The following is a 50,129-nucleotide window of genomic DNA, read 5'->3' on the forward strand; positions in this document are numbered from 1 at the left end:
CAATATTTGATTCTATATTGATGTAGCGCCGTATACGAGAACCGTACGTACGGTGCAATGGGAGGGTGAGTATACTCACTCTACCCTATTGTGTGAGGATCTTGAGGGCGAACGGTGTTTTATTCTGCAAAATCGCAAAACCGGCGCGATATTCTGCTATAATACTGATTGAAGAAAAACTCTTTCAGGAGGCCGGGCTCATATGGAGGCCTGCCTGAAAGCGGTGAACGGAAATGCGAGGGATACGAGTATGGCTAAAAAGAACAAGACAGTTTTCGTGTGTCAGGAGTGCGGATATGAGAGCCCCAAATGGCTGGGGCAGTGCATCTGTGGCGCATGGAACACGATGGTCGAGGAAAAGGTTATAGATCTTGATATAGATGATAAAAGGCGCAGGAGTTCCGCTATGGCCGGCGCAGGCAGGATTGCGGGCAGGAGCGGGGCGTCAGCATCGGGGCGTACGTCCGGGTCAGGGACAGGTGTGTTTTCCGGCGCAGGATCCGCAGCGTTCGGCAGCATCCCGCAGAGCGCGGGCAGAGCCGGCAGACCCGTGAAGCTCAGAGAAGTGATCTCCGGTGAAAAAGGAAGGATAGATACCGGCATCGGAGAGCTCAACAGGGTCCTGGGCGGCGGTCTCGTACCGGGATCGCTCACGCTGATTTCGGGAGAGCCGGGAATCGGCAAATCGACGATAATAATACAGGCGGCAGCACATATCGCGTCGGGGAAAGGGCCGGTGCTCTACGTGTCAGGCGAGGAGTCCGAGGAGCAGATCAAGATGCGTGCCGACAGAGTGTGCGGCAGACTGCCCGAAGAGCTTTACATACTCGCGGAGACCAATATAGAGAGCATAAGCGAGACCTGTGTGCAGCTGGATCCGCAGTTCCTGATAATAGACTCGATCCAGACGATGTACAGCTACGAGCTGGATTCGGCACCGGGCAGCGTTTCGCAGGTGAGAGCCTGCGGCAACGAACTGATGCGTATCGGAAAAGTCTACAACATCCCGGTGTTCATAGTCGCGCACGTGACCAAGAGCGGTGATCTGGCAGGTCCGAGGATCGTGGAGCACATGGTCGACTGTGTGCTCAGCTTCACAGGAGAACGGAGCCACGAGATGCGTATCCTCAGAGCGCAGAAAAACCGATTCGGTACGACCAGTGAGATCGGAGCGTTCGAGATGGCAGAACAGGGGCTGATGGAGATCGAAAACCTCTCAGGCACGCTCCTCGAGGAGATGGAGAAGGAAAGCGAAGGCGCAGTCGTGACTGCGGTATACGAGGGAACGAGGCCGCTGGTACTCGAAGTGCAGGCACTCACATCACCGACGAACATAGGATTTGCAAGGCGTACATCGATCGGGGTGGAAAACTCACGTCTCAACATGATCCTGGCGGTACTCGAGAAGAAAATGGGGCTGTCGCTGATAAATCAGGACGTCTATGTAAATATCGTAGGCGGCATCAGGCCGGAGGGAACGTATACGGATCTGGCGGTAGCGCTCGCGGTCTATTCATCCTACAAGGGAAAGGCGCTGGGCAGCAAGACTATCGCGCTCGGAGAGATAGGCCTCACCGGAGATCTCAGAGCGGTGCAGAACAGCGAAAAGATAGTAAAGGAAGCTGGAAAGCTTGGTTTCGAGAGGATCGTGCTCCCTGTAAAAAACGCGCAGCGTCTCAGGAAGGCAGTTTCGGAGATCAATGCCCGCCGTGACGAGAGCGGAGCAGGCAGGCTGCAGCTGATAGGCATAAAAAACATATCGGAGATACAGAAGCTGTTTTAGATTTTAAAAAGAAAAAAGGAGCGATATCAGGCAGAAATACTGCAAGGATATCGCTCTCTTTTCAGTTGTGCGCCGAGTGCTCGGGCTTGTGCTCATATCTCCATTCGGGTTATGTATGAAATGAAGGATTTCATGGCGGAAGACACATAATTGTTTTTCTGCCAGAATACGTGGACATGAGCAGGGATAGTTCGTTCAAGCGGTATGCAGCATATATCGGGGTCGTTTGTGAATATATCCCTGTAGATTATAGTTGCAGCATGATCGTTGCGCAGCATGTAGTGTATGGTCGACATCTGGCTGGAATGCATGATTATATTGAGATCTATATCTTCGAATGTGGACAGCACTGCGCTGTTATGGTATGAGCCATTTGAAATGATGACCATGGGAAGCCCGGAAAGCATATCGGCCTTTATCACTTTTTCTTTTGCAAGACGGTGATTTCTGTTTACGGCCAGCTGAAGCTCAGTGCTGAATATTTCTTTTGAATCGCAGCTGGTGTATGAGGTCTCGTTTTTTATCCCCAGAAGGAGATCGAGTTCTGCGTTGCGGAGCATCGATACCCCGTTGATCGTTGCTATTTCAAAGATCTCAAGCTGGATATCCGGATAATCGTTGTTGAATCCGGGGATGATCTTTTTGAAAAAGTATGTACCCATGACAGCGGGGACTCCCAGCTTCAGGATGGTTTTTCTATTCTTTGCAAGGTCATGGGCTTTTTCGGAGTAGCTTGCCATCTCCTTCAGGAACTGCTGAGTGATTTCTTTGAATGCCCGGCCTTCATCTGTAAGGTAAAGGCGGTTGTTGATTCGTGAGAACAGTTTGTATCCGAGTTCATTTTCAAGTCCGTTTATTGCCGCGGTTATCGACGGCTGCGATATGTGGCACACTTCAGACGCTTTGGTGATGCTGCCCTGTCTGCAGACTTCTTCAAAATAGTGCAGGTGGTTGATATTCATGGTTCATATACACCCCGTTTCCAGTATGTGTTTCTGATTTGATTTCCAGACTCAGTATAACAGATATGTCTGATAAAGAGCAACCGGCAGAAGCATGTAAAACCCGCAGAATCATGTAAATCGCGCGCTTTGCATAAAAATACACAGATGTACTGAGGCCGCCGGTCCTGCATACTATAGGAAAAGTCGATATATCCATAAGAAAAGTTGATTTTATTTTCTGAAAACAGCATGTTAAATTATAAACATGAAGGAAGACATTACAGTCGTCCGGATAAAACCGGCAGCAGTTATATCAGATATTGAAGGAAGTGATGCAGTTATGAGTAAAGAAAAAGACGGACTTGAAGCTCGCCTGAGAGATGCCAGGGCGCTTTCACTGGTGAGGACTGCTGAAGAGGCAGCAGAACTGATCAGCGATGGGATGACTGTGGGCGTCAGTGGATTCACACCGTCGGGGTACCCCAAAGCAGTTCCTCTCGCACTTGCTGAGAGGGGAAAGCGGGGAGAAAACATAAAGATCGATGTTTATTCCGGTGCTTCGGTAGGGCCGGAGATCGATACGGCGCTCACAGAGGCGGGAATGATAAGGCGGCGTCTGCCATATCATACAAATGCGGCGATAAGAGATAAGATAAACGAAGGTGAGATAGATTATGTGGACATGCACCTCTCTCAAAGCACGCAGTATGTGAATTACGGAGTTCTGAATAAAATCGATGTCGCTATAGTAGAAGGTCTTGCAATCACAGAAAACGGGGACATAGTTCCTACGACAGCAGTCGGGAATACACCGTCGTTCATAAAGAATGCAGATAAAGTGATCGTGGAGATAAATCTGTCAAAGCCGTTAAGCCTGGAAGGTATGGCGGACATAGTGATACTGGACAATCCGCCGAATCGCAAGCCGATAAATATCTGCTCCCCTTCAGACCGGATCGGAACGACATACATGGAGTGTGGTTTTGACAAGATCGCGGCTGTAGTCATTACCGACATGCAGGACAAGACCAGGCCTCTCGGAAAGGTGGACGAGACATCGCAGAAAATCTCGGACAATATAATAAAGTTTTTCGAGGCTGAGGTGGAAGCCGGAAGACTGGGCACTTCGCTGCTGCCGTTGCAGTCAGGAGTAGGGAGCGTAGCAAATGCAGTGCTTTACGGACTGTGTGATTCGCAGTATGAAGGCATGACATGCTATACAGAAGTCGTGCAGGATTCGATGCTGGATCTGCTCAGATCGGGCAAAGCGACGATGGCGTCTACGACGGCGTTGAGTCCGTCGCCGGAGGAACTGGAGCGTTTTCTGGATGAAGTGGAGTTCTTCAGGGATAAGATAATCCTGAGACCGCAGGAGATAAGCAACAATCCCGAAGTCATAAGACGTCTGGGTGTTATAGCCATGAATACCGCTATCGAGGCGGATATCTACGGCAATGTGAATTCGACGCATATAATGGGGTCGAAGATGATGAACGGGATCGGCGGATCAGGGGATTTTTCGAGGAATGCGGCGATATCGATATTCAGCACGCCTTCCACAGCAAAAGACGGCAGGATCTCTTCTATAGTTCCGATGGTATCTCATGTGGACCATACGGAGCATGAAGTGATGGTACTTGTTACAGAGCAGGGATATGCAGATCTGAGAGGGCTCAGTCCGAAGGAAAGGGCAGTAAAGATAATAGAAAACTGCGCACATCCTGATTTCAGAGATGAACTGATGAGCTATTTCAGAAGAGCGTGCGAAGGATCAGTACTTCACACACCGCATATCCTCAGTGAGGCTCTGTCATGGCACAGCAGATTTCTCGATACGGGAAGCATGCTCTAAAGATGTTTGATTTGGATACATCATATTTGAAAACAGAAAGATAAATGGAAGAATAAATGGAGGTATAAAAATGGACAGCAGTGAAATGAGCAAAATGTATATTGACGAGTATATCAGCAGAGCGAGGAAGGCTCAGGCAGAGTTTGAAAAAATGAGCCAGGAGGAAGTAGACCTCGCGGTAAAGGTGATAGGAAAGACAGTATATGACAATGCCGAGTATCTTGCAGAGATCGCAGTGCAGGAAACAAACATGGGAAATGTTCCGGACAAGATCGCAAAGAACAAACAGAAATCCAAGATAATCTGGAATTCATTAAAGGGTAAAAAATCCCGCGGCATACTGGATACTGACGAAACGACAGGGATCACGAGGATCGCAAAACCGATGGGTGTTGTGGCAGCGATAACTCCATGCACAAACCCTATCGTTACACCGATGAGCAATGCTATGTTTGCTCTCAAGTGTGGAAACGCGATAATAATCACACCGCACCACAGTTCGATCAAATGCAGCACAGAGACAGTCGAGCTTATCAACAGAGAGCTGAAGAAGCTGGGTTATCCTGATTATCTCATACAGATCCTCGATCAGCATTCGAGAGAAAATACGAAGAACCTCATCGCATCTGCAGATGTCGTTATCGCTACAGGCGGTTCAGGAGTGGTAGGAGCAGCATACAGCTCCGGAAGACCGGCTCTGGGCGTAGGCGCAGGAAATGTGCAGTGCATCATAGACGAAGGATATGACTGCAAGGAAGCCGTACCTAAGATCATCGCAGGCAGAACATTTGACTATGGCATCATCTGCTCTGGAGAACAGTCGGTCATCTGCAGTGAGAACGATTATGACGACGTGATCGAGGAATTCAAGGCAAACGGAGCTTATGTGGTAAGCGATAAGGAAGATCTTGAAAAAGTAAGAAATGCACTTTTCCAGGACGGCAAGCCTAACAGACACTCTGTAGGCCAGTCATGCAGCAGCATTGCAAAGCTTGCAGGTATAGATATGCCGGAAGATACTAAGATAATCGTTGTTGAAGCGGAAGGAACAGGACTTACCGATCCTCTCGGCGGAGAAAAGATGGCGCCGGTCATCGCAGCTTATAAATATGGCTCGCTTGAGGAAGGCGTTGATATCGCAAGAGAAAACCTTGAAAAAGACGGGAAAGGTCACAGTGTGGCATTCCACTCGGATTCAGAGAAACATATCGAATATGTCGGAACAGAGCTCTGCGCTTCGAGATTCGTAATAAATCAGGTGTCGGCAAGCAGCGCAGGCGGAAGCTTCTACAATGGTCTCGCACCTACTAATACTCTGGGATGCGGCTCATGGGGACACAACAGTATCTCTGAAAACCTCGATTACAAGCATCTCATGAACGTATCGAGGATCGCAAGATACATGCCGGACAATCATGTGCCTTCTGATGAAGAACTCTGGGGTTAGTAAAAACCTGGTGAGATAAAGAAACATCGGTAGATGCCTTATTACATAATAACATAACACAAAAGCAGAAGGACCCGCAGAGCAGCCTGCGGGTCCTTCTGCCGTGTATAACATAAGCCTGCCGGTCTAATTGCCGAAGACCATTTCAAAGAACTCCTTGAAGGTGATCGGTTCCTTGAATGCCTCCTGCATCACGTATGCCGCAAGACCTGCGGTGGCCAGTATCATCAGAAATATGAATAATACAGTTCCTATAAATTTTCTCATTGTAAATAACCTCTGTATTCTTTGATCTTTTGATGTTTGGATCATATCTGGGGCCCGTGTGAGACAGGCTTTCCGTTAGTTATTAAAGAGCCGTCAGTTTGATGACGGCTCTTTTTCAGTCATATTGAATATATATCTATCTGTCTGATTAGAATATCCATGCGAATACGAAGAGTAATACGCCAACTGCAGCTGCGATGTAAGCGCCTATTCTCCAGATCTTGTACTGTCTGTCAAGCTTAGCCTTTTCTTCAGGAGTAGGATCTGCAGTAGCCAGTGTAAGAGCTTCTACATCGATAGCTTCCTGCGGGATAGGTCTCTTGCGAACGAAGAGTACATAGTACAGGATAGCGAGTACGTCCCAAACGACATTGTACCAGATAGCAACAGGGTCATATGCGAGTATCAGCAGTAATGCGAAGCATATGATACTGAACCATGCACCGAACTTGCCGGCAGGGCACTTCCAAGGTCTCTTGAGATCCGGCTCTTTTATTCTGAGTGCCAAGAATGACCAGAAACCGATGATATATGCCTGTATCTGGTTGTATGCACACATCATTGCAACGATCTTTATTGAACCTGACAGGATGAAGAAGACTCCCAGTACTCCGCAGAGAACTACTGCACGGTGAGGGCTCTTGTATTTAGGGTGAACCTTGCCGAAGTATTTAGGGAAGTTTCCGTCTTCTGCCATTATGTACATATAACGTGCAGGTCCTGCGATACAAGGGTTCATAGTGGAGAAGTCTCCGCCTAATGTGATACCCAGACACAGGATGATGAGAGGCAGTCCCACGATGCCCGCATACTGCATCGCTTCTGCATAAGGAGCAGCTGATGTGTAAAGGTCAGGAACGTGCTGAGCAGGAGTCAGTGCGCACAGGAACCACTGGAAAAGAAGGTTTACTGCGAGTACACAGAACGGTGAGATCAGCAGAGCTCTTGGAATAGTCAGCTGAGGGAATTTTACCTCAGAACCCATACCAACGATGGTTTCATATCCGAAGAAGCACCAGAGTACGAGCAGTACAGCCTGAGCAAATGCATTTACGCCTGCAGGGATTCCAACGCCTGCAACCATTTCAGTAACGCCTGAGAAGTCTGCCTTTGCGATAACTGTTGCGAACCATACCAGTGAGCATGCCCAGAAGAAGAACATGAAGAAGTTCTGTGTCTTACCATTCATCTCGATTCCCCTGTATGAGATCACAGTGAAGAGAATGAACAGTCCTATAGCCGGCAGGACTTTCCAAAGGAATACATCTGTAGGAACTGCTCCCTGGAAGTAATCGATAAGCGAATAGTCGTTGTTATCGATAGGAACATTGCATCCAAGTGCCTTTAATAATCTGAGGAAGTAGTTTGAGAAAGCCATAGCCTCTGATGCTCCGATACCTACCTGAGCAAGAGTGTAGTTCCAGCTTTCGAATACTGCTACCGGATAGCTGATACCTCTCTTTGCGAAAGAGTATGTACCACCTGCCAGCGGCAGAGCTGCACCCATTTCACCATACATTGCGCATGGGAACAGGATCAGTACGAATGAAATAAGTGATGCGACGATTACAGTACCGCCCATCAGACCTACGATCTGTGAACCGACGGTAAACAGACCAACGCCTATTACAGCACCGGCGGTAATAGTGACGCATTCCGAAAGTCCTAACGATCGGTTTAGTGTTTGGGCCTTTGCATTGTTTTCCATAAGAATACCCTCCTTAAAATAAATAAATAGATTAAAATGAATAGAAAAAAGCCGGCTTAGCCGTATATTATTCAGCGGCAGACTTTTTTGAAGCTGTTTCAGTACGCATCGTTCTTATGCGCATATAATAAGGAAACAGGAACACCAGCGTCGCTATGTTGAATGTGAACCACATCCTCAGGCACAGCAGTACGAGTCCGCCTGATATTTCCTGTGCGGCCACGATCAGAGGCCTTACCGCGAGAATCGTGGAAGCTGCGAAGCATATCGCAGGAAGTATCAGTCCTATGTGAGGATTGCTTCCGCTGCAGAGTTTTTTCTGCAGGCTGATGATCAGATACATCGCAATAAGTGCCGATGGCAAAATTATTATCATTTTATCGGGATCCATGCCCTGTAATACCTGCATAACAAAAACTCCTCCTGTTGACATTTATTGTATGCTATCAGGAACAATTTTCGCTAGGAAAAAACGGAAGTTGACCGGAGAAATGCACAGTGCTATTATATAGGTGAAATGAAAAGGCGTTCTGATTTTTACTAACCAATGCGGCGCCGTCGGTTTTACAGAATAGAAAACAGTGAAAGCGAAGAAAAATGTCATTTGTAATAAGCCAGAAACAGTACCTGGCCCCAACTGAAGAGAGAATTCAGTATGAACCGTTCATAATTGACGACACAGGATTCGAGGTCGAGAAGATAGATGTAAATTTCGGACATCCGCTTTATACCACGGTTGCCGATATCTTTTACATCAAGTCGGTTAGAGAATATCCTCAGATACTTCCGATCGTTCCGGACGGGTGTATGAGTATGGTGTTCAGAAACCATGAGGGTGAGATGAGCGGATACATATGCGGAGTCATAGACGAGATACGGAAGCTGGAGATAAAGCCGCATGAAAAGTTTATCTTTATCCGTTTCATACCGGGTGCCGGATATGCGCTCATCGATGGCGGTGCGAACAGTATCACAAACAAGTCTGTTTCGCTGAAGGATGATATACCATGGGGCGAACAGATGCTTTCGGTACTTGAGAGAGAGACAGAACTGTCAGAACGTATCAGACTGATCTCGAAGCAGATAAGGGTTCATATGCGTATGGAGCAGGACAAATATCTGGTGAGATACTGTACCGACAGGATCTTTCAGAGCCAGGGCAATATCAAGGTCGAAAAGCTTGCAGAGGAGACGGGGTTCACTTCGAGGCATATCGGCAAGATGTTCGACAGATGCGTAGGGATATCGCCGAAGCTGTATTCGCAGATAATAAGGATGCAGGCATCTATGGACAGGATCATCGAGGATAGAGAAACGCTGCTGGTCGACATCGCGGTGGACTGCGGGTTTTTCGATCATGCGCACATGAACAGGACATACCGGAAGCTTCTCAGATGTTCATCCGGAGAGTTCAGGAAATTCATGTTCAAACGGCTGCCGTACGACAAGATAGAAAATTACATTTCCATTTGAATAAATAATGTCGAAAATAAGAAAAGAGGAAATGATTATGTTGAAGAAAAAGTATTATATCGGACTGGATCAGGGAACCACAGGAACGACGACGCTTCTTCTCGATGAGAAGTGGAACGTGGTCGCAAGAGGCTACAAAGAGCACAAACAGTATTATCCGAAGCCGGGATGGGTCGAGCACGATCCTATGGAGATCTGGCAGAGGGTGATCGAATCAGTGGATATGGCGCTCAGCATCGGCGGCGTAAGCGCTGACCAGGTCAGCTGCATCGGGATAGACAATCAGGGTGAGACCGTGATGATGTGGGACAAGATCACAGGAGAGCCGCTTTACAATGCGATCGTATGGCAGGATCGAAGAATGGCGAGATACGCCGATGACCTTACGGAAAAACACGGAGAGCTGATAAGGGAGAAGACAGGCCTTATGGCAGACTCTTATTTCAGCGGTCCTAAAATAAAGTGGATAATAGACAATGTAGAAGGGGTAAAAGATAAGATAAAGGAAGGCCGTGCGCTTGCCGGAACACTCGATACATGGCTCATCTGGAAGATGACTCATGGAAAGGTGCACGTTACGGACTGCTCTACGGCTTCCAGAACCATGATGTTCAACATCCATGACGGAAAATGGGATGATGAGATCCTGGATATTCTCGGAATAAGCAAATCGATACTGCCTGAAATATGCGACAGTGCAACTGTTTTCGGTTATACAGACCCGCTTGATTTTCTCGGAGCCTCCATTCCGATCTCAGGATCCGTAGTCGATCAGCAGGCGGCACTGTTCGGCCAGGCATGCTTCACGCCGGGATCGATAAAATGTACATATGGAACAGGATGCTTCATGCTGATGAACACGGGCGACAAGGCGGTATATTCGAAGAACGGTCTGCTCACTACAGTGGCATGGAGACTCAATAAAAAAATGTCGTTTGCTCTCGACGGAGGCATATATATAACAGGCGCGGCTACACAGTGGCTCAGAGACGGTATCAAGATAATCAACAGTGCGTCAGAGACAGAGCAGATGGCATACGATGCAGGCAGCAACGGCGGAGTATATTTTGTGCCTGCATTCTCAGGTCTCGCAGCACCGCACTGGGATTCATATGCCAGAGGCACCATGGTAGGCATCACAGGCGGCACGACGCGTGAGCATATAGTCAGAGCGACACTCGAGGCGACGGCATATCAGGTAAAGGATAATCTGGACGTGATGAACATGGATGCAAGCATGCCGATAACAGTTCTCAGAGCTGACGGCGGCGCAGCAGCGAACAAGTTCCTCATGCAGTTCCAGGCAGACCTTATCGGTATCCCTGTAGATGTTCCGGAGATAAAGGACACTACAGCACTCGGCGCAGCACAGCTGGCAGCCCTGGGCGCAGGAGAATTCGATTCGATAGAACAGATGGAAGGGACCTGGAAGCTCGCGAAGAGATATGAACCGAAGATGAGCGTGGACGAAAGAGAGTCGCTTCTTTACAACTGGCACAGAGCTGTTGAAAGAGCGAAAAACTGGTCGGAAGAATAGGATATCCGAATAACAGCGCGTCCGAAAGACGCAGTGAAGACAAGACAGGATCGCGGCCTGCTTCGCGCAGACCGGCAGATCATGGCGGCTTTGCAGACCATGGTCGTTGAAAACATATAAAATCGAAAGAGTATGGTATCGAAAAATCGAAAGGAAGTGTAGTTATGAGCGCACCAAAATTATTCAGTCCGGGACCTGTAATGGTAAAAGAAAATGTACGTCAGGCACTGACGCATTATGACATCTGCCACAGAGGAGCAGAATTCGAAGATCTGTTTGCAAGAACTACTGCAAAGATCAACAAGCTGTTCAAGGCAGATGACAGCTACAGATCAGTTATCATTTCGGGATCGGGAACATCGTCAAACGAAACAGTTCTTTCATCGATCTTCAATGAAGGCGAAAAGGTAATGCTGATCAGAAACGGTGTTTTCGGAGAAAGACTTCTTGAGATAATACAGAAATATGATATTCCTCTCGTTGACTGTGAATTCCCTTGGGGAGAAGAACCGTCGATGGACAAGGTAGAGGAAATGATGGCGGCAGATCCTGCGATCAAAGTAGTTGCAATGGTATGCCACGAAACATCGACAGGCATGATAAACCCTGTAAAGGCAGTAGGACAGCTTGCTGACAAGTACAACAAATGGTTCTTCGTTGACTGCGTATCGGCAGCAGCAGGGGAACTCATAGATGTAGTTGATTTCCACATCACTTTCGCTACATCAGTAGGCGGAAAGTGCCTGGGTGCATATCCTGGTTCAGCATATATATGCGGAAAGATAGACGCTTTTGAAACTCTCACACCAGAAATGGGCAAAAACGTTTACCTCAATCTGGCAAAGCACTACATATCGGCAAGAGACAAGAACCAGACTCCTAACACACCTAATGTAAATCTGTTCTGGGCTCTCGATGTCGCTCTTGACAACGCACTGGCAGACGGTGGCGTAGAGGCCAGAGTTGCAAGATACAAGGAATGCGCAGGAATCCTCAGAAAAGGCATGAAGGACATGGGTCTGAAGCTGCTTCTGGATGATGAATCAAAAATGGCAAACACTGTTACATCTGTATTCCTTCCTGAAGGAAAAGACCTTAAGGCATTCCTGAAGGCTATGGAAGCAAAAGGCTATGTCGTTTACAGCGGCAAGGGCAAGTATGAGGAAATGGGCATGTTCCAGGTAGCAAACATGGGAGAGATCTATCCTGAAGACTGCCGCGAATTCCTCAAAGTTTTAGCTGAATGTATCGCATAAGTGCATTTATGATACAAAGAATTTATATTGATACAATATAAATTCCTCCACCCATTTAATTAATTTAATTCAGGGAGATGACTTCTGACCACGGAGAAGACCGGGCAGGAGTCGTTTTCTTTTTTGAGATGATGACAGGATTTTCTGCAAAGCCCGAAAGTGCGTATTTTGCAGGGGGCACGAAAACATGTGGTTTTTTCGCGCTGCCGGGGATTAATGTGTATCGCTGGCAGAAAATGTGGTATACTGTATACGTAAATAAACAACTGAGCCGGCGCCAGCCGGCAGATAAGCAATGCCCTGGTTTTCAGCGGCGATCTGATACCGGCGGAATGCCGGCAAAGCAGTGAGGAGGTATGTTTATGGCAAAGATCCTTATCAGCCCGTCAAGATATGTTCAGGGAGCGGGAGAGATGAAAAAGCTGGGTACTTATGCAGCAGGATATGGAAAGAAAGCGCTGATCCTTATCAGTCCGGGAGGCTACAAGCGTATAGGAGCTGAGATCGAGGAAAGCTTCAAAGATGCTGACTGCGGATTGTCATTCGATTATTTCAACGGCGAATGCAGCAAAAACGAGATCGACAGGATCTCCGGTATCATGAAGGAAAAAGGCTGTGATCTGATGATAGGAATAGGCGGCGGCAAGATCTTCGATACTGCAAAGGCCGTGGCATTTTACAACCATACTCCGGTGATAATATGTCCGACTATAGCATCGACGGATGCTCCGTGCAGTGCGCTGTCAGTGATATACACGGATGACGGTGTTTTCGAGGAGTATCTTTTCCTGCCGGCAAACCCTAACATGGTAATGATGGATACAGACATAATCGCGAAATCCCCTGTCCGTCTTACTGTATCAGGTATGGGTGATGCTCTGGCGACATATTTCGAAGCGAGAGCATGCAAGAGAAGCGGTGCGATATCGTGTGCGGGAGGCAAGACGACGGAAGCCGCAATGGCGCTTGCCGAGCTGTGCTTCAACACGCTGATGGAAGAAGGCGTCAAGGCGAAAATAGCGCTTGAGGCAGGCGCATGCACTGAGGCTGTAGAAAAGATAATCGAAGCGAACACTCTGCTGTCGGGCATCGGATTTGAAAGTGCGGGCCTTGCGGGAGCACACGCTATCCATAACGGTATGACAGTCCTCGAAGAGTGTCACTCGATGTATCACGGTGAAAAGGTTGCATTCGGAACTATCGCACAGCTGGTTCTCGAGAACGTTCCGGAAGAGGAACTCGAAGAGATAATAGGATTCTGTGTGGAAGTCGGACTTCCTGTGACATGGAAGGAGCTCGGAGCAGAGAATGTAACGGACGAGCAGATCATGGAAGTCGCAAAGGCTGCATGTGCAGAGAACGATACCCTGCACAACATGCCGTTTGAAGTGACTCCGGAAACGGTAGCTGCAGCGCTGAAAGCTGCAGATGCATACGGCAGATATTATCTGGGGGAATAGCAGCGTGCAGTGCCATCTGAAGATGACGCTGTGGCGATTCTGAGCGAGATCATTTTGAATAATAAGAAATCCAGCCTGATGCAGAGTGCACGGCTGGATTTTTCTGTATCTTTGCCTTTTGTCGTGTCAAAGCGGCGATCACAGCTTTACGAATTCGGGCTTTCTCTGACTGAATCTGCAGTAGTATCTGAACCCCAGGCTCTTTGCGAATTCAACAGCGTCGTTGAAATGAAAGCGATAGTGTTCCGGCGAGTGCGCGTCGGATCCGAAAGTCAGGATCTCGCCGCCGAGTTCGCGGTATCTTTTGAGTATAGACTCACGCGGAAGCCATGTGCCTGTACCGTATTTGAAACTCGAAGTATTGATCTCCAGACCTTTGCCGCTTTCCACGGCGAGCTTCAGCGATGCATCGATGATATCAGTCAGCGGAGTGTAGTCGTAAAGCTTGCCGATGTATCTGTCTACGATGCTGAAATGGCTGAGTACATCATAGTTGTCGAATTCTTTTAGACATTCATAGACGTACACATAGAAGTCTTCGAGCATTGCAGGACCGTCGACGTCAGTGAAGTCGTAGGTGTAGAGATCCTTTTCGCGGTTGCAGTGGAACGATCCCATGATGATATCGTACGGGAACGCATTTATCGCTTTATTGGCGGCTTCGAACTGTCCGGCCATTATCCCGACTTCTATACCGATGCGGATGTCCATGATGCCGCGGTACTTTCCGCGGGCTTTCAGCATATATTCGTTGTACTTTTCAAAATCAAGCTGGAACGGGAACTCCGGGTCCGGATAGCCCGGATCGTAGTGATCCGTCACAGCAAGTGTTTTTATGCCCTGAGCTGCAGCACTTTCCAGCATCACGTCTGCGGAAACATCGCAGTCGTCTGAAAAGCCTGTATGAGTATGGAAGTCGCAGTCCAGTACAGGGCTGCTGCCGGAAACGCCGGTTTTAATACTGTTGATCTCTGTATCAGTTGTCATTTTTTGAGCTGTTCCTTTCTGTATCGTCTGTAAGTGCGCCGCGGCTCCTGTCTGTTTTCACGAAGTCGAGTTCGAACCAGAACGTCGTACCTTCTCCGACCGTGCTGTCGACGCCGAAGTTCGATTTGTGGAGTGTCAGTATCTCCTTGACTATGGAAAGTCCGAGCCCCGAGCCTTCGGAAGCTCTCACCATATTAGAGCTTGCACGGTAGTAGCGCTCCCATACGTGATTGAGTTCCTCCGGAGCGATGCCGATGCCGTGGTCTTCGACTCTGCAGATAACGGATCTGCCGCGCCGTTTGAGAGTGACTATCACGGTCTTGTCTTTGCCTGCGAATTTGATCGCATTCGTGAGCAGGTTGGATACCACCTGTTTTATCTTGTCCGCGTCTCCTTTTACTATATAACTGCCTGAGCAGTTGAATCTGAACGTATATCCCTGTTCGTCCTCCATTATCTTGTAGGTGTTGATGATGCTCTGGACCGCGTTCGTGATGTTGAATTCGGTAGGGTGCAGCACCATCTTGCCCGACTGCATCCTGGAAAGCGAGAGCAGGTCGCCTACGAGCATGTTGAGCCTGTCGGCTTCGTCTATTATGACCTGAAGATGCTGTTCGCGCTTCTGAGGGTTGTCACCTGACAGATCTCTGATCATTTCGGCATACGATTTGATCATGGTGAGCGGCGTCCGCAGATCGTGAGAGACGTTCGCGATCAGGTCCTTCTGGAGCATGTCTGACTTTTCCAGCTCGATGGAGGCCCTGGTCAGCGTGTCGGCGAGATTGTTGATCTCTGTGTAGTGCCCGCCCTTGAACACTATGCCGTATTCGCCGTCTGCGAGCCTTTCCGCGGAACGGGTGATCTTTCGTATCGGTCTGGTGATCCTTATGGAAAGGTAGAACGATATCAGGCATGCCACCATGAACGATATGCAGGTGACGTATATCAGCTGGTTGGTCAGGATGTTTATCGTCGAGGAGACCGGATACAGCGGTGAAAATATGTACACCAGCATCGGTTCCTTGTCTTTGTTCGTCAGCAGCTTGCCGTAGGCGAGGACGTCTTTTGAGTCATCGCTTTTGATGCGCTTGTACGCTGAGTCGACGTTTTCCTTGAGCATCACCTGGTTGATCGTTTCGATCTGTTCAGCATAGTACTGCGCGCTTGTGCTGTCTCCGGAAGGTCTGAAATACATGGTGCTGCCGTCGTGCGAGACGACATATATGAACATGTCGTTGCTGTTCGATATCGACTCAACGGTATTGAGGAATTTCTCATTGCTCTTGAGCGTATATGCCGACTCGATGTTTTTCGCCACTCGTCTGGTCTGCTCGTCCTTCATAACGCTGTAAAAGCTGTTGAGAAAGAGCACCTGAAAAAACCACAGCACTACCATCAGGAAGCCTGCAAACAGTATGAAGTAAAGCCATGTTTTGAATTTTATACTTTTGGAATCAAGTCTAAGCTTCAAATTTGTACCCTACCCCTCTTAACGTAACGATATAATCTCTGTATTTGCCGAGATTGTTTCTCAGGTTCTTGATGTGAGTGTCGATCGTTCTGTCATCACCGAAGAAGTCGTATCCCCAGATGTCAGAGAGCAGCTTGTCCCTTGACAGCGCGATGTTCTTGTTTTCCACGAGGTAGAACAGCAGGTCGTATTCTTTAGGTGTGAGATCCACCTTCTTGCCGTCGACATACACTGTTCTGGCAGGGATGTTGATCTCGAGACCGTCGAATTTCATCACCTTTTCAACAGGTCTTTCGGAAGCGCTGTTTCTTGAAAGGACTGCGTTCACTCGCGCCATCAGTTCCTTAGGGCTGAAAGGCTTCACGACATAGTCATCGATACCCAGTTCGAAACCGAAGAGCTTGTCGTATTCTTCGCTTCTCGCTGAAAGCATGATGATAGGTATGTCTTTGATCTTCCTGATCTCCTTGCATGCCGAAAAGCCGTCGAGCTTAGGCATCATGATATCCATTATGATAAGGTCGTAATCGTTGAGTCTGCAGAGACCTACAGCTGTCATGCCGTCGGCAGCCTCTGTGACCTCGTGACCGTTGAATTCGGCATATTCCCTGATGACCTCTCTTATCTTCTGTTCGTCATCTGCGACTAATATTTTCGCCATATTCATCTCCTCCTTGATCTATATTGTAAGAATAAATTTTCAATGTGTTCTGTATATGAAGCTTGTGTATTGATTCTACCATATTTTGTTGGCTAGGTACAGGATTTGTGGTATACTCATCATGGACAACTAGACAAAGAGCAGAGAGAGGAGGGGATACGATGCTCCAGAAACTGGTAAGAGCTGTTTTGACGATTGCCGGTGCAATATTGGGATTCGGATTATACACATTAACAAAGTTCCTGATAATACTTGCAGGACATAAAGAGCTGGTCGATTTTTCGGAAATACAGGACATGATAATTTCCACATTGGTTGCAATTATATTCGGTTTGATTTTTTTCCGGCTCACTCCGGCTTTCAAAAAGCAGGGCAACAAGATGGCAAACAACCTGGAGTCAGATCTTCAGAAGATGTCCGCAAACGATATCGTGATGGGAACGGTAGGCCTTATAGCCGGCCTTATAATAGCATTTCTGATAAGCCAGATATACGTGGGTATAAAGGTACCGTATCTTGATGTGATCCTGAACGTCATTACATACATAATACTCGGCTATCTCGGTATCGTGATAGCGACAAAAAAGGGCAAAGACATCAGAGGTTCGCTGCTGAACTGGAGACTGAGCGGTTCGGGAACCGGCAAGGGCGGCAAGACCAAGTCTGACGCTACACCGAAGATACTGGACACGAGTGTGATCATCGACGGCAGGATAGCGGATATAATGAAGACGGGATTTATCGAAGGGCAGATAGTGATACCTGAGTTCGTGCTCGTCGAACTCAGGCATATCGCCGATTCTTCGGATGCGCTGAAGAGAAATCGAGGCCGCAGAGGTCTGGACATACTCAACAAGATACAGAACGAATACGGTGTCGAGATCTACAACAGCACCGGGGAGAAATCGCTCGACGAGATACCCGAAGTAGACGTCAAGCTGCTGAAGCTCGCTCAGATAATGAACGGCAAGGTAGTCACGAACGATTTCAATCTCAACAAAGTGGCGGGGATAAAAGGCGTGGATGTGCTCAATATAAACGAGCTTGCGAATACGCTCAAGCCTGTGGTGCTTCCGGGCGAGGAAATGATACTCTCGCTCGTAAAGGAAGGCAAGGAGAACAATCAGGCTGTTGCATATCTGGACGATGGCACGATGATAGTTGTCGAGGACGGCAAACGCTTCATCGGACAGACGATAAAAGTCATTGTGACGAGCGTGCTGCAGACTTCGGCAGGCCGTATGATATTCGCAAAGCCTGCAGGCAGCGGCAGAGGTCATCATCATGGATAGTGAAAAGGAAGTTTCAGTGATCATAGCAGCTGCGGGACAGGGCACTCGCATAGGCGGACCTGTCCCAAAGCAGTTTATGATGATCGGCGGGGAACCGATATTGATAAAGACATTGAAAGTCTTTTCGTCAATGCCTGAAGTCGATCATATTTTTATTGTAACGAATGAAGAATACACGGAACACTGCGCAGATCTGGTACGTGAATACGGGATCGGCAAAGTGGAGAGGATAGTCAGAGGCGGCAGTGAACGTCAGGATTCTGTCTTCAATGCGCTCAGGGCGGTGGAGGAAACGTGTCCTCAGACGGGATACGTGCTGATACACGACGGAGCGAGGCCGTTCGTCACTCACCGGACTGTGATCGGCGTCATCGAAAAGACCGTGCAAAGCGGCGCAGCGGCGGCATGCGTGCCTATGAAGGACAGTCTCAGACAGATCGGCAGCTGCGGACTTTACGCGAAAAAAAATACAGACGCGAGCGGCATGAGCCGGAGCGTCGACAGGAGCGAATACTTTGCGGTGCAGACGCCGCAGGGGTTCAGGTTTGAATATATCAAGGAAGCCTATGAGAAGGCCTTCTCGGAAGGATTTTACGGCACTGATGACGCGGTGCTGGCAGAGCGTGCCGGCTATCCGGTGTCGATAGCGGAAGGCGATTACGGCAATATAAAGATAACGACGAGAGAGGATCTGCCTATGGAATACAGGACAGGAACAGGTTTTGATGTGCATGCGTTCGCCGAGGGCAGAGATCTGGTGCTCGGCGGTGTGAAGATACCGTACGAGAAAGGGCTGGCAGGTCATTCGGATGCGGATGTGCTGACTCATGCGCTGATGGATGCGCTTCTGGGGGCTGCGGCGCTGGGAGATATAGGAAAGCATTTCCCTGACACCGACGAACAGTACCGCGGCATATCGAGCATGGCGCTTTTGCAGAAAGTCGGAGAGCTGCTCGAAGAGAACTCGTATTCCGTAGTGAACGCCGACGTCACGGTGATGGCGCAGGCGCCGAGGATAAGTACGTACACGGAGGCGATGAGAGAAAACATCGCAGCTGTTTTGAAGCTTGATAAAAGCAGGATAAATATAAAGGGAACGACTACTGAACGCCTCGGTTTCGTAGGGCGAAAAGAAGGGATCGCGGCTGAAGCGGTATGTTCCATATGCAGATAAGGAGAAAGAACCGATGAAATTATCAAAGATGCATTTAAAGACACTCAGGGAAGTTCCAAATGAAGCGGAGATCCCAAGCCATATACTGATGCTGAGATCGGGAATGATCAGAAAACTGGCGTCAGGCGTTTACGGCTTCATGCCGCTCGGATGGAGGACGCTGAGAAAGATCGAAGGAATAATCAGAGAAGAGATGGACGCTGCAGGAGGACAGGAGATACATATGTCTGCTATCCAGCCGTCTGAGCTCTGGGAGGAATCCGGCAGATGGTACGCGTACGGACCTGAGCTCTGGAGAATAAAGGACAGACACGGACGTGAGTTCTGCCTCGGACCTACGCATGAGGAGATATTCACAGACATCGTGAGGACAGACATCAACTCCTACAGACAGCTGCCGATGAATCTTTACCAGATCCAGACGAAGTACAGAGACGAGGCAAGACCTAGATTCGGACTGATGAGGAGCAGAGAGTTCATCATGAAGGATGCGTATTCGTTCGACCGCGACCAGGAAGGTCTCGACAAGAGCTATCAGGACATGTACGAAGCGTACGAGAAGATCTTCACGAGGTGCGGACTTTACTTCAGACCTGTAGAGGCTGACACCGGCGCTATAGGCGGCAGCAATTCGCACGAGTTCACGGCGATTTCGGAAGTGGGCGAGAGTGAGATCGCATACTGTGAAAAATGTTCCATGGCAGCTACCGTGGAAAGGGCAGAGTGTGTGGATGCAAAGGCTCAGGACGACGTTGAGATGCTTCCTATGGAAGAAGTGCACACTCCAGGAACCAAGACGATCGATGAAGTTGCGGATTTCCTCGGCTTGGACAAGAAACAGACGATAAAAGCGCTGCTTTTCGTGACATATGACAATGACGGCAACGAGAACGGATACGTTGCAGCATTCGTGAGAGGCGACAGAGAGCTTAACATGACGAAGCTCGTGAACGCTCTCGATATCCCGGAACATGCCATCGAGTTTGCTGATGAAGAGAAGATGTCAGCGGCTACAGGCTGTGTCGGCGGATTCACAGGCCCTACAGCGCTGCATGACTGCAGGATCGTTGTGGACAGTGAGCTTCCGGGTCTCAAAAACCTGTGTGCAGGTGCATGCAGGGAGGATCATCATCTGATCAATGTCAACTACGGCAGAGATTACGAGGGAGACATCGTTACGGATATTAAAGTGCTGGCGGCAGGAGATGCGTGTCCTGTATGCGGTGCGCCTGTCAAGCATGCGAGAGGTATCGAGGTTGGCCAGGTGTTCAAGCTCGGGACCAAGTACAGCGAAGCGATGAAAGCTTATTATAAAGACGAAAACATGAAGGATCATCCGATCGTGATGGGATGCTACGGCATCGGCGTGACGAGAACGATGGCAGCTATCATAGAGCAGCACCACGATGACAATGGTATCGTATGGCCGATCGCAGTAGCGCCTTATCACGTGATAATAACTGTCATGAAGCCTGACGATGAGGTCCAGGCAAAGGTCGCAGATCAGATATACAGCGAGCTGACAGCGGCAGGCGTCGAAGTGATGCTGGATGACAGAAAAGAACGTCCGGGCGTCAAATTCAAAGATGCGGATCTGCTGGGTATCCCTGTGAGGATCACGGTCGGCAGAGGCGCAGCGGACGGAATGATCGAGTACAAGATGAGACGTGACGCAGACAAGGAAGAGATGTCTGCAGCTGAAGGAATCAAAAAAGCTATCGACGTCATCAACGCAGAAAAATAAAAGAGACGATAAAGGAAATCATTACGGAGCAGCGATATAAATGGACAGTGAGAACCGTGAAAAAACTAACAGCATAAAAAAATATGCGATCCTTTTCTGGGAGTTCTTCAAGGTGGGTATCTTTACGATAGGCGGAGGTATCGCCATGATACCGCAGATACAGCAGGTCGTGGTCGAAGACAAAAAATGGATATCCGAGGAAGACATGCTCGACTGCATCGCAGTCGCACAGTCGCTTCCGGGCGTCGTGGCGATAAACAGCGCTACGTATATCGGCAACAGGATGTATGGCGTAAAGGGCGCACTTGCGGCGACTCTGGGAGTAGTCGCGCCGTCGTTCATCATAATAATAGTCGTGGTGTCGTTTCTCGGTGCGATCGGAGAAAATTCGTATATACTCGGTGCGTTCACAGGCATAAAGGCTGCAGTGTGCGGCCTGATAATGGTCACGGCTGTAAAGCTCGCGAAGCAGAGTCTGACGAACGTGTTCCAGTGGATCCTGGCGGCGGCGGCGTTCGCAGCGATCGCAGCATTCGGTGTCACTGCTGTGTGGGCGGTACTTGGCGGTGCGGTGCTCGGGATCATATACAACAGCGTGAAGATGAGGAGGCTTGCGGACGATAAAACTGCCGGTGGCAGTGCTGCGTGTAAAGACGATGCTGAAGATGATGAGGCCGCAGGCTGCATGGAAGCGCACGACAGCAGTGGCGCGTGCGGTGATGGCGTCGGCGACAAGGACGACGAGGCCGATAAACAGTGTGAAGATGAGGAGGTGGCAAAATGATGTATTTGAATATTTTTGCCATGTTCTTCAGGATCGGCTTGTTCAGCTTCGGTGGCGGTCTGGCTATGCTGCCGCTGATATTCCAGAGCGTGCAGGACTTCGGTATCATGTCGTCCCGGGAATTCTCAGATCTGGTGGCACTGTCTCAGGTGACGCCGGGGCCGGTGGCGGTAAATGCTGCGACTTATGTCGGTTTCAATTACTCGGGTATCCCGGGGGCGCTGGTTGCGACGCTCGGCGTGTGTCTGCCGTCGTTCGTGATAATGCTGATAGTGATGAATTTCATAGACAGATTCAACGACAGTAAGGGCGTTCAGGGAGCGTTCGTAGGGATAAGGCCGGTGACTGTCGGGCTTATCGCTGCTGCAGCGGTATTCGTCAGCGAAACTGTTCTGGTGAACGGTCCGCTGATCTCAAAGGAACTGTTCACCGGCGGTCTGGATTATTTCAATCTCATACCGCTGGCGATATTTGCGGCAAGTATAGTGCTCGTGGGGGTGTTCAAAATGCGCCCGATACGAGTGATGATAATAATGGGTATAGCCGGCGCGCTGCTGTGCCACTAGTGGCGTCAGGCCCGGTGATGACCATGCGCTCGCAGTCAAAGCGAACGGAACGGAAATAAATGCAGACAGTGCACTGCTGCACTGCCGTGATGCTGAGAGGAGCGTTGTTATGTGGACAGGAGGAGTACGAGTAATAATTCTCGATGATGAAAACAGGATGCTGATGGTAAAGCAGCATCATGAGGATCACGATATATGGATGGTACCGGGCGGCGGCATAGAGGCGGGAGAGAACGCAGCTGAAGCGGCAGTCCGGGAAGTGAAGGAAGAGACCGGATTTGAGATCGAGGCAGGGCCGCTCGTATGGCACGTTGAGGAGGTTTCCGACCGGGGACAGAGGTTCGTCAACTTTTTCCTCGGAAAGGTGACCGGAGGGACGCTTGGACTCGGCGAAGATCCGGAATTCGATGCAGAGCATCAGGTGCTCAGGGAAGTGCGCTTTGTATCGCGCGAAGAGATGCAGGACATCTCGAGGGTGTATCCGGAGTATCTGAGAGACGAGTTCTGGAAAGCGCTGGAGTGCGGCGCGTTCGGGTCTCATGGCAAATGCGGCGGAAGCGCTGGCGATACATATGCGTACGACCCGTTCAGGATAAGGTGAAAACAGCTGACTGCAGAGCTTTGCAGCTGGCTGTCAAATAGGAGGAACATAAAATGAAATACGTAAAAATCGAAATGGAAGACGGCGGCATCATGAAGGGTGAGCTTTACCCTGAGATCGCGCCTAAGACGGTTGAAAACTTTGTTAAACTCGTAGAAGAAGGATTCTATGACGGACTCATTTTCCACAGAGTCATTCCGGGCTTCATGATCCAGGGCGGCTGTCCTGACGGAACAGGAATGGGTGGCCCGGGCTACTGCATCCCGGGAGAATTCACAGCTAACGGATTCAAAAACGACCTCAGACACGAAAGAGGCGTGCTTTCCATGGCAAGAGCGATGAACCCGGATTCAGCAGGTTCGCAGTTCTTTATCATGGTGGAAAACGCACCGCATCTCGACGGTCAGTACGCATCGTTCGGAAAGATTATTGAAGGTATGGACGTAGCTGACGGCATCGTAAACCAGGACAGAAACAGATCCGACAAGCCGCTCACACCACAGATCATGAAAAAAGTAACGATCGTTGAGGAGTAATAACCGGACGAAATCAAAATGAACCATAAGACGCATGCATGTTATCTGGAAACGGATGGTGCATGCGTTTTTTGTTATCAAAAACCCAAAAAACCCGACAAGCGGGTTTCCTGGGTTTTGGCGAGGCACGAGGGACTTAAGCAAATGCTGCGCATTTGCCGTTCATCGCCTGCATATTCATTGCGGCTCGAACACTTCGCTATATAAACATCCGCGATGTTTATATCACGCTCAGGCCCTTGTGGGTTCGAGTCCTTGATATCATCAAAAACTCAAAAAACCCGGCAAGCGGGTTTCTTGAGTTTTGGCGAGGCACGAGGGACTTAAGCAAATGCTGCGCATTTGCCGTTCATCGCCTGCATATTCATTGCGGCTCGAACACTTCGCTATATAAACATCCGCGATGTTTATATGACGCTCAGGCCCTTTCAGGTTCGAGTCCTTTACATCATCAAAAACTCAAAAAACCCGACAAGCGGGTTTCTTGAGTTTTGGCGAGGCACGAGGGACTTAAGCAAATGCTGCGTATTTGCCGTTCATCGCCTGCATGTTCATTGCGGCTCGAACACTTCGCTATATAAACATCCACGATGTTTATATCACGCTCAGGCCCTTGTGGGTTCGAGTCCTTGATATCATCAAAAACTCAAAAAACCCGGCAAGCGGGTTTCTTGAGTTTTGGCGAGGCACGAGGGACTCGAACCCCCAACCGACAGATTCGAAGTCTGCGACTCTATCCATTGAGCTAGTGCCCCAAAAGTATATAATTGATTATATGATTATACCCGATGTTTATACGTGTATCAAGGGATTTATTGACATTTATCTGAAAATGGCGCATAATAAAGAACGCCTGAGTTTTTTCTGGCAGGGGGTGTGAGTTGGAAACGCATCCGGTAAATCAATACGGTCGGCACGATCCCGTTGTGATATAAGCGAGGTTCGGCCTGATACAGTAAGGAATTTATGTTTATGTTTAAAAAAATATTCGGAAAAGGAAATGGTAAGTTCAGAATGCTGCCGGAGTCGGTAGGACTTTCGGTAGTGATACTCATAGTACTGTTCGTAGAAGCGTTTTTTATTTTTCTTATGAGCGTACTGGATATACTGCCTGCGAAATTCGCGATAGCAGTGCTGCTGGCACTGCTCCTGGCTGATCTGGGGACATTCAAGCTGCTCAACTGCAGGAAACGGGTGACGAATCAGCGACTGGTAGGTCTTATCCTGACAGTTATAATCGTCAATGTGCTGTTTATAGGCAGCAATTATCTGTATAATACATACGATACATTCCAGAAGATCAGTGAGGAAAAGGCACAGATCGAGGAATATCATGTTATCGTTCTTAAAGACGGCAGCTATCAGAAGCTCAGAGATATCGAAGGTCAGACGGTATATGTCATGAGTTCAGAGTCAAAGATGTATAAAGAAGCCAAGGAAAGACTGCTGACAAAGATCGAAGTTGAGTATTCAGAGGAAGCAGACAATTCGTCAGTCGGCGCACATTTACTTGATGGAAGTCAGAAAAGCGATGAGATAATTTTCGTCAGCAACACGAATTATGAACTGCTCTGCGAGAACAATGACAAATTCGAAGAAACTACAAAGATACTTTACAGCATACCGATCACAGTAAAGAGTGACGATTTTGCCAAGCGAGTGAACGTTACAGAAGATCCGTTCAATGTGTATATCACAGGGATGGATGTCTGGGGCGGCATAGATCAGATCGCAAGGAGTGATGTCAATATGGTGATGACTGTAAATCCGCAGACGAAGACTATCCTGCTGACATCGATACCTAGAGATTCATATGTTACACTTCATTCGTTCGGTGCTGAAGACAAACTGACGCATTCAGGAATATATGGTGTGGAAGAGACTGTAGATACAGTAGAAGACTGGCTCGATTATGATATGAACTACTACATCAAGGCGAATTTCTCGATGCTGGTGGATATAGTAGATGCGATAGACGGGGTCGATGTATACTCTGATTTTGAATTCAAATCCAGTGTGGCAGATTTTTATTATAACGAAGGAGAAAATCACTTGAGCGGTATGGCGGCACTGTATTTTGCACGTGAGCGAAAGGCGTTTGAGGATGAAGATATAGAGAGAGGCAGGAATCAGCAGAAAGTATTGAAAGCTATGATCAATAAGACAACACAGAGCAAGGTGATACTTACGAAATATACACAACTGCTGGATGCTGTTGAAGACGAGATGCAGACGAATATGTCGGAGAAAGATATATCATCTCTCGTAAAAATGCAGATAAATGACATGGGCAAGTGGACGATAAATACGATATCCATAACAGGTACAGATGCCTATGCACCTACGTACAGTATGGGATCACAGGAGCTTGCTGTGGTCATACCTGACGAAACTTCTGTCGAGGCGGCAAAGCAAGCTATACATGACACGATGTATCCTGCATATACGAAAGAAAAAAAGAATAAATCCAAAACAAAATAACGAGATATCAAATAGTGTGATGATTTTGAGTAATGGGCGTGCATTCCTTGAAATCATCACATTTTTATGATACTATTCTAATGTATGTGTATATGGTCAGAAGCATTTGATCATATATAAATAAAAGAGCAAGGAAATGAAATAATGCGTTCAAAAGTTATAAGAATAATAATTCTGATCATCATAGATGCTGCTGTTGTTACGTTCAGTTCAATAGCACCGCTTGCATTGAGATTCGGTATATTCACAATGGATGTGTACTATCTGACGCCGGCGCTGAAGTGTCTTCCGATAGATATAGTCATCGCAATAGCGGTACTTGCGGTATTCAAGCTTTACAATCGAGTGTGGACATATGCCGGGATCGATGAAATGATAGCGACGTTCAAGGCATCGCTTGTGATAGAAGCGTTGTATGTAATATATAGGCTGTTGTGGAGTATCGACATGCCGCGAAGCTTTTATGTGTTCAACTGGGTATTTCTGTTCATACTGCTGGCCGGTGCGAGACTGTCGATCAGGATTTTCAAGCAGTTCAGAAAAAAATACAGAAAGACCGGGGAAAAACGCAATGTGATGATCGTCGGTGCAGGTTCAGCAGCGTCTCTGCTGATAAAGGAGCTTGAATATGGTCCGGGGGCATCGAGGATCGTGTGCATAATAGATGACAACCCAGCCAAAAAGGGCAAGTATATACATGGGTTCCCAATAGTAGGCAGACGAAGCGATATACCGCATATGGCGGACAAGTACGATGTCGATGAGATCATCATAGCGATACCATCGGCTCCGCCTACGGTGACTAGAGACATACTGTCTATATGCCAGGAGACGAATGCCAAGCTTAAGATACTTCCTGCGATATCGAGTAGTCTTACAGAGTCACTGAGCCGTACGGTTAGAGAAGTCAACTATGAGGATCTTCTCGGCAGAGATGCCGTGGTCATTGAGAACCCTGAGCTTGCGGAATTCGTTGCGGACCGCACGATAATGGTGACCGGCGGTGGAGGAACGATAGGTTCGGAGCTTTGCAGACAGATAATCGCAAACAAACCGGCAAAACTGCTGGTAGTGGATATATATGAAAACGGAGCATATGAGCTTCAGATGGAGCTTGCGCAATATTATCCCGAGGCTGATATAGAAGTGCTGATCGCATCAGTGCGAGATTATGACAGGCTTGAAGACATTTTCAGGAGGTACAGACCAGATGTCGTATATCATGCGGCAGCGCATAAACATGTGCCGTTGATGGAGTTCTCGCCTAATGAAGCAGTCAAGAACAACTGCAAGGGTACATTGAACATGGTCAGGCTGGCAGATAAGTATGAGGTAAAGCGATTCGTACTGATATCTACAGACAAAGCTGTGAGGCCTACGAATGTCATGGGCGCGACAAAGCGTATATGCGAGATGATCGTACAGACTTACAGCAGGATGTCCGATACTGAGTTTGTAGCAGTCAGATTCGGAAATGTTCTTGGAAGCAATGGATCTGTGATACCGCTGTTCCTAAAACAGATAGCGGCAGGCGGACCTGTAACACTTACGCATAAAGAAATCACAAGATTTTTCATGACCGTAAGCGAGGCTGTTTCTCTGGTGCTTCAGGCGGGTCTGCTGGCAAAAGGCGGCGAGATATTCGTGCTGGATATGGGACAGCCTGTCAAGATATATGATCTGGCAGTGAATCTGATAAAGATGAAGGGCTATGTGCCGGGTAAGGATATCAAGATCGAAATAGTGGGACTCAGGCCGGGTGAAAAGCTGTACGAGGAGCTTCTGATGGCCGAAGAAGGGCTTGAGAGCACCCCGAATGACCTGATCTTTATAGGGCAGCCTATAGATATAGACAGAGAGGAATTTTTAGAAAAGCTCGATAAACTGATAGCGATCGCACAGACTAACAGCGATGATATCAAGCATGAGATAGAAAAGATATGTGATACGTATACGATCACAAATAATTAGAAGGATCATATGATGAAAAATTTAAATGTCTCTCCACTGGAATGGGATACGGATTTTTTTGGAATAAGCTGCGGCAGACTGGTAATAGATGCGCCAGAAGCTGATTTGAGAGGGCTTCTTGAGCAGCTTGACGCCTATCAATTCATAACTATACAGAATGTGGGGAATAAGGTTGGGATAAATAAAACCATAGCAGAAAATACACAGGCCTTTCTCGTTGACATAAATATACAGTTCGAGAAGGATGTCCTGAGGGGTTTTTCAGGATACACTGCAAAACATGAGAACATTGCTGTGATAAAAGCTAAAGATACAGATAAGCAGATACATGATAAATTACTCGTTGAAAGAGAAGATTTTGTGTTTTCTAAATTCGTATGTGATGACAAACTGGATGTCAGAAACGGATATTTGGTTTACAAGGAATGGTTAAAGAATTCAAGAAACTATGACAATAAGTATTTTGCACTTTATTATGACGGCAATGAAATAGGTGGATATATTTTATTCAGCATATATGATGGAGAAGGCACGATAGAACTTGTAAAAGTGAACAGAGAGTATAAAGGCCAAGGGATCGCAACAGAGATGATCAGAACGGTAGAGAATTGTTTAAAGGATAAAGGGATCGCAACGGTAAAGGTGGGAACCCAGCTCAATAATATACCGGCAATAAATCTTTATCATTACCTTGGCTTTAGGGAAATTTCAAGAACTTCAGTATATCATCTATGGAATTTAAACGTATAAAGGAAGGGATAAAAATGAATATACCGTTTTCACCGCCTGATATTTCGCAGGCAGAGATCGATTCGGTCGTAGAGACTTTGAAATCAGGATGGATAACTACAGGTCCAAAGACAAAGAAATTTGAAAGTGAGATATCTGAGTATATCGGAACTGAAAAGACTGCATGCCTAAGCTCGGCAACGGCATCGATGGAAATGACGCTCAGACTTCTGGGAATAGGTCCGGGAGATGAAGTCATCGTTCCTGCGTACACATATACTGCGAGCTGCAGTGTTATATGCCATGTCGGAGCGGATCCTGTCATGGTGGATATATACAAGGGACAGCCGGTGATGGATCTGGAACTTATGGAGAAAGCCATAACGGATAGGACAAAGGCTATAATAGCGGTAGATCTCGCGGGTATAATATGTGACTACGACCGGATATTTCAGATCGTAGAAAAAAATAAAAACCGTTTTTGCCCCTCAGAAGAAAATGATATACAGAAAAAACTTGGAAGGATAGCTGTGATAGCAGATTCATCACACGGATTCGGTGCAGTCAGAAATGGCAGAAGATCCGGTATGCATGCGGATTTCACATGTTTCTCGTTCCATGCTGTAAAAAATCTGACGACTGCGGAAGGCGGAGCCGTCACATGGAAAAACATAGAAGGCATAGACGATGAATGGATATACAAACAGTATATGAACCTTTCGCTGCACGGTCAGACAAAAGATGCGCTCAACAAGACGAAGGCAGGTTCATGGGAATACGATATAGTTTCACCTGCGTACAAGTGCAATATGACTGATATACAGGCGAGTATAGGTCTGGAGCAGCTGAAACGTTATCCGGAAATGCTGGAAAGAAGACGTCAGATAATCGCTAAATACGATACGGCATTCGCAGGAAAGAACATTTCTCTGCTTGCGCACAGTGGCGAAGATCACTGCTCCAGCGGCCATCTGTATTTTATAAGGCCCGCAGGGATAACGGAAGAACAGCGAAATGAGATAATAGTGAAGCTGGCAGAACGTGGCATTGCTTCAAATGTACATTACAAGCCGCTGCCACTGCTCACTGCATATAAAAATCTGGGATTTGACATAAAAGATTATCCGAATGCCCACGATTATTATAAGAATGAGATAACTCTGCCTTTATATAGCAGACTGACGAATGAACAGGTCGACTATATCATAGAAGGCGTCAACGATATATTGAAGGAATACGTATAATATGCTGATATCATGGGACAAACTTCCTTATGAAATGAAAAACAGTGAAGTAAAAGCTTACTACGATATACTTTCACGCCGTAAAGGCAGCCTTGCATTAAAGCGTATCTTTGATATCGCAGTGTCTTTCGTGATGCTGGTACTGCTTTCGTGGCTTTTTCTGATACTGGCAATAATGATAAAGGTGGACTCCAGAGGTCCGGTGTTTTACAGACAGGTGAGAGTTACATCGGGCAACAGAGACTTCAGGATATTCAAATTCAGAACAATGGTGCAGAATGCTGATAAGATCGGTGCGCTGGTAACATCGGGCAATGACAGCAGGATAACAAGAGTCGGATCAAAGATCAGGAAATGCCGTCTCGATGAGCTTCCACAGCTTATCAATATACTGAAGGGTGACATGACCTTTGTGGGGACAAGGCCGGAAGTCCGCAAATACGTTGAAAAATACAGTGATGAGATGATGGCTACACTGCTGATGCCAGCCGGAGTGACATCACTGGCCAGCATAAACTTTAAAGATGAAGATGAGCTTATGGATTCTTATACTTCAAAAGGTATGACGGTAGATGATGCATATGTGCAGAAAGTACTGCCGGAAAAAATGGCATACAATCTGGAGTACATCAAAGAATTCGGCTTTTTTAAAGATATAAAGCTCATGTTTAAGACCGTTGCAAGTGTTGTAAAGTAAAGGGATAGTTCAGATGAATATACTGCTGATAAATCATTATGCCGGTTCACCGGAAATGGGGATGGAGTTCCGTCCGTATTATTTTGCAAGAGAATGGGTAAAGGCAGGTCATAGAGTCGATATCATAGCTGCTGATTATTCACATCTCAGACGTGTGAACCCTGAAGTGGATCATGATTTTCAGGAAGATATAATAGACGGGATACACTATCACTGGATAAAAACGAGAACATATGAAGGCAATGGAGCCAAACGCGCGATAACGATGGCGCAGTTCGTGTCAAAGCTGTGGCTCAACACAGGCAGGATCATAAAAGAAATGGATCCTGATGCAGTGATCTGTTCGTCGACATATCCGCTGGATACATATGTAGGACAGAGGATACGAAGAAAGTCGAAGAAAAAGGTGAAGTTGATCCATGAAGTGCATGATATGTGGCCTGCAACGCTTATAGAAATAGGTGGTATGTCTAAAAAGAATCCTTTTGTTGTTGCTATGCAGATAGGAGAAAACAGTGCATATAAAAAATCGGATACAGTTGTTTCCCTGCTTCCGAATACAGAAGGTTATATGAGAAAGCATGGGCTGAAAGAAGGAAAATTCAGATGCATTCCGAATGGCGTGATTTTAGATGAATGGCGACATCCGGAAAAGCTTCCAGAAGAACATGTAAGTGTGTTAGAACGGTTAAGAGCCGAAGGCAGATTTATTGTTGGGTATTTTGGCGGACATGCTTTGTCAAATGATCTGGGTGTAATACTAAAGGTTGCGGAAGTAATAAATGATACGCAGATATGTTTTGTTCTGGTAGGTGATGGTGTTGAGAAGCAGAGCCTCATGGAAGAAGCGAAAGCGAAGATGCTGAATAATGTCATATTTTTAACACCTGTGAACAAGAGAAGCATACCTGGATTGTGCAGATGGTTCGATTGTATATATATGGGAGGGAAAAATTCGCCTTTGTACAGATTCGGACTGTGCCTCAATAAAATGTTCGATACGATGGCTTCGGGCAAACCGGGAATATGTGCTTTAAGTGTAAAAAGCTATTTGTCAGAATACAAATGTGGTTTTGATGTGAAGAGTAATGATATAAAAAGTATTTGTGACACAATAAAATATGTGAAAAGTTTAAGCGGTGAAGAATTGGATCGTATCTCGCAAGCAGGAAAGAAAGCAAGTGTAGAGCGTTTCAACTACACCGTGCTTGCGGAAGAATTTCTTAATGTGATGGAGGAGTAGTATCTGGTGAAAGTCATAACTATAGTAGGTGCAAGACCACAGTTCATAAAGGCTGCGGTCGTTTCTAGAGTACTGAGAAAAGAACACGAGGAAATAATAGTTCATACCGGTCAGCACTATGATTACAACATGTCAGATGTTTTCTTTAACGAACTTGACATACCGTCGCCTGATTATAACCTGGGGATATCAGGCGGAACACACGGTAAAATGACGGGCGAGATGATCATTGCTATCGAAGATGTAGTTTTAAAAGAAAAGCCGGATGTGGTGCTTCTTTACGGCGATACGAATTCTACTATGGCAGGTGCGCTTGCAGCTGTAAAACAGCATATACCCGTCGTGCACGTAGAGGCAGGAAACCGTCTGGGAACACTGACAAACCCTGAAGAAGTAAACAGGATAGTAACGGATCATGTATCATCTCTGAAATTGTGCTGTACTGAATCTGCACTGAAGTTTCTTGCAAAAGAAGGTATAGCAGATAATGCATATCTTGTAGGGGATCCGATGTATGATGCATTTCTGTATTACAGTAATAAGGTAGGAGACAATGTCCCGGAAAATCTTAAGGCACTTGATGGCGGAAACGTGGAATTGCCGGGAGCATTTTATTATATGACATGCCACCGTGAGGAAAATACGGGTACGGATGAAGCGCTGACTAATATACTGGATGCGACGGAGATGCTTGATGCGAAGTGTATATATCCTGTACATCCGAGAAATCACGATAGAATGCAGCGGATCATGAGTGAAAAAAAATACAAGAACATAATCGCATGCGAACCGGTCGGGTATCTGATGTCAGTTTATCTTGTAAATCATAGTAAAAAGATCATAACAGATTCAGGTGGTCTTCAGAGAGAAGCATTTTTTGCAGAAAAGCAGTGCGTGACCGTTTTCGATTATGTATCATGGCCGGAAACTATGATAGACAATAGAAATCAGCTTGCAAAGCCTGATAAAAATGATATTTTGGACAAGTTGTCTAAACCACAGGAAATAAAAGAAAATCATGCGTTTGGAGATGGACATTCGGCGCAGAAAATATTAGAACGTATAAATGAGTATATTTAAACCCGGAGGTTGATTGAAATGAAGGAATCATTACTAAATAAAATAGACAATAGAGAAATAACAGTCGGTGTAGTCGGACTCGGATATGTAGGTCTTCCTCTGGCGGTCGAAAAGGCAAAGGCGGGATTCAAAACGATAGGTTTTGACGTGCAGAAAGCAAAAGTTGATCTTGTCAATGCAGGTTCAAACTACATCGGAGACATAGTCGACGATGATCTCAAACATATAGTGGAGAGTGGAATGCTCAGAGCGACGAATGATTTCAGCTTCGTCAGGGATGTGGATTTTATAGCGATATGTGTTCCTACGCCGCTGGATGAGCACCAGCAGCCTGACATAAGCTATGTCAGATCATCAGCAGAAGAAATTGCAAAGCATATGACTAAAGGAACGATGGTAGTCCTCGAGTCGACGACTTATCCGGGAACTACAGAAGAACTTCTCAAACCGATACTTGAGACTTCGGGACTCAAGTGTGGCGAGGATTTTTACCTTGGCTTCTCTCCTGAAAGAGTGGATCCGGGCAACAAGCAGTTCAAGACGAAAAATACCCCTAAAGTAGTGGGTGCGATAGGCGAAGATGCGAGAGAAGTGATCGCAGCAATGTACAGAGCAGTGCTTGAAGGAGACGTTTACGAGGTTTCATCGCCGGCTATTGCAGAGATGGAAAAGATACTCGAGAATACTTACAGGAATATAAATATAGGTCTTGCGAATGAAATGGCGATCCTCTGCAACAGGATGGGCATAGATTACTGGGAAGTCGTTGATGCTGCAAAGACTAAGCCTTACGGTTTCCAGGCATTCTATCCGGGTCCGGGGCTTGGCGGGCACTGCATACCGCTGGATCCGTATTATCTGTCATGGAAAGCGCGCGAGTACGGTTTCCATACTTCTATGATAGAAAGCTCCATGATGGTCAATGACAGGATGCCGGAGTACTGCGTGGAAAGATCTATGGCGATACTCAACAGACATAAAAAAGCACTGAACGGGTCGAAAGTACTCGTGCTCGGAGTAGCGTACAAGAATGATATCGATGACTACAGAGAGAGCCCGGCTATAAGAGTCATAGAAAAACTCAAGGAAGACGGTGCAGATACTGACTTTTACGATCCATGGATCTCGGAATACAAGGACAAAGGACAGATTTTCCATGGAATAGAAAAAATAGATGCAGAGATAATTTCATCATATGATCTCATAGTGATCACAGCAGCACACACCAATATAGACTATGATATGATACAGCAAAATGCTGCTGCGATATTTGATACCAGAAATGCAATGAAAGATATCGCTGATCGGGAAAATATAGAAGTGCTGTAATGACAGGAGCGGTATTTATGAAGTTTACTTATGATGCGTATAAAAAGATGATAGATGATCTGCGAAGAGCTGGATACACGTTTGCAGGATATGAGTCGCAGGAAGGTCTGGATCGTGTTGTGATTCTCAGGCATGATATCGATTACTGTTTGAATAAAGCTGTGAAAATGGCAGAGCTCGAACAGGCATCAGGTGTCAGAAGCACATATTTCGTGTTGCTCAAGTCATCGTTCTACAATCTTTTGGCGGCAGAAAATCTCAGACTTCTTAAACGTATTAAAGAACTTGGACATGATATAGGTCTTCATTTTGATGAACTGAGTTACACGAACGAATATTATGATGAACATGGGGGTATCAGAAATGTGATACTTGAAGAAGTGAAACTTCTCGAACAGGTATCTGGCATAGCGGTAAACTCAGTATCGATGCATCGACCATCCAGGAAAACACTTGAATCGGATATAGATTTGTCACCTGTTATAAATTCATATGGAAAATATTTTTTCAAAGGATTCAAGTATGTTTCAGACAGCAGACGGCGCTGGCGTGAAGATGTTGATGGGATCATAGCAAGTGCTGAGTATGACAGGCTTCATATACTTACACATGCATTCTGGTATAACGATAAAGAAAAAGACCTTCGGTCTTCACTTGAAGAATTTATAAAAGACGGAATGCCGGATAGATATCGTATTTTGAATGATAACTTTACGGATCTTGAGGAAGTTATAACTCTTGAAGATATAAATAATGGGGTTTGATATGACTGACTGGAATTATGATACCCAAAAACTAGTCAAAAAACTTGGCGGCAGTGTTATTAAAATGGCTGAAGTATCCATAAAGTGTGTCACGACTGTGGGTGACCCTAGGGAAAACGCGATGCTGTTTTTTACGTCAAAGAAATGGAAAGATGCATATGCAGACAGACTTCCGGAATTGAAGAACTGCTTCATAGTGACGGAGCATTCTATAGCAGATGCATTTGAGTGTGTGTCTGACAGCTGCTGCATAGTGGCAGTGGATAATGCGAGGCTTTATTTTGCAAAGGCACTGAAACTTATAGTTGACAGTGAGAACAGCGTAAAAAAATACACACCATATGGATGCGGAAGTTTTATTGGAGAAAATGTCATTATCGGAAATGACTGTAGGATAGAGCCATTCGTTTTCATAGACCATGATGTTGTGATCGGCAATGGTGTGTCGATAAAAAGCGGTGTGAAGATAAGACAGAATGTGAAAATAGAGGATAATGTAACCATAGGAGAAAACAGCGTTATCGGGGTACAGGGATTCGGCGTTGAGAAGGATACTGATGGCAGGAATATCAGAATACCACATATAGGCGGAGTTATCATAAAAGAAAACGTGGAAATAGGCGCATTGTCATCTATAGTTGCAGGTACGATACACCCTACAGTGATAGAGAAAAATGTTTTTATAGATGATCTTAATCATATCGCGCATAATTGTCAAATAGGCGAAGGTAGCATGCTTACGGCAGCAGCCCAGATAGGCGGCAGTGCAGCGATAGGTGCTGACAGTTATATTTCGCCGAATGCGACTGTGCGCAATGGTGTGTCATTGGGGAAAAACTGCTTTGTAGGACAGGGATCCTCGGTACAGCAGTCATTTGGGGACGGTGTATCGCTGGTTGGAAATCCTGCCAGAGAATTTATGAGAAAAAAGTAGTGGAAGAGCAGAAAGGAACAGATTGTGGATTATTTTGTACACGAATCAAGCTATGTAGATGAAGGCGTCAAAATAGGAAAAGGAACGAAGATATGGCATTTCTGCCATATACAGACAGGTGCGGAGATAGGTGAGAAGTGTTCGTTCGGTCAGAATGTCAATGTTTCTAATAACGTTAAGATCGGCAACGGATGCAAACTGCAGAACAATGTTTCAGTTTATGAAGGTGTGGAGCTGGAGGATCATGTTTTCTGCGGACCTTCGATGGTATTCACAAATGATCTGACGCCTAGAGCTAAGTATCCGAAAGGCAGTGCCGGATATAAGAAGACACTTCTGAAGACCGGCGCTACGGTAGGTGCTAATGCTACTGTAGTATGTGGACATACGCTTGGAAAATGGTCGATGATAGCATCAGGCGCAGTCGTTACAAAGGACGTTCCGGATCATGCTCTGATGGCAGGCGTTCCGGCAAAGAGGATAGGCTGGGTGTGTGAATGCGGAGAAGTTCTTAAGAACGGATTAACATGCAGCATGTGTGGAAGAAGCTATACCGAATCGGATAACGGTCTTGAAGAAAAATAATTTTGGAGGAAATAAAAGTATCATGAAATACGCACTTATAGGTTGCGGCAGGATCGCAACAAACCATATGAAAGCAGCAGTCAACAACAAGCTGGAGATCGCAGCAGTATGCGATGTTCTTCCGGAAAAAATGGAGGAGCTTCTTGCAAAACACGATTTACAGAACGACGATTCGATAAAACGATATGAAGACTATAAAAAAATGATAGAAGAGATAAAGCCTGAACTCGTGAGCATAGCTACAGAGAGCGGGATACATGCTGAGATAGCTTTATACTGCATAGAAAAAGGCGTGAACCTGATAATCGAAAAGCCTATGGCAATGAGCATAGAAGATGCTGACAAGATCATAAAGCTTTCCGAGGAAAAAGGTGTGAAGGTATCGGCATGCCATCAGAACAGATTCAATGTTGCTATCCAGCAGCTGAGACAGGCTGTGGAAAGCGGCAGATTCGGCAAGCTTTCACATGGTTCGATCCATGTAAGATGGAACAGGAATGAGGGCTATTATACTCAGGCTCCATGGAGAGGAACGTGGGCTCAGGACGGCGGAGCACTGATGAACCAGTGCATACATGGTATCGACCTCCTCAGATGGATGATGGGCGATGAGATAGAGGAGATATACGGAGCAACGAGACAGCAGTTCCATGATTATCTTGAAGCGGAAGACGTGGGAATGGCAGTTGTGAAGTTCAAGAACGGTGCGATAGGTACGATAGAGGGCACTACAAACGTTTACCCTAAGAATCTTGAAGAGACTCTTTACATATTCGGAGAAAACGGAACCGTAAAAATCGGCGGAACATCAACAAACAATATCGATGTCTGGGATTTTGCAGATGAAACAGAAGCGGACAGCAAAAACAAAGGCCTTAAGGAAGAGACGAGCAATGTATACGGAAACGGTCACACCAGCCTGTTTGCAGATGTAATAGATGCCATAGAAAACGACAGGAAGCCATATGTAGACGCAGTTGCAGGAAGAAATGCTCTGGAAGTGGTACTTTCAATATACAAGAGCCAGAAGACCGGCGGATCCGTGAAACTGCCGCTGAAGGATTTTGCAAGTATTGATATGAAAGGTGAATTTTAATGTCAGTCAAAATATGCCATGTTACAAGTGCGCATAACAGCACAGATGTCAGGATATTTGAAAAAGAATGTACTTCTCTGGCAAAGCTTGAAGGCAATGAAGTATATCTTGTTGCACCCGGGGAAAGTTTTCAGAAGAATAATGTTCAGATCGTAGGTATCGGGGAACGTCCATCCAGTAGAATGAAACGTTTCACTGCGTTCTCCAAAAAAGCATATAAGACAGCACTGAGCCTTGATGCCGACATATACCATTTTCATGATCCAGAATTGCTGCAGTATGCTGTAAAACTCAAGCATAAGGGGAAAATCGTGGTATATGACAGTCATGAAGATACTGTTGCAGATATACAGCGAAAAGAATATATACCTGCATCAATGAGAAAAATCATCACATTGATTTTCGGAAAATATCTGTACCGTACTGCATCAAAGATCGATGCAGTAGTGACGGTCACACCTAGGATCGTTGAAAAATACAAAATGGTTAATGACAATGTATTTCTTGTTACGAACTATCCTATTATAGAGGAAGACAGGGAAGTACCTGAAAGAAAAAAGGCCAGCAGTGAAACAGTACTGTGTTTTGCAGGTGGTGTAGCACCTATGTGGTCGCATGACAGGATCCTGGAAGCCATAAATGGACTCGACGATGTGAAATATGTGTTTTTCGGAGCCGGAGAAAACGATTATATAGAACACCTGAAAGAGATAGATGGATGGGAAAAGTCTGAATACAGAGGAAAAGTGCCTTTTGACACGGTCAATCGCGAACTGTGGAATGCAGATATAGGAATGGCTTTATGTAAGTATATTTTTGGTGAAGATAAGGAAGGAACGCTGGGAAATACAAAACTTTTCGAAGAAATGCTGCATGAACTGCCAGTGATCGCAACTGATTTCAGACTTTGGAAAGAAATCGTTGAAGGCAATGACTGCGGTATATGTGTAGATCCGAATGATGTAAATCAGATAAAAGATGCGGTCACTTTACTTATGAAGGAGCCGGAACGAGCAAAAAAAATGGGGAAAAACGGAAGAAAAGTTATATTGGAAAAATATAACTGGAAGAGTCAGGAGAAAAATCTGTTTGAAGCATATGACATGCTGAAGACAGAGATCGTGGGGCTATGAGATGGATAATGGGAAAAATATCAGGATCAAAACAGATGTGGTAATATTCATTGCAATGGGTGTTATTGCAATGAATCTGGTCATTTCGAATATAGGCTTGTATGGGGGAAGGACGAGTCCTCCGCTGCTTGTAGGCGCATTTGTGATGATGCTGTTGAGTATATGGCTGATTCGAGAAAGAAGATGTATATCAAAAATACGGATCATAAAACTGATGCCTTTGATTATAATGGGTGTGATTTTTTTTGTTTATGGACTCATTTTTAGAGTTCCGTCATATATACTGTATGCTTTCGTTTTCGTATTTCAGCTGCCGTTGTTCTGTTTGTCGACAGAGCATGTGATATTGAATAAAATACTATATGCTTTTACAGTATCTTCAGTATTTATTTATGGAGCAGCACAGGTAGGCGCATTTCTTTTTTCTCCGTTGTCAGATGTGCAGTATTACGGCATAATGGGAAATCCGAATCTTTGGGGCGAATATCTTACGTTTGCACTTGTATCGATACTGTATCTTTATGAGAAAGTCAGGAAAAAAGCATCAAAGGTATTTCTGCTGATATTATTTGGGATATCCCTTGCTGAGCTGTTTTTTTCGCGTTCCAGAACATCTATGCTGGCAGGTATAGTTGTAATAGTGGTATATCTGATATATGCATGCTTAAGCAGAAATGATCTGAAGAAAAAAGTGGCTTCTTTGATCATAGCTGCGGTCATTTGTTTTCCGGCAACGTATGCTGTACTGTCTTTTGTTACACCTTATATTGCAGAAAGTGTTGGGATAGAAATCGAATTCAAAGCAGAGAGTCTGACAGAACAGTTTGCGGCAACATCGGACAGGTATCTGAAAGGCATTGCAACAGAAGGCAGTATTTCATCGGGAAGGGTAGAAATATGGCGTACATATTTTTCGAATCTCTCAATGAAAGGTCATGATCCGGATCCGCTTGAAGTGAGACGATACAGCGATGTTTTTGTAAAAATGGATGCTCATAATACGTTCCTGCAGGTGGCATATCAGGGAGGATATCCTGCTCTGCTGTTTTTTGTGGTATCGATTGGCATGTGTGCATTTGATTATTTTAAAAAACTCTTTAGAAAAAATATCGGCTTATATGAATGCTATGCCTTGGCAACATTGTGTTCTGCGGTTGTATATATGTTACTGTCAAGTTCTTTCAGTCCGTATACGGTATTTGCGATGTTCGGATACTGGATATTTGTGATACCGGGATATGTGACAGATGGAAGTGAAGATCTAAAGCGAGCTGGTATCAGAAGAGAAAAGTAAAGTTATAGATATGCTTTATAGTTAAGGAGAAAATATGTGGTACAAACTGAAAGACAATACGTTTGAATTCAGTGATTATATGCATTTTTCCGATGGAGATACGGATTATTACTGTAATGGTATTTTCTTCATACCGGGATTCAAGGCAGGGATGCAGAGCATTATCGAAATGGCAAGGATGTACAGACAAAAAGGTGCATTTGATTTTATCGACTATTTTGGAGCATTTGATTTTTTTGTAAAGGAAAAAGACAAGTGTACTTTTTTCACCAGTAATGGTATAAACAGGTGTTTTTTTTACAATAAAGAATATGTATCCGATGATATGCTGGAGATAGTAAAGAACAGTGAAGACGCAGCATTCGATGAATCTGCAGTATGCCAGTATTTTACTTATGGCAGAATATTTTTTGACAAGACATATATACAGGATGTATATATGTCAAACAGCAACTGCTATTATACTGTAAAAGATGGCATGATAACAAGGCATGACAAAAATATCGGAGATCTTTCAGATCGTGAGAAAGGAATAAGCCCCGAAAGATTTTCCGAGATCATTACGGATTCGTTGTCGGATGTAAAAAAGGTTCTTTCTCTTACGGGAGGCTTTGACAGTCGTTATGTACTGTCGATGTTCCTGAAGAATCCTGAGCTTATAGATACATCTATTTGTGGGTCACAGACAGGTCATGCGGATTTTGAGATATCAGAAAAAGTTGCGGAAAAAGCAGGTGTGGGGTATTCTCAGATCTATGTGCAGAAGCCTGAAGTCACTGAGGAGTATCTGGTAAGAAACTTTTTTGAGAGGAACGGATATTTCAATACATTGAATGATGGCGTGTTCAGGCTCAATGAATATCTGCAGATGAAAAAAGATGCCGGGTATGAGTGCCTGATGACAGGAGATTCCGGGATTTTCCATAAATCTGATGAATGGCCGCAGTATTTTCCGTTTTACAATTCCCCTGTATACAGCGTAAAGAGAGACTACCGTAATATAATACTGTGTAACCGGAAAGGGCTGCCGTTCTCAAAAAAATTCATAAAATATTTCGAGGATGATCAGAAGAAAATAATAGATCATCTGGAAGCAAACAGACGCAGTATCAACACGAAAAATTGCGACTGGTTTTCATGGTATCTGTCAAGGCCTGCAAGCTATTGTCCTCTGTATAATAATCAGAGTAAGATCATAGCGTCATATCCGCCGCTGCTGGAATACAGGTGTGTGATATATTCATACAATCTGCCCCGAAGAAAAAGACTTATGGCTACGGGTATGAAAGAGTATATAACTTCGGTAAATAATGAAATGGCTGCTGTACAGACATTAAGCGGTTCCACGACGTCCAGTGAGAAAAAATACAGACTAAAAGATATTGCAGCATCACTGATGTATATCGTTAAAGCAGCAGGCCGGCTTTTCTGCAGGATCTTTATGCCTGATGCCAGTGTGTCACACAGTATCACCGACTGGTCTTGCGAAGCAGATATCAGAAGTCTGGAAATAGCAGAAAAAGCCGTACGATTCGGAAAGAGTAAGGGATGGCTTGAAAGCAGCATCAATGTAGAGAATATACAGTATGATATACTTTTAAAATTGATAGAGGTATTTCTCTTCAAAGAGTATCGGGAAGGAAATATCAGCAGGTAATTGCTGAAAAGCAGTAAAAAGTAGTAGGTAAATATGGGTAAAAAGGTTTTTATTCTTGGGGGAGCAGCCTCTATATGGATAAAGGAATATATAAAGAATATACACTATAAAGAAGGCAATGAAGTGTGGATCGCTTTATTTGAGAAGCCTCCGGCAGCGTATTTTGAAGAGTATGAAAAAATGGGAGTTCATATTCTGGATCTTTCAGAGAAGACTGGCACAGCAGGGAATTTTTACAAGACCGCAGGACTGATACAGTTTGCATTGAAGCATCGAAAATGTTTCTTTGACCATATAGAAATACATTGCCCTCCCAGTTCAAGACAGGCAGATATATTTGCGGTCGCTGCAAAAATTATTGCTGTTAAGACTATCGTGGTATTCTGGGGGTCAGATATCCTTAGAATAAACGATTCTCAAGTCAGACAGATAAAGAAGATAGTAGATATTGCAGATCAGATAAATCTCAGTACCGGGGAGATGCGAAAAGCATTCAGACATTTTTTCGGGAATAAATATGACACCAAGATATCATCTGCTAATTTTGGCAGTCTGGCATTTGAAGAAATAAGGAAAGCAAAAGAGGGTAAAAGCAAAAATAAGTTAAAAGGCGGATTTGGGCTGGATCCAGACAGAATATCTGTTGCAGTAGGGTATAACGGCAGTCAAAAGCAGCAGCATCTTAAGGTCATACAGGCACTGGGCAGAATGGATGAAAGTTCTAAAAACAGGATCGAGCTCATGCTGCATGTCCCGGATTGTACTTTTTCGTATATGGACGAGCTTAGAGCTGCATTGACTGCTTCGGGAATCAGTTATATTATAATGGATGAAATGATATCTCTTGAGCGGATCGCTGAACTGAGATGCGCAATGGATATATTTATACATGCGCAGGTGACAGATGCACTGTCAAGCACGATAAGGGAGTATATTTATGCAGGTACTGATCTCATCAATCCAGTCTGGATACGATATGATGAGTTTGACAGGCTTGGCATAGAGTATTGCCGCTATGATGATTTTGATATGCTTGAAGAATGTCTTAAAAAGCTGATTGATGGAGAAATCAGGATCGATAGTGAAAGAAATTCTGAGATAATATACAGGAATTATTCATGGGATACTGTGAGAAATGAGTGGCTGGATATATATGTCAGTTAGATCTGACTGATGTACAACGCAGTATAACGAGCTGGAAATGATATTTGTAGCGAGAGTAGTAAAACGATTTGCAAAAATATTACAAACTGTTATAAGGAGAGTTAGTATGCGATATCAGAGATGTAGCAGATGCATTATGGATAATGCTTCTGATCCAACAATAAGATTTGATTCGAATGGAGTGTGTAATTATTGCACAAAAGCTTTAAGTGAGATAAATACGACGACATATTTTCCAAATGAAGAAGGTCAGCGGCGATTGGAAAAAATGCTCGATGAAATAAGGCGAGTTAATAAAGACAAGGATTATGATTGCCTCATGGGTATTTCAGGTGGACTGGATTCTGCATACCTTGCATATTTAGGCTATAAATGGGGACTGAGGATCATGGCAGTGCATATCGATGATGGCTTTGATACAGATGTATCAAAAGAAAATATAAAAAAGTTGTGCAAGGCTGCGCAGATTGAATTAAAAGTAATAAAGCCAGATGCATATCAGTTCAATGAGCTGACCAAAGCATATATGCGCGCAGGTGTGCCTAATTTAGCGATTCCACAGGATAACATTTTATTTGCTTTTTTATATGATATTGCAGAAAAGAGCAGGATAAAGTATTTTCTTTCAGGTGGAAATTTTGCTTTGGAAAGCATTCTGCAGCAGGGTAATACATATAATGCAATGGATATCGTCAATCTAAAGGATATAAATAAAAGATTTGGACATGCGCCAATAGATAAACTGAAATTCATTTCATCATACAAAAAATATTTAATGATGAAAACTGGGAAATTAGTCAACCTTAGACCATTAAACTATATAAATTATAATAGAGAGCAAGCTTTATTAGATTTAAAAGAGTTTTGTGATTTTAAATATTATGGCAGAAAGCATTTGGAGAATGTTTTAACTGCTTTTTTGCAGTTGTATTGGTTGCCGAACAAGTTTGGGGTAGATAAAAGAACCTCACATCTGTCAAGCATGATCGTATCAGGACAGATGACAAGAGAAGAGGCTCTTAAAGAAATCGAAAAACCAATCGTGGATGAAGAGTTGATGCGTGAGTATATAGCTATCATAAAGGAGAAAATGGGTATTTCGGATGATGAGTTTGAGGCTATAATGGCATCTCAGATTCATCAGCATGATGAATATAAAATCGATAAATTGTCGATTTTATTAAGAAAGATAATAAGCAGATAAAATATGGATGGGGAGGTAAAGAAGAATTTCTTGATGACTTATGAAGATTTGTATTGTAACGGGTAACCTTATAGATAATTATGATTCTAGTTTCGCATTTGATCAGGCTTTGGCATTGTCCGGTTTTGGGCATGATGTTGTGGTTTTAGCATTAGATATGAGGTCTATTAGAAGAAAGAGGAAGCTTGGGATCAGGAAGCATAATCATAGAGGTATTCATATATTACAGTATAGTTTTCCGGTAAGTACTATTCCTAGAAAGTATTCAGCTGTGATCGAGGAAATGTGTTTTATAGATGGATTTAAGCGCCTGACAAAGGAATATGGCAGGTTTGATATCATACATTCACATTTTCTAGAGGAATCATATATTGCGGTAAAAGGTAAAAGAAGTCTAAAAGGAAGCGTACCTGTTGTTGTAACAGAGCATTCAAGTCTTGTTCACAATAAAAGGATATATTTAAAGAAGCGCATCATTGAGGAGTGTGAGTTCACATATAAAAATGCTGATGCTCTGATTGCAGTCAGTGAAAGCCTTTCAGAAACAATTATGGATAACTTTGATGTAAAGTGCAGGACTGTTTACAATGTGTTTGATAACAGTATTTTTAATATGCATGACAGGGAAAATATAGAGGGTAAACCTTTTGTTTTCGTTAGTGCAGGAAATCTGACAACTAATAAAAGAATGGACTTGTTAATTAAAGTATTTAAACTTGCATTTAACAACGATCCTAATTATATTTTAAAAATATTTGGTGATGGACCAGAATATAAAAGGCTAAATGAATTGATTCATGATCTGGAATTGGAAAGCAACGTGTTTTTAATGAGAAACCGGCCTAGGTATGAGCTGGCAAAAGAATATAAACATTCGAATGCGTTTGTTCTTTTGTCAAGAAAAGAAACTTTTGGGGTGGCATATATAGAAGCTATGGCATGTGGGCTTCCCGTAATATCATGCAGATCAGGTGGTCCAGAAAGCTTTGTAAATGAAAAATGCGGATGCATTGTTGAAGATGATAAAGATGATATCAAATCAGCTATGCAGTCTATGGCTGCGCAGTATAAAAATTATTCTTCTATGGAAATTTCCAGATATGCTGAAAACAATTTTTCTCCAAATGCTATTGCAAGACAGCTAAGCGATATATATATATGTTTGACAAAAGGAGATAAAAATTCCAGCGACGATATACCGGATAATGCTGACTGAAAAGACTGCAATATGTGTAGCATGAGTTTTGCCTGAAATGACAATGTGAGAGCCATGAAGATGTTAGAGAAGTGGAACATAGATTACAGAGGATAATAAATTGGAAGGTTTAATAAAAAAATTAGGACAGTTTTCAGTAGGACCGATAATAGGAGCGGTATTAGGGTTTATTACAGTGCCGGTCATCACGTATTTTATAACACCGGATGAATACGGAAGAGCAAGCATGTTCACACTGGCGATATCTATCCTTCAGATGTTCGTGTTTCTCGGGATGGATCATGCATATACGAAGAGATATTATGAATCAGAGGACAAGATAAAGCTGCTTACGAATGCGATGCTGCCTTCAATAGTACTGGTCACACTGATAGACATCGTGATATTCATATTTAGAAAAGATGTGTCTGTTTTGCTGTTTGATACAGATAGCGAAATGCTGTGTATATATGCATTGATGGTGATACTCCCGGGGCTTGCTGCAGAAAAGTTTGCGCTGATGGATATAAGGATGCAGCAAAAAGGACTGCTTTATTCTATGATGTCGATACTGCTGAAGGCGCTTACTCTTGTATGTATGGTACTGCTGCTTGTTGGATACGAGAGGAGCTTCAGAGCCATAGTGATAGGGACGACACTTGCGCAGCTGATATATACAGGCGTGATCCTGTTTATAGAAAAAAGTCGTTTCAGGATAAGATTTTCACTGCTTGACAGACGCGAAATGAAGAGACTTGTCAGGTTTGGACTGCCTATAGTGCCGACCATGATAATCGGATGGGCACTTAGCGGTATGGACAAGGTCATGCTCAGAGGATTCTGTGATTATTCAGAGCTGGGAATGTATGAAGTCGCTTTTAAAGTTGCTAATATAATCGGTATAATACAGGCATGTTTTACGAGTTTCTGGGTACCTGTAGCGCATCAGTGGAATAATGAAAATGTTGAAAAAAATAATTTTGTGAAAGCCGGACGCATCGTTGCATTCATAATGACTGCGATATTCGTGTGTGTACTGCTGGTAAAAGATGTGATATTCATGATACTGTCCGATGAGTATTCAGAAGCAGTAAAGATCGCACCGTTCCTGATGATGTATCCGATCATGTACACTATATCAGAAGTTACGGTAATGGGCATATATTTCAAGGAGAAGACAATGAACCTGATAGTTGTATCAGTTGTTTCATCAATAGTGAATATCGCCCTGAACTGGATGCTGATACCCGTATGGGGAGCGGTAGGAGCATCGATAGCGACAGGCCTCGCATATGCTGTATTTTTCTGGGTAAGGACAGTGATATCAAGGAAAATATGGTTTAGCTTTCCGCTAGGTGCATATATATTCGTGACCGCAGTGCTGATAGTGTCAAGTGCACTTAACGTACTGATAGATGGATGGCTGATATATGCTATCAATGCTGTCATACTTATAGCTGTAGCAGTTTACTTTAAGACCGAACTGTGTGAGATATGCAGATTAGCTTTGGATTTTTTAGTAAAGCGTAAGAAAAATGTTGTTGAAGTAAATAAGAAATAATCAATAAGAAATGATGAATGAAAGCAACTGTGCAGGGACGATACTTGTGCGGTTGTTTTTTGATTAAAGAAGTATATATTTTGCTGACCGTTACAAAAGCAATCATCAATTAAAAAGTAATAATGTTCAAAATAGTAAAAATAATCATGTAAATATTGCTTATATGGTTGTTTTTCCTTTCTTTAATGGTATAATGAGAATGATTTAGAATATCTGAATCAAGTCTGTATTTACAGGGAGGTATGCAATGCATAGTATGATGAGAAGAGGAGTGCGGATACTATTTGCGTTTGTATTGATCAGCGCTATATGCATCAGTGCAAATACGAACATTTCCTATGGTGAAATTAAAACTATTACTTTAAATGCAGCTGGAGGAACGTTTAAGGACACAGGTGAGGAAATCAAAGAATATGACGTATCATTTACAGATGATACGGGTATGATGGAGACTGCTGATTTTCCTGAGCCTGAGCGAGAGGGATATGCCTTCCTTGGATGGGCATATTATGTGGGTGCGCCTATGCCAGGTAGTTATGTCAGCAAAGATACAGATCAGCTGTATGCTTTCTGGAAAAAGAATAATGACCCAGTGCCATACGGTTGCAAGATCAGTTATTTTGATAAAGTTTCAAATACAGAAATCGCAGATTTTAGTGTTAATATCGGCAAAGGTATCTCTTTAACTTTGCCGTCTTCATATGACCGTGAAAAAGGAATCAAACTCGAAGGCTATTATCCTGATGGAAGCTCATTTGAAAAGGATATTACAGTATTTGAAGATGGTGTGTGGTACTGTTCAGTAGAGTCGGAGTCTATCGATAAAACAGAAAAGCAGACATACATCATAAGTGTAGTTGAAAGAGATGATGCATTGCGGACAATAGACTTCGAAGGCATAGTAGGCATCCAGCTGGCAGATCCGGAGTCTGTGGATGAATCAGGTTATCCGACGCGAATGATAGCGATACCTGTGATGATATCTGAGGCAGTATCAGAAAATGGAGCTGAGGTAGAACTGCCATATGGAGTACTGGATAAGGGCTGGAAAGTTAATATATTCTGGGAGTTGAATTTTGAAGGCGCCGGCATAAACGTCGGTGACGGGTATAGTATGGTCGGTAAAAAAGATATCAGTGCAGATCTCAGGAATTCACTTCAGAAAAAATATGTATTCAGGGATTCTGACGGCACAGAGCATGATTTTGTGCTGAATTTTACTGAAAGTGATGGCAGCAGCACAGAGTTGAATGATCTGGCGTTCCTGTTCTGGGATGGTGAGTCGTATGATGAAACCGGAGATAAACTGTATGATGCATTATCCGTGGATTTAGAGGCAGCGATGACGAGCAAAGGTGCAGAGATCGTGCTGCCGTACTATTATGATAAAGAACGCTGCGGCAGCATATTGACCGGGCTTAATGATCCGGAAAACTTTGCAGAAGTTTCCGGGCTGGAGGAAAGCTATGATCTGGACGGCAATGGAAAATGTACGGTCGAATTCACCGTGACTTCTGCAAATGGAAAGAACACTCAGAAATACAAGATCACTATTGTAAAAGACAGAGATGGCAGCAGTACCGAGCTTGAAGCACTGCAGCTTTTATATGGTGATATTTATATGACCGAAGAAGATCAGTATGTACCTGTGGATATCGAAGCAGCCAAGACTGAAGCTGGAGCACATGTTACGGCACCGGTCAACAAGTCAGCAAAAGATGTCAGATTCAATTTGTATGCAGAAACCAGGAACTTTGCAACTGTGGATGATAAAGGCAATACATCCCTGATATGGGAGCCGGATATCTACAAGCGCCCAGAGGCATATAACAAGACAAGTGATACACTGGAATTCACCGTGACTTCTGCAAATGGAAAAAACACTCAGAAATACAAGGTGACTGTATGGCAGAAAGGTGCACAGGAAGAGACTGATATAAGCACGCTGAAGATTACAGGGATTGCTGATAAAGAATATACCGGCAGTGATATAGAGCAGGATATCGTTATAACTGATGGTGATAAAATTCTGACAGAAGGAGTCGACTATATTCTGAAGTATGAGAATAACAGGAAAGTTGGACAGGCAACGGTCACTATAAGCGGTCAGGGGTCATATACAGGAACTGTGATAAAGAACTTTAAAATATATAAGAAAGATAGTGGTTCATCAGATGCCTTTGATAAAGTATCAGGTGGTAAAAGCATGATCAGGATCGCAGGCGACAACCGTTACGCCACTTCGACTGCCGCTGCCGATGCTCTGAAGAAGAGTCTTGGAGTTGACAAGTTCGATAATATCATAGTAGCAAGCGGAGCTGACTATCCGGACGCGCTGGCAGGCAGTTATCTGGCAAAGGTGAAGGATGCTCCTGTGATGCTGGTCGGCAAGGATGCGAATACCGAAGCTGATGTCAAGCAGTACATAAACAAGAACCTGAAGAAAGGCGGTACAGTATATCTGCTTGGCGGAACGGGTGTAGTGACCTCAAGATTCGAAAAGAGTCTGGGAGATTTCAAAGTAGAACGACTCGGCGGTCAGACGAGATACGAGACCAATATAGCGATACTAAAAGCTGCAGGCGTGGATAAGGAAGATCTGCTCGTGTGCACAGGCGAGGGCTTTGCAGACAGCCTGTCGGCGTCAGCAGTCGGCAAACCGATACTGCTCGTTGCAGGCAGCGGAGTGGATGACACTCAGAAGAAATACTTAGGCAGCATGAAGATAAATGATATCTATCTGATAGGCGGAACAGGCGTAGTAAGCGATAAGATCGGAACACAGCTGAAGAAATATGATCAGGACGATAAGTGTGAGCGTGTAGCCGGACAGAACAGATACCTGACGTCGGTGGCGGTAGCGGAGAAGTTCTTCACTGATGGCAGTGACAGTGCAGTACTGGCATATGCCATGAACTTCCCTGACGGCCTTGCAGGCGGACCGCTGGCGCTTTCCATAAAAGCTCCGCTGATACTGACAGACAACAGTGGGTACAGCGATGCGGTGGCTTATGCGAAGAGCGCAGGTATAAAGAAAGCTGCGGTTCTCGGCGGACCGACGCTGATATCCGATGGTGTAGTGAAAAACATAATCAGATAAATATGAAACAGAGAAGGCGGCAGTTACGTGCCAATGTCATTAAGTTAAGCGACATTGGACCGGGCGTTTCTTAAAACAACAAGACAGAGTATATCTCAAAAAGGTATGCTCTGTTGTTTTTTTTT

The 50,129-nt window shown here is 44.9% G+C and carries 41 protein-coding genes and 1 tRNA gene; 34 read left to right on the plus strand and 8 right to left on the minus strand.

The window, feature by feature from the left end; all coding sequences use genetic code 11:
• Positions 1–202 precede the first annotated feature (202 nt).
• The gene (gene radA, locus OCV59_RS10720; RefSeq protein ID WP_262584348.1) at positions 203–1,783 is read left to right on the plus strand and encodes a DNA repair protein RadA; all 1,581 of its coding nucleotides are present in this window, start codon (positions 203–205) and stop codon (positions 1,781–1,783) included.
• A 92-nt stretch (positions 1,784–1,875) separates the two neighbouring features.
• Here the strand turns inward: radA and OCV59_RS10725 are convergent, their stop codons facing one another.
• Positions 1,876–2,745: a LysR family transcriptional regulator gene (locus tag OCV59_RS10725; protein ID WP_147594437.1), complete on the minus strand. Its 870-nt coding sequence runs from the start codon at positions 2,743–2,745 to the stop codon at positions 1,876–1,878.
• Positions 2,746–2,992: 247 nt separating this feature from the next.
• Between OCV59_RS10725 and OCV59_RS10730 the strand changes: the two genes are divergently transcribed.
• Both OCV59_RS10730 and OCV59_RS10735 read left to right on the plus strand, forming a co-directional pair.
• A complete protein-coding gene (locus OCV59_RS10730; protein WP_262584349.1) occupies positions 2,993–4,579 on the plus strand; it encodes an acetyl-CoA hydrolase/transferase family protein in 1,587 nt (528 codons plus the stop codon).
• Positions 4,580–4,649: 70 nt separating this feature from the next.
• The gene (locus OCV59_RS10735; RefSeq protein ID WP_262584350.1) at positions 4,650–6,026 is read left to right on the plus strand and encodes an aldehyde dehydrogenase family protein; all 1,377 of its coding nucleotides are present in this window, start codon (positions 4,650–4,652) and stop codon (positions 6,024–6,026) included.
• A 126-nt stretch (positions 6,027–6,152) separates the two neighbouring features.
• On the opposite strand, the gene OCV59_RS10740 is transcribed toward OCV59_RS10735, so the two are convergent.
• The 3 genes from OCV59_RS10740 to OCV59_RS10750 form a co-directional block, all read right to left on the minus strand.
• Entirely contained in the window at positions 6,153–6,293 is a 141-nt protein-coding gene (locus OCV59_RS10740; protein ID WP_262584351.1) for a hypothetical protein, read from the minus strand.
• A gap of 148 nt (positions 6,294–6,441) precedes the next feature.
• Positions 6,442–8,001 carry an APC family permease gene (locus tag OCV59_RS10745; RefSeq protein ID WP_147594439.1) on the minus strand — a complete coding sequence of 520 codons (1,560 nt, stop codon included), beginning with the start codon at positions 7,999–8,001 and terminating at the stop codon, positions 6,442–6,444.
• Positions 8,002–8,068: 67 nt separating this feature from the next.
• Positions 8,069–8,410 carry a hypothetical protein gene (locus tag OCV59_RS10750; RefSeq protein ID WP_147594440.1) on the minus strand — a complete coding sequence of 114 codons (342 nt, stop codon included), beginning with the start codon at positions 8,408–8,410 and terminating at the stop codon, positions 8,069–8,071.
• A gap of 188 nt (positions 8,411–8,598) precedes the next feature.
• On the opposite strand from OCV59_RS10750, the gene OCV59_RS10755 reads away from it, so the two are divergent.
• The 4 genes from OCV59_RS10755 to OCV59_RS10770 all read left to right on the plus strand — a co-directional run bounded on the left by OCV59_RS10755 (position 8,599) and on the right by OCV59_RS10770 (position 13,727).
• Complete coding sequence (locus OCV59_RS10755; RefSeq protein ID WP_147594441.1) at positions 8,599–9,474, plus strand: helix-turn-helix domain-containing protein; 876 nt, start codon at positions 8,599–8,601, stop codon at positions 9,472–9,474.
• 37 nt (positions 9,475–9,511) lie between these two features.
• On the plus strand, positions 9,512–11,011 hold the full coding sequence (gene glpK / locus OCV59_RS10760) for a glycerol kinase GlpK (protein WP_147594442.1): 1,500 nt from the start codon (positions 9,512–9,514) through the stop codon (positions 11,009–11,011).
• 164 nt (positions 11,012–11,175) lie between these two features.
• Positions 11,176–12,267: a pyridoxal-phosphate-dependent aminotransferase family protein gene (locus tag OCV59_RS10765; protein ID WP_147594443.1), complete on the plus strand. Its 1,092-nt coding sequence runs from the start codon at positions 11,176–11,178 to the stop codon at positions 12,265–12,267.
• 362 nt (positions 12,268–12,629) lie between these two features.
• Positions 12,630–13,727 (plus strand): glycerol dehydrogenase, encoded by a 1,098-nt coding sequence (locus tag OCV59_RS10770; protein ID WP_147594444.1) that lies wholly within the window; start codon positions 12,630–12,632, stop codon positions 13,725–13,727.
• A 138-nt stretch (positions 13,728–13,865) separates the two neighbouring features.
• Here OCV59_RS10770 and OCV59_RS10775 read toward each other — a convergent pair whose 3' ends face one another.
• The 3 genes from OCV59_RS10775 to OCV59_RS10785 are packed head-to-tail and all read right to left on the minus strand — an operon-like array spanning position 13,866 to position 16,846.
• Complete coding sequence (locus OCV59_RS10775; RefSeq protein ID WP_147594445.1) at positions 13,866–14,714, minus strand: histidinol-phosphatase HisJ family protein; 849 nt, start codon at positions 14,712–14,714, stop codon at positions 13,866–13,868.
• Complete coding sequence (locus tag OCV59_RS10780) at positions 14,704–16,185, minus strand: sensor histidine kinase (protein ID WP_147594446.1); 1,482 nt, start codon at positions 16,183–16,185, stop codon at positions 14,704–14,706. The genes OCV59_RS10775 and OCV59_RS10780 overlap by 11 nt, the downstream gene beginning before the upstream one ends.
• Positions 16,175–16,846 carry a response regulator transcription factor gene (locus tag OCV59_RS10785; RefSeq protein WP_147594447.1) on the minus strand — a complete coding sequence of 224 codons (672 nt, stop codon included), beginning with the start codon at positions 16,844–16,846 and terminating at the stop codon, positions 16,175–16,177. The genes OCV59_RS10780 and OCV59_RS10785 overlap by 11 nt, the downstream gene beginning before the upstream one ends.
• A gap of 161 nt (positions 16,847–17,007) precedes the next feature.
• On the opposite strand from OCV59_RS10785, the gene OCV59_RS10790 reads away from it, so the two are divergent.
• From OCV59_RS10790 to OCV59_RS10820, 7 genes are all read left to right on the plus strand, one after another.
• A complete protein-coding gene (locus tag OCV59_RS10790; protein WP_147594448.1) occupies positions 17,008–18,138 on the plus strand; it encodes a PIN/TRAM domain-containing protein in 1,131 nt (376 codons plus the stop codon).
• A complete protein-coding gene (ispF, locus tag OCV59_RS10795; protein WP_147594449.1) occupies positions 18,131–19,312 on the plus strand; it encodes a 2-C-methyl-D-erythritol 2,4-cyclodiphosphate synthase in 1,182 nt (393 codons plus the stop codon). The genes OCV59_RS10790 and ispF overlap by 8 nt, the downstream gene beginning before the upstream one ends.
• Positions 19,313–19,325: 13 nt before the next feature.
• On the plus strand, positions 19,326–21,056 hold the full coding sequence (locus OCV59_RS10800; RefSeq protein WP_147594450.1) for a proline--tRNA ligase: 1,731 nt from the start codon (positions 19,326–19,328) through the stop codon (positions 21,054–21,056).
• 40 nt (positions 21,057–21,096) lie between these two features.
• The gene (locus OCV59_RS10805; RefSeq protein WP_147594451.1) at positions 21,097–21,840 is read left to right on the plus strand and encodes a chromate transporter; all 744 of its coding nucleotides are present in this window, start codon (positions 21,097–21,099) and stop codon (positions 21,838–21,840) included.
• Positions 21,837–22,406 (plus strand): chromate transporter, encoded by a 570-nt coding sequence (locus OCV59_RS10810; RefSeq protein ID WP_147594452.1) that lies wholly within the window; start codon positions 21,837–21,839, stop codon positions 22,404–22,406. The genes OCV59_RS10805 and OCV59_RS10810 overlap by 4 nt, the downstream gene beginning before the upstream one ends.
• 109 nt (positions 22,407–22,515) lie before the next feature.
• Positions 22,516–23,007, plus strand: a complete 492-nt coding sequence (locus tag OCV59_RS10815) for an NUDIX domain-containing protein (RefSeq protein WP_147594453.1) — start codon at positions 22,516–22,518, stop codon at positions 23,005–23,007.
• Between the two features lie 53 nt (positions 23,008–23,060).
• Complete coding sequence (locus tag OCV59_RS10820; protein ID WP_147594454.1) at positions 23,061–23,543, plus strand: peptidylprolyl isomerase; 483 nt, start codon at positions 23,061–23,063, stop codon at positions 23,541–23,543.
• Positions 23,544–24,222: 679 nt separating this feature from the next.
• Here OCV59_RS10820 and OCV59_RS10825 read toward each other — a convergent pair.
• A tRNA-Arg gene (locus OCV59_RS10825) sits at positions 24,223–24,298 on the minus strand.
• A gap of 217 nt (positions 24,299–24,515) precedes the next feature.
• On the opposite strand from OCV59_RS10825, the gene OCV59_RS10830 reads away from it, so the two are divergent.
• From OCV59_RS10830 to OCV59_RS10925, 20 genes are all read left to right on the plus strand, one after another.
• Positions 24,516–26,024 carry an LCP family protein gene (locus OCV59_RS10830; protein ID WP_262584352.1) on the plus strand — a complete coding sequence of 503 codons (1,509 nt, stop codon included), beginning with the start codon at positions 24,516–24,518 and terminating at the stop codon, positions 26,022–26,024.
• A 144-nt stretch (positions 26,025–26,168) separates the two neighbouring features.
• Positions 26,169–27,995: a polysaccharide biosynthesis protein gene (locus OCV59_RS10835; protein WP_147594456.1), complete on the plus strand. Its 1,827-nt coding sequence runs from the start codon at positions 26,169–26,171 to the stop codon at positions 27,993–27,995.
• A 9-nt stretch (positions 27,996–28,004) separates the two neighbouring features.
• Positions 28,005–28,745: a GNAT family N-acetyltransferase gene (locus tag OCV59_RS10840; protein WP_147594457.1), complete on the plus strand. Its 741-nt coding sequence runs from the start codon at positions 28,005–28,007 to the stop codon at positions 28,743–28,745.
• Between the two features lie 14 nt (positions 28,746–28,759).
• The gene (locus tag OCV59_RS10845) at positions 28,760–29,968 is read left to right on the plus strand and encodes a DegT/DnrJ/EryC1/StrS family aminotransferase (RefSeq protein ID WP_147594458.1); all 1,209 of its coding nucleotides are present in this window, start codon (positions 28,760–28,762) and stop codon (positions 29,966–29,968) included.
• 1 nt (position 29,969) lies between these two features.
• Complete coding sequence (locus OCV59_RS10850) at positions 29,970–30,665, plus strand: sugar transferase (RefSeq protein WP_147594459.1); 696 nt, start codon at positions 29,970–29,972, stop codon at positions 30,663–30,665.
• Positions 30,666–30,678: 13 nt separating this feature from the next.
• Complete coding sequence (locus tag OCV59_RS10855) at positions 30,679–31,908, plus strand: glycosyltransferase family 4 protein (protein ID WP_147594460.1); 1,230 nt, start codon at positions 30,679–30,681, stop codon at positions 31,906–31,908.
• A 6-nt stretch (positions 31,909–31,914) separates the two neighbouring features.
• Positions 31,915–32,988: a non-hydrolyzing UDP-N-acetylglucosamine 2-epimerase gene (gene wecB / locus OCV59_RS10860; RefSeq protein WP_147594461.1), complete on the plus strand. Its 1,074-nt coding sequence runs from the start codon at positions 31,915–31,917 to the stop codon at positions 32,986–32,988.
• Positions 32,989–33,006: 18 nt separating this feature from the next.
• Positions 33,007–34,317 (plus strand): nucleotide sugar dehydrogenase, encoded by a 1,311-nt coding sequence (locus OCV59_RS10865; protein WP_147594462.1) that lies wholly within the window; start codon positions 33,007–33,009, stop codon positions 34,315–34,317.
• Positions 34,317–35,081 carry a polysaccharide deacetylase family protein gene (locus tag OCV59_RS10870; protein WP_147594463.1) on the plus strand — a complete coding sequence of 255 codons (765 nt, stop codon included), beginning with the start codon at positions 34,317–34,319 and terminating at the stop codon, positions 35,079–35,081. The genes OCV59_RS10865 and OCV59_RS10870 overlap by 1 nt, the downstream gene beginning before the upstream one ends.
• Positions 35,071–36,015, plus strand: coding sequence for a UDP-3-O-(3-hydroxymyristoyl)glucosamine N-acyltransferase (locus OCV59_RS10875; RefSeq protein ID WP_147594464.1), 945 nt, complete (start codon positions 35,071–35,073; stop codon positions 36,013–36,015). The genes OCV59_RS10870 and OCV59_RS10875 overlap by 11 nt, the downstream gene beginning before the upstream one ends.
• A 21-nt stretch (positions 36,016–36,036) precedes the next feature.
• Positions 36,037–36,600, plus strand: a complete 564-nt coding sequence (locus OCV59_RS10880) for an N-acetyltransferase (protein WP_147594465.1) — start codon at positions 36,037–36,039, stop codon at positions 36,598–36,600.
• Between the two features lie 22 nt (positions 36,601–36,622).
• Positions 36,623–37,696, plus strand: coding sequence for a Gfo/Idh/MocA family protein (locus tag OCV59_RS10885; RefSeq protein ID WP_147594466.1), 1,074 nt, complete (start codon positions 36,623–36,625; stop codon positions 37,694–37,696).
• Positions 37,696–38,829: a glycosyltransferase gene (locus OCV59_RS10890; RefSeq protein WP_147594467.1), complete on the plus strand. Its 1,134-nt coding sequence runs from the start codon at positions 37,696–37,698 to the stop codon at positions 38,827–38,829. Before OCV59_RS10885 ends, OCV59_RS10890 begins: the two co-directional genes overlap by 1 nt.
• A 346-nt stretch (positions 38,830–39,175) precedes the next feature.
• Positions 39,176–40,123 (plus strand): O-antigen ligase family protein, encoded by a 948-nt coding sequence (locus OCV59_RS10895; protein ID WP_262584353.1) that lies wholly within the window; start codon positions 39,176–39,178, stop codon positions 40,121–40,123.
• Between the two features lie 34 nt (positions 40,124–40,157).
• On the plus strand, positions 40,158–41,780 hold the full coding sequence (locus OCV59_RS10900) for an asparagine synthetase B family protein (protein WP_147594469.1): 1,623 nt from the start codon (positions 40,158–40,160) through the stop codon (positions 41,778–41,780).
• A 33-nt stretch (positions 41,781–41,813) separates the two neighbouring features.
• Entirely contained in the window at positions 41,814–42,944 is a 1,131-nt protein-coding gene (locus OCV59_RS10905) for a glycosyltransferase family protein (RefSeq protein WP_147594470.1), read from the plus strand.
• Between the two features lie 106 nt (positions 42,945–43,050).
• Complete coding sequence (locus OCV59_RS10910) at positions 43,051–44,148, plus strand: N-acetyl sugar amidotransferase (RefSeq protein WP_262584354.1); 1,098 nt, start codon at positions 43,051–43,053, stop codon at positions 44,146–44,148.
• A gap of 40 nt (positions 44,149–44,188) precedes the next feature.
• The gene (locus OCV59_RS10915; RefSeq protein ID WP_147594472.1) at positions 44,189–45,364 is read left to right on the plus strand and encodes a glycosyltransferase; all 1,176 of its coding nucleotides are present in this window, start codon (positions 44,189–44,191) and stop codon (positions 45,362–45,364) included.
• A 100-nt stretch (positions 45,365–45,464) separates the two neighbouring features.
• A complete protein-coding gene (locus tag OCV59_RS10920; RefSeq protein ID WP_147594473.1) occupies positions 45,465–46,904 on the plus strand; it encodes an oligosaccharide flippase family protein in 1,440 nt (479 codons plus the stop codon).
• Between the two features lie 247 nt (positions 46,905–47,151).
• Positions 47,152–50,004 (plus strand): cell wall-binding repeat-containing protein, encoded by a 2,853-nt coding sequence (locus OCV59_RS10925; RefSeq protein ID WP_147594474.1) that lies wholly within the window; start codon positions 47,152–47,154, stop codon positions 50,002–50,004.
• The last annotated feature ends 125 nt before the right edge of the window (positions 50,005–50,129 follow it).

It is taken from the genome of Brotomerdimonas butyrica (genome assembly GCF_025567305.1).
Taxonomy (GTDB): domain Bacteria; phylum Bacillota; class Clostridia; order Peptostreptococcales; family Anaerovoracaceae; genus Lentihominibacter; species Lentihominibacter butyricus.

What these genes read in the sequence shown, in the direction of transcription:
- OCV59_RS10730 (WP_262584349.1), top strand. Translation starts at nt 2,993, where the DNA reads ATGAAGGAAGACATTACAGTCGTCCGGATAAAACCGGCAGCAGTTATA.
- glpK (WP_147594442.1), top strand. Translation starts at nt 9,512, where the DNA reads ATGTTGAAGAAAAAGTATTATATCGGACTGGATCAGGGAACCACAGGA.
- OCV59_RS10840 (WP_147594457.1), top strand. Translation starts at nt 28,005, where the DNA reads ATGATGAAAAATTTAAATGTCTCTCCACTGGAATGGGATACGGATTTT.
- OCV59_RS10900 (WP_147594469.1), top strand. Translation starts at nt 40,158, where the DNA reads ATGTGGTACAAACTGAAAGACAATACGTTTGAATTCAGTGATTATATG.
- OCV59_RS10855 (WP_147594460.1), top strand. Translation starts at nt 30,679, where the DNA reads ATGAATATACTGCTGATAAATCATTATGCCGGTTCACCGGAAATGGGG.
- OCV59_RS10745 (WP_147594439.1), bottom strand. Translation starts at nt 8,001, where the DNA reads ATGGAAAACAATGCAAAGGCCCAAACACTAAACCGATCGTTAGGACTT.
- OCV59_RS10835 (WP_147594456.1), top strand. Translation starts at nt 26,169, where the DNA reads ATGCGTTCAAAAGTTATAAGAATAATAATTCTGATCATCATAGATGCT.
- OCV59_RS10765 (WP_147594443.1), top strand. Translation starts at nt 11,176, where the DNA reads ATGAGCGCACCAAAATTATTCAGTCCGGGACCTGTAATGGTAAAAGAA.
- OCV59_RS10875 (WP_147594464.1), top strand. Translation starts at nt 35,071, where the DNA reads ATGGGGTTTGATATGACTGACTGGAATTATGATACCCAAAAACTAGTC.
- radA (WP_262584348.1), top strand. Translation starts at nt 203, where the DNA reads ATGGAGGCCTGCCTGAAAGCGGTGAACGGAAATGCGAGGGATACGAGT.
- OCV59_RS10905 (WP_147594470.1), top strand. Translation starts at nt 41,814, where the DNA reads ATGGGTAAAAAGGTTTTTATTCTTGGGGGAGCAGCCTCTATATGGATA.
- OCV59_RS10850 (WP_147594459.1), top strand. Translation starts at nt 29,970, where the DNA reads ATGCTGATATCATGGGACAAACTTCCTTATGAAATGAAAAACAGTGAA.
- OCV59_RS10805 (WP_147594451.1), top strand. Translation starts at nt 21,097, where the DNA reads ATGGACAGTGAGAACCGTGAAAAAACTAACAGCATAAAAAAATATGCG.
- OCV59_RS10740 (WP_262584351.1), bottom strand. Translation starts at nt 6,293, where the DNA reads ATGAGAAAATTTATAGGAACTGTATTATTCATATTTCTGATGATACTG.
- OCV59_RS10785 (WP_147594447.1), bottom strand. Translation starts at nt 16,846, where the DNA reads ATGGCGAAAATATTAGTCGCAGATGACGAACAGAAGATAAGAGAGGTC.
- OCV59_RS10830 (WP_262584352.1), top strand. Translation starts at nt 24,516, where the DNA reads ATGTTTAAAAAAATATTCGGAAAAGGAAATGGTAAGTTCAGAATGCTG.
- OCV59_RS10755 (WP_147594441.1), top strand. Translation starts at nt 8,599, where the DNA reads ATGTCATTTGTAATAAGCCAGAAACAGTACCTGGCCCCAACTGAAGAG.
- OCV59_RS10800 (WP_147594450.1), top strand. Translation starts at nt 19,326, where the DNA reads ATGAAATTATCAAAGATGCATTTAAAGACACTCAGGGAAGTTCCAAAT.
- OCV59_RS10865 (WP_147594462.1), top strand. Translation starts at nt 33,007, where the DNA reads ATGAAGGAATCATTACTAAATAAAATAGACAATAGAGAAATAACAGTC.
- OCV59_RS10810 (WP_147594452.1), top strand. Translation starts at nt 21,837, where the DNA reads ATGATGTATTTGAATATTTTTGCCATGTTCTTCAGGATCGGCTTGTTC.
- OCV59_RS10820 (WP_147594454.1), top strand. Translation starts at nt 23,061, where the DNA reads ATGAAATACGTAAAAATCGAAATGGAAGACGGCGGCATCATGAAGGGT.
- OCV59_RS10770 (WP_147594444.1), top strand. Translation starts at nt 12,630, where the DNA reads ATGGCAAAGATCCTTATCAGCCCGTCAAGATATGTTCAGGGAGCGGGA.
- OCV59_RS10910 (WP_262584354.1), top strand. Translation starts at nt 43,051, where the DNA reads ATGCGATATCAGAGATGTAGCAGATGCATTATGGATAATGCTTCTGAT.
- OCV59_RS10815 (WP_147594453.1), top strand. Translation starts at nt 22,516, where the DNA reads ATGTGGACAGGAGGAGTACGAGTAATAATTCTCGATGATGAAAACAGG.
- OCV59_RS10725 (WP_147594437.1), bottom strand. Translation starts at nt 2,745, where the DNA reads ATGAATATCAACCACCTGCACTATTTTGAAGAAGTCTGCAGACAGGGC.
- OCV59_RS10915 (WP_147594472.1), top strand. Translation starts at nt 44,189, where the DNA reads ATGAAGATTTGTATTGTAACGGGTAACCTTATAGATAATTATGATTCT.
- OCV59_RS10925 (WP_147594474.1), top strand. Translation starts at nt 47,152, where the DNA reads ATGCATAGTATGATGAGAAGAGGAGTGCGGATACTATTTGCGTTTGTA.
- OCV59_RS10735 (WP_262584350.1), top strand. Translation starts at nt 4,650, where the DNA reads ATGGACAGCAGTGAAATGAGCAAAATGTATATTGACGAGTATATCAGC.
- OCV59_RS10750 (WP_147594440.1), bottom strand. Translation starts at nt 8,410, where the DNA reads ATGCAGGTATTACAGGGCATGGATCCCGATAAAATGATAATAATTTTG.
- OCV59_RS10775 (WP_147594445.1), bottom strand. Translation starts at nt 14,714, where the DNA reads ATGACAACTGATACAGAGATCAACAGTATTAAAACCGGCGTTTCCGGC.
- OCV59_RS10870 (WP_147594463.1), top strand. Translation starts at nt 34,317, where the DNA reads ATGACAGGAGCGGTATTTATGAAGTTTACTTATGATGCGTATAAAAAG.
- OCV59_RS10790 (WP_147594448.1), top strand. Translation starts at nt 17,008, where the DNA reads ATGCTCCAGAAACTGGTAAGAGCTGTTTTGACGATTGCCGGTGCAATA.
- OCV59_RS10885 (WP_147594466.1), top strand. Translation starts at nt 36,623, where the DNA reads ATGAAATACGCACTTATAGGTTGCGGCAGGATCGCAACAAACCATATG.
- ispF (WP_147594449.1), top strand. Translation starts at nt 18,131, where the DNA reads ATGGATAGTGAAAAGGAAGTTTCAGTGATCATAGCAGCTGCGGGACAG.
- OCV59_RS10845 (WP_147594458.1), top strand. Translation starts at nt 28,760, where the DNA reads ATGAATATACCGTTTTCACCGCCTGATATTTCGCAGGCAGAGATCGAT.
- OCV59_RS10890 (WP_147594467.1), top strand. Translation starts at nt 37,696, where the DNA reads ATGTCAGTCAAAATATGCCATGTTACAAGTGCGCATAACAGCACAGAT.